General features: G+C 69.2%; 49 protein-coding genes (2 of these 49 cut by a window edge). 39 read left to right on the top strand and 10 right to left on the bottom strand.

Translation table 11 applies throughout. The features are described 5' to 3' along the window. From ACI2LP_RS22665 to ACI2LP_RS22645, 5 genes are all read left to right on the top strand, one after another. On the top strand, positions 1 to 250 hold the 3' portion of the coding sequence (locus ACI2LP_RS22665; RefSeq protein ID WP_404726315.1) for a glycoside hydrolase family 47 protein. 1,595 nt of this gene lie to the left of the window's left edge; 250 of the gene's 1,845 nt are visible here — the last part of the coding sequence; its start codon lies beyond the left edge, outside the window; the stop codon is at positions 248 to 250. Between the two features lie 242 nt (positions 251 to 492). Further along, entirely contained in the window at positions 493 to 1,887 is a 1,395-nt protein-coding gene (locus ACI2LP_RS22660) for a DUF1996 domain-containing protein (protein ID WP_404726484.1), read from the top strand. 222 nt (positions 1,888 to 2,109) lie between these two features. Continuing rightward, on the top strand, positions 2,110 to 4,905 hold the full coding sequence (locus ACI2LP_RS22655) for an ATP-binding protein (RefSeq protein ID WP_404726314.1): 2,796 nt from the start codon (positions 2,110 to 2,112) through the stop codon (positions 4,903 to 4,905). 253 nt (positions 4,906 to 5,158) lie between these two features. Beyond that, entirely contained in the window at positions 5,159 to 6,253 is a 1,095-nt protein-coding gene (locus ACI2LP_RS22650) for a terpene synthase family protein (RefSeq protein WP_404726313.1), read from the top strand. A 3-nt stretch (positions 6,254 to 6,256) separates the two neighbouring features. After that, entirely contained in the window at positions 6,257 to 7,678 is a 1,422-nt protein-coding gene (locus tag ACI2LP_RS22645; protein ID WP_404726312.1) for a cytochrome P450, read from the top strand. A 40-nt stretch (positions 7,679 to 7,718) separates the two neighbouring features. On the opposite strand, the gene ACI2LP_RS22640 is transcribed toward ACI2LP_RS22645, so the two are convergent. After that, positions 7,719 to 9,821: a SpoIIE family protein phosphatase gene (locus ACI2LP_RS22640; protein WP_404726311.1), complete on the bottom strand. Its 2,103-nt coding sequence runs from the start codon at positions 9,819 to 9,821 to the stop codon at positions 7,719 to 7,721. Between the two features lie 293 nt (positions 9,822 to 10,114). On the opposite strand from ACI2LP_RS22640, the gene ACI2LP_RS22635 reads away from it, so the two are divergent. Together ACI2LP_RS22635 and ACI2LP_RS22630 are read left to right on the top strand one after the other, a co-directional pair. Next, positions 10,115 to 10,624 (top strand): DUF664 domain-containing protein, encoded by a 510-nt coding sequence (locus ACI2LP_RS22635; RefSeq protein WP_404726310.1) that lies wholly within the window; start codon positions 10,115 to 10,117, stop codon positions 10,622 to 10,624. Between the two features lie 199 nt (positions 10,625 to 10,823). Next, on the top strand, positions 10,824 to 11,624 hold the full coding sequence (locus ACI2LP_RS22630; protein WP_404726309.1) for an intradiol ring-cleavage dioxygenase: 801 nt from the start codon (positions 10,824 to 10,826) through the stop codon (positions 11,622 to 11,624). 137 nt (positions 11,625 to 11,761) lie between these two features. Here the strand turns inward: ACI2LP_RS22630 and hemC are convergent, their stop codons facing one another. Continuing rightward, positions 11,762 to 12,697, bottom strand: coding sequence for a hydroxymethylbilane synthase (gene hemC / locus ACI2LP_RS22625; protein ID WP_404726308.1), 936 nt, complete (start codon positions 12,695 to 12,697; stop codon positions 11,762 to 11,764). Positions 12,698 to 12,963: 266 nt separating this feature from the next. Here hemC and ACI2LP_RS22620 point away from each other — a divergent pair, with 266 nt between their 5' ends. Further along, on the top strand, positions 12,964 to 14,532 hold the full coding sequence (locus ACI2LP_RS22620; protein WP_404726307.1) for a cellulose binding domain-containing protein: 1,569 nt from the start codon (positions 12,964 to 12,966) through the stop codon (positions 14,530 to 14,532). Between the two features lie 122 nt (positions 14,533 to 14,654). Here ACI2LP_RS22620 and ACI2LP_RS22615 read toward each other — a convergent pair whose 3' ends face one another. Further along, a complete protein-coding gene (locus ACI2LP_RS22615; protein ID WP_404726306.1) occupies positions 14,655 to 15,371 on the bottom strand; it encodes a CAP domain-containing protein in 717 nt (238 codons plus the stop codon). Positions 15,372 to 15,984: 613 nt separating this feature from the next. Beyond that, on the bottom strand, positions 15,985 to 16,353 hold the full coding sequence (locus ACI2LP_RS22610) for a low affinity iron permease family protein (protein WP_404726305.1): 369 nt from the start codon (positions 16,351 to 16,353) through the stop codon (positions 15,985 to 15,987). A 262-nt stretch (positions 16,354 to 16,615) separates the two neighbouring features. On the opposite strand from ACI2LP_RS22610, the gene ACI2LP_RS22605 reads away from it, so the two are divergent. The 15 genes from ACI2LP_RS22605 (at position 16,616) to hypE (ending at position 31,953) form a co-directional block, all read left to right on the top strand. Then, entirely contained in the window at positions 16,616 to 18,400 is a 1,785-nt protein-coding gene (locus ACI2LP_RS22605; protein ID WP_404726304.1) for a hydrogenase maturation protein, read from the top strand. Between the two features lie 59 nt (positions 18,401 to 18,459). Then, complete coding sequence (locus ACI2LP_RS22600) at positions 18,460 to 19,548, top strand: hydrogenase expression protein HypE (protein ID WP_360864853.1); 1,089 nt, start codon at positions 18,460 to 18,462, stop codon at positions 19,546 to 19,548. A gap of 79 nt (positions 19,549 to 19,627) precedes the next feature. Next, positions 19,628 to 21,412, top strand: coding sequence for a nickel-dependent hydrogenase large subunit (locus ACI2LP_RS22595; protein WP_404726303.1), 1,785 nt, complete (start codon positions 19,628 to 19,630; stop codon positions 21,410 to 21,412). Next, a complete protein-coding gene (locus tag ACI2LP_RS22590) occupies positions 21,409 to 22,023 on the top strand; it encodes a hypothetical protein (RefSeq protein WP_404726302.1) in 615 nt (204 codons plus the stop codon). The genes ACI2LP_RS22595 and ACI2LP_RS22590 overlap by 4 nt, the downstream gene beginning before the upstream one ends. Next, positions 22,020 to 22,688 (top strand): DUF5947 family protein, encoded by a 669-nt coding sequence (locus ACI2LP_RS22585; protein ID WP_404726301.1) that lies wholly within the window; start codon positions 22,020 to 22,022, stop codon positions 22,686 to 22,688. Before ACI2LP_RS22590 ends, ACI2LP_RS22585 begins: the two co-directional genes overlap by 4 nt. Next, the gene (locus tag ACI2LP_RS22580; protein ID WP_404726300.1) at positions 22,685 to 23,383 is read left to right on the top strand and encodes a DUF6084 family protein; all 699 of its coding nucleotides are present in this window, start codon (positions 22,685 to 22,687) and stop codon (positions 23,381 to 23,383) included. Before ACI2LP_RS22585 ends, ACI2LP_RS22580 begins: the two co-directional genes overlap by 4 nt. Further along, positions 23,380 to 24,819, top strand: coding sequence for a hypothetical protein (locus ACI2LP_RS22575; protein WP_404726299.1), 1,440 nt, complete (start codon positions 23,380 to 23,382; stop codon positions 24,817 to 24,819). Before ACI2LP_RS22580 ends, ACI2LP_RS22575 begins: the two co-directional genes overlap by 4 nt. Further along, a complete protein-coding gene (locus ACI2LP_RS22570) occupies positions 24,816 to 25,364 on the top strand; it encodes a hydrogenase maturation protease (RefSeq protein WP_404726298.1) in 549 nt (182 codons plus the stop codon). Before ACI2LP_RS22575 ends, ACI2LP_RS22570 begins: the two co-directional genes overlap by 4 nt. 10 nt (positions 25,365 to 25,374) lie before the next feature. Then, entirely contained in the window at positions 25,375 to 25,512 is a 138-nt protein-coding gene (locus ACI2LP_RS22565; RefSeq protein WP_404726297.1) for a DUF6893 family small protein, read from the top strand. A 224-nt stretch (positions 25,513 to 25,736) separates the two neighbouring features. Next, on the top strand, positions 25,737 to 26,132 hold the full coding sequence (gene hypA / locus ACI2LP_RS22560; RefSeq protein ID WP_404726296.1) for a hydrogenase maturation nickel metallochaperone HypA: 396 nt from the start codon (positions 25,737 to 25,739) through the stop codon (positions 26,130 to 26,132). Between the two features lie 3 nt (positions 26,133 to 26,135). Further along, a complete protein-coding gene (hypB, locus tag ACI2LP_RS22555) occupies positions 26,136 to 26,924 on the top strand; it encodes a hydrogenase nickel incorporation protein HypB (RefSeq protein ID WP_404726295.1) in 789 nt (262 codons plus the stop codon). Beyond that, positions 26,921 to 29,326 (top strand): carbamoyltransferase HypF, encoded by a 2,406-nt coding sequence (gene hypF, locus ACI2LP_RS22550; protein WP_404726294.1) that lies wholly within the window; start codon positions 26,921 to 26,923, stop codon positions 29,324 to 29,326. Before hypB ends, hypF begins: the two co-directional genes overlap by 4 nt. 53 nt (positions 29,327 to 29,379) lie before the next feature. Further along, positions 29,380 to 29,700 carry a HypC/HybG/HupF family hydrogenase formation chaperone gene (locus tag ACI2LP_RS22545; RefSeq protein WP_404726293.1) on the top strand — a complete coding sequence of 107 codons (321 nt, stop codon included), beginning with the start codon at positions 29,380 to 29,382 and terminating at the stop codon, positions 29,698 to 29,700. Beyond that, positions 29,697 to 30,821 (top strand): hydrogenase formation protein HypD, encoded by a 1,125-nt coding sequence (hypD, locus tag ACI2LP_RS22540; protein WP_404726292.1) that lies wholly within the window; start codon positions 29,697 to 29,699, stop codon positions 30,819 to 30,821. Before ACI2LP_RS22545 ends, hypD begins: the two co-directional genes overlap by 4 nt. A gap of 94 nt (positions 30,822 to 30,915) precedes the next feature. Beyond that, positions 30,916 to 31,953, top strand: coding sequence for a hydrogenase expression/formation protein HypE (hypE, locus tag ACI2LP_RS22535; protein WP_404726483.1), 1,038 nt, complete (start codon positions 30,916 to 30,918; stop codon positions 31,951 to 31,953). A gap of 118 nt (positions 31,954 to 32,071) precedes the next feature. On the opposite strand, the gene ACI2LP_RS22530 is transcribed toward hypE, so the two are convergent. Beyond that, positions 32,072 to 32,605: a hypothetical protein gene (locus ACI2LP_RS22530; protein ID WP_404726291.1), complete on the bottom strand. Its 534-nt coding sequence runs from the start codon at positions 32,603 to 32,605 to the stop codon at positions 32,072 to 32,074. 50 nt (positions 32,606 to 32,655) lie between these two features. Then, entirely contained in the window at positions 32,656 to 33,942 is a 1,287-nt protein-coding gene (locus ACI2LP_RS22525; RefSeq protein ID WP_404726290.1) for a YncE family protein, read from the bottom strand. A 201-nt stretch (positions 33,943 to 34,143) separates the two neighbouring features. On the opposite strand from ACI2LP_RS22525, the gene ACI2LP_RS22520 reads away from it, so the two are divergent. Next, on the top strand, positions 34,144 to 34,803 hold the full coding sequence (locus ACI2LP_RS22520) for a TetR/AcrR family transcriptional regulator (RefSeq protein WP_404726289.1): 660 nt from the start codon (positions 34,144 to 34,146) through the stop codon (positions 34,801 to 34,803). Between the two features lie 27 nt (positions 34,804 to 34,830). Here the strand turns inward: ACI2LP_RS22520 and ACI2LP_RS22515 are convergent, their stop codons facing one another. Further along, entirely contained in the window at positions 34,831 to 35,604 is a 774-nt protein-coding gene (locus ACI2LP_RS22515) for an alpha/beta hydrolase (protein WP_404726288.1), read from the bottom strand. Positions 35,605 to 35,831: 227 nt separating this feature from the next. Between ACI2LP_RS22515 and ACI2LP_RS22510 the strand changes: the two genes are divergently transcribed. Together ACI2LP_RS22510 and ACI2LP_RS22505 are read left to right on the top strand one after the other, a co-directional pair. Continuing rightward, the gene (locus ACI2LP_RS22510; protein WP_404726287.1) at positions 35,832 to 36,917 is read left to right on the top strand and encodes an S-(hydroxymethyl)mycothiol dehydrogenase; all 1,086 of its coding nucleotides are present in this window, start codon (positions 35,832 to 35,834) and stop codon (positions 36,915 to 36,917) included. Further along, the gene (locus tag ACI2LP_RS22505) at positions 36,917 to 37,555 is read left to right on the top strand and encodes an MBL fold metallo-hydrolase (protein ID WP_404726286.1); all 639 of its coding nucleotides are present in this window, start codon (positions 36,917 to 36,919) and stop codon (positions 37,553 to 37,555) included. Before ACI2LP_RS22510 ends, ACI2LP_RS22505 begins: the two co-directional genes overlap by 1 nt. Before the next feature lie 30 nt (positions 37,556 to 37,585). Here the strand turns inward: ACI2LP_RS22505 and ACI2LP_RS22500 are convergent, their stop codons facing one another. After that, positions 37,586 to 38,962, bottom strand: coding sequence for an L-serine ammonia-lyase (locus ACI2LP_RS22500; protein WP_404726285.1), 1,377 nt, complete (start codon positions 38,960 to 38,962; stop codon positions 37,586 to 37,588). 167 nt (positions 38,963 to 39,129) lie between these two features. On the opposite strand from ACI2LP_RS22500, the gene ACI2LP_RS22495 reads away from it, so the two are divergent. The 3 genes from ACI2LP_RS22495 (at position 39,130) to ACI2LP_RS22485 (ending at position 41,915) form a co-directional block, all read left to right on the top strand. Beyond that, positions 39,130 to 39,492, top strand: a complete 363-nt coding sequence (locus ACI2LP_RS22495) for a bifunctional 3-phenylpropionate/cinnamic acid dioxygenase ferredoxin subunit (RefSeq protein WP_360864803.1) — start codon at positions 39,130 to 39,132, stop codon at positions 39,490 to 39,492. Then, positions 39,489 to 40,652, top strand: a complete 1,164-nt coding sequence (locus ACI2LP_RS22490) for an NAD(P)/FAD-dependent oxidoreductase (protein WP_404726284.1) — start codon at positions 39,489 to 39,491, stop codon at positions 40,650 to 40,652. The genes ACI2LP_RS22495 and ACI2LP_RS22490 overlap by 4 nt, the downstream gene beginning before the upstream one ends. Positions 40,653 to 40,781: 129 nt before the next feature. Beyond that, positions 40,782 to 41,915: an aromatic ring-hydroxylating dioxygenase subunit alpha gene (locus ACI2LP_RS22485; protein ID WP_404726283.1), complete on the top strand. Its 1,134-nt coding sequence runs from the start codon at positions 40,782 to 40,784 to the stop codon at positions 41,913 to 41,915. A 175-nt stretch (positions 41,916 to 42,090) separates the two neighbouring features. Here the strand turns inward: ACI2LP_RS22485 and ACI2LP_RS22480 are convergent, their stop codons facing one another. Then, positions 42,091 to 42,888, bottom strand: coding sequence for an IclR family transcriptional regulator (locus ACI2LP_RS22480; RefSeq protein WP_404726282.1), 798 nt, complete (start codon positions 42,886 to 42,888; stop codon positions 42,091 to 42,093). Positions 42,889 to 43,031: 143 nt separating this feature from the next. On the opposite strand from ACI2LP_RS22480, the gene betA reads away from it, so the two are divergent. Both betA and ACI2LP_RS22470 read left to right on the top strand, forming a co-directional pair. Next, positions 43,032 to 44,693, top strand: coding sequence for a choline dehydrogenase (betA, locus tag ACI2LP_RS22475; RefSeq protein WP_404726281.1), 1,662 nt, complete (start codon positions 43,032 to 43,034; stop codon positions 44,691 to 44,693). Then, a complete protein-coding gene (locus tag ACI2LP_RS22470) occupies positions 44,690 to 45,520 on the top strand; it encodes a 5,10-methylenetetrahydrofolate reductase (RefSeq protein ID WP_404726280.1) in 831 nt (276 codons plus the stop codon). Before betA ends, ACI2LP_RS22470 begins: the two co-directional genes overlap by 4 nt. A 357-nt stretch (positions 45,521 to 45,877) precedes the next feature. Here ACI2LP_RS22470 and purU read toward each other — a convergent pair whose 3' ends face one another. After that, positions 45,878 to 46,750, bottom strand: coding sequence for a formyltetrahydrofolate deformylase (gene purU / locus ACI2LP_RS22465; protein ID WP_404726279.1), 873 nt, complete (start codon positions 46,748 to 46,750; stop codon positions 45,878 to 45,880). Positions 46,751 to 46,970: 220 nt separating this feature from the next. Here purU and ACI2LP_RS22460 point away from each other — a divergent pair, with 220 nt between their 5' ends. From ACI2LP_RS22460 to ACI2LP_RS22425, 8 genes are all read left to right on the top strand, one after another. Then, complete coding sequence (locus ACI2LP_RS22460; protein ID WP_404726278.1) at positions 46,971 to 48,440, top strand: aldehyde dehydrogenase family protein; 1,470 nt, start codon at positions 46,971 to 46,973, stop codon at positions 48,438 to 48,440. Between the two features lie 20 nt (positions 48,441 to 48,460). Then, on the top strand, positions 48,461 to 49,549 hold the full coding sequence (locus tag ACI2LP_RS22455; RefSeq protein WP_404726277.1) for a glycine betaine/L-proline ABC transporter ATP-binding protein: 1,089 nt from the start codon (positions 48,461 to 48,463) through the stop codon (positions 49,547 to 49,549). Next, on the top strand, positions 49,549 to 51,540 hold the full coding sequence (locus ACI2LP_RS22450) for an ABC transporter permease (RefSeq protein WP_404726276.1): 1,992 nt from the start codon (positions 49,549 to 49,551) through the stop codon (positions 51,538 to 51,540). Before ACI2LP_RS22455 ends, ACI2LP_RS22450 begins: the two co-directional genes overlap by 1 nt. A gap of 64 nt (positions 51,541 to 51,604) precedes the next feature. Next, on the top strand, positions 51,605 to 52,603 hold the full coding sequence (locus tag ACI2LP_RS22445; RefSeq protein WP_404726275.1) for an ABC transporter substrate-binding protein: 999 nt from the start codon (positions 51,605 to 51,607) through the stop codon (positions 52,601 to 52,603). 196 nt (positions 52,604 to 52,799) lie between these two features. Further along, on the top strand, positions 52,800 to 55,238 hold the full coding sequence (locus ACI2LP_RS22440; protein WP_404726274.1) for an FAD-dependent oxidoreductase: 2,439 nt from the start codon (positions 52,800 to 52,802) through the stop codon (positions 55,236 to 55,238). A gap of 27 nt (positions 55,239 to 55,265) precedes the next feature. Beyond that, on the top strand, positions 55,266 to 56,117 hold the full coding sequence (locus tag ACI2LP_RS22435; protein WP_404726273.1) for a bifunctional methylenetetrahydrofolate dehydrogenase/methenyltetrahydrofolate cyclohydrolase: 852 nt from the start codon (positions 55,266 to 55,268) through the stop codon (positions 56,115 to 56,117). Continuing rightward, positions 56,114 to 57,391: a serine hydroxymethyltransferase gene (gene glyA / locus ACI2LP_RS22430; protein WP_404726272.1), complete on the top strand. Its 1,278-nt coding sequence runs from the start codon at positions 56,114 to 56,116 to the stop codon at positions 57,389 to 57,391. Before ACI2LP_RS22435 ends, glyA begins: the two co-directional genes overlap by 4 nt. Beyond that, positions 57,388 to 57,671: the start of a sarcosine oxidase subunit beta family protein gene (locus ACI2LP_RS22425; RefSeq protein ID WP_404726271.1), read on the top strand. 949 nt of this gene lie beyond the right edge of the window; only the first 284 of its 1,233 coding nucleotides appear in the window; its start codon is at positions 57,388 to 57,390; its stop codon lies off the right edge, out of view. The genes glyA and ACI2LP_RS22425 overlap by 4 nt, the downstream gene beginning before the upstream one ends.

Below are 57,671 nucleotides of genomic sequence, written 5' to 3'. Positions count from 1 at the left end.
GCACAGCGGCAAGGTGCTCGAAGTGCCGCAGTCGTCCACGACAAACGGCACGGGGCTCGTGCAGTGGGGACACAACGGCACCAACACGCAGCAGTGGGCGCTCCAGTCCGCGGGTGACGGGTACCACCGGCTCGTCAACCGCAACAGCGGCAAGTCCGCCGACCTCGCCGGTACCGGCAATGGAGCGGCGGTGGTGCAACAGCCCGTGAGTACCGCCCCCACCCAGCACTGGCAGCTGGCCACGGTGTGATCGCGATGGGCGGATTTCAAAACTCCTTCAGTCATCACTGAGTAACACCGCTCCGGTTTCCGTATCCCTGAACGTTGAGCTGTGTTCTCGGACCGAACGGGCGAGGGCACAGCCCGACGCTGCCGAGGGGCAATGAAGCCCCCGGCATGCGACCACGAACAATGAGGGGCGGAGCCGTGACGTACAGGCAGAGACACAAGCGGTCCAGATGGATCGGCGTGACAGTCGCCGCAGTGGCAGCGATGGCCGTGGGAGGCGGGGCTCTCCTCATGACCGACAACAACGCCTCGGCCGGTTCCGCGAATGCCACGCGCCAGGATGCCTGGGCACAGGCGCCGAAGACGATCAACTGTCCTGACGTCGCAGCCGGTTTGTCGAGCGTGCCGCAGCAGTCGCGGCCCACCGTCGACCACGAACTGGCGCAGCTGGACAGCCAGGTCGCGGATGCCTATGGGCAGCTCGCCGCGGGCGGCGCGAAGGCAGGCCAGGACTGGGTGCGCACACGAGTGCTGGAACCGCTGTCGTCCCAGCGCCGCCGCACGCTGGACCGTATCGCCGCCGAAATCTACCGGGCCTCGAACAGGCCTGACGGATGGGACTCATTGGCCTCCTGCACGGTCAAGCGGGACGACGTGGCACCCCTTGCGGCGCCCGGATCTTCCACCGGAACCCCGACCGCCCCGGCTCCTGATGCCTCCGCTCCGGCCGCAGGCGGCCAGGCCTCCGGCGGTCAGGCCGCAGCCGGTCAGGGGCAGAACGGCCCCCGAAGGTCCGACTTCGTGGACATCCGTACAGTTCGGCCCAATGTCGCCAACCCCCGGCTGCAGAGCAATGCCTCCCGTGGCACCTTCCGGTCGCGCTGCGGGCGCAATGAGAACAAGCACTTCAACCCCGACAACGTGATCGTCGCCCCCGGGGTCAGCAACGGCGCCCACCATATGCACGACTACGTCGGCAATCTCGAGACCGACGCCTTCGCCACCAATGACGACCTGGCCGCCGCCGGGACGACCTGCACCAACGGAGACCGCTCCACCCACTACTGGCCGGTCCTGCGACTGCGCAACGGAAAGAACGAGGCCGACGCGAACCTCCCCGGCGGAGGACAGGACGGCAACGTCGGGCGCATTCTCCAGCCCGCTTCAGTGCAACTGACCTTCCGTGGCAGCCCCGTCAGCAAGGTGACTGCCATGCCCAAGTTCCTGCGCATCATCACCGGCGATGCCAAGGCGTTCACCAACGGAACAGCCAACGCCAACGCCTCATGGAGCTGCACCGGCTTCGAGAACCGGCAGTTGAAGGACAAGTACCCGCTGTGTCCGCGGGGCAGCAACGTGGTGCGTACGTTCAAGTTCCAGAGCTGCTGGGACGGCAAGAACACCGACAGCGCGAACCACCGGACGCATGTGACCTTCGCCCGCGCCGACGGCTCGTGCCCCCAGGGATTCCGGGCCATTCCGCAGCTGGTCCAGCGGATCACGTACAGCGTTTCGCCCGGCTCGGTGTTCGCCGTCGACAGCTTCCCCGAGCAGTTGCACAAGCCGGTCACGGACCATGGCGACTTCATCAACGTGATGTCCAACTCGCTGATGAGGAACGCGGTGAGCTGCATCAACAACGGCCGTAGGTGCGGCTGACGCTCAGGACCCGGCACGGCGGATGCCTCGTTGCTGCCGGGTCCACCGCGGTGCGCTCGCGCGGTACACCCGTGAGAATCCGGACATTGTAGTGCCATGACCACCCATGGGGATGTATCTGCGTCACTGTTCTCTCACTGACGGCTATTCGGGGGATACGCTACGTCAGGAGCAAGGGAGAGACCGTCGACGCGCATGCTCACCGTCCCGGGAGGAAAACGGGTGGTCACGGATCGGTCCGGCAAACAGCGAGCCGTAGCCCGGGCGGTGGACGACAAGCAGCGTGAGCGGGAGACGCGGTTCGTTCCGAGAACCCTTGAGCGGGACGCCGAGCTGGTCACTGCCAAGGCGGCGTTGGACGCCGTGTGCGGCGGTTCGACAACGGGTGCGGTGATCCCCTCCGCACGCTGCGGTGGATTGCTGGCCTTCACGGGGCCGGCCGGAGCGGGCAAGACGACCCTCCTCGAGAAGGTGCGTCGCCTTGCGGCCGAGCGGGACTGCAAGGCGCTCTTCGCGAGAGGCCGCGAGCAGGAGCATATTCTGGCCTTCCACATGGTGCGACAGCTGCTCCAGCCGTTGCTGGCCTCGTACTCCGAGAGCGAGCGCCGGGAAGTGCTGGGCGAGTGGTACGGCATCGTCGGTCCTTGTGTCGGCCTGTGTCCCGCCGCAGAGGGCGCCGTGCCGGATCCGCAGGGCGTGCGGGACGGTCTGGACTGGGTGGTCACTCAAGTGGCCGTGCGGCGCGGCCCCTTGGTCCTGGTCGTCGATGACGCGCACTGGGCGGACGCGGAGTCCCTGACCTGGCTGACCTCCTTTGCCGGACGGGTCGAGCAACTGCCCATCCTCGTGGCCGTCGCGTACCGCCCCGAGGAACTGTCCGATGCGGCCAGGGCGTTCGACGACATGGTCGGGCGGAACCGGGTGCGTCCGCTGGACCTGGCGCCGCTGACGCCTACCGCCGTCGCCGAGCTGATGCGCGATGCCCTGGGCACCGCGCCCGAGGACGACTTCTGTCGTGAAGCCTGGCTGGTCACCGGCGGCAATCCCTTCGAGACGGTCGAGCTGGCGGCGAAGCTGCGCGACCGTCGGCTGGCCCCAACGAAGGAGAACGCCTGCGCGCTGCGGGACCTTGCGGCCGAGACCAAGGGCGGCGGTCTGGTGGACCGGCTGGAGCAGCTGGGCACGGTCGCGGTGCGGCTGGCCTGGGCTGTTGCCGTCCTTGGCTCGGAGGCGACCTTCAGCCTGGCTGCGTCCCTGGCGGCGCTGGGACCGGCCCAGGCCGCGGAAGCGACCGAAGCGCTGAGGGCCGAGCGCATTCTGACGTACAGCATGAAGCCGGAGTTCGTCCATCCGCTGATCGCGACGGCGGTCTATCGGGCCATCCCGCCCGCGATGCGGGTGGCCCTGCACGGCAAGGCCGCCTGGGAACTCGTCGAGGCGGGCGAGGGCCCGGCCGTGGCGGCTCGGCATCTGCTGGAGACACAGCCGGAGGGCGACGCCTGGGTGGCGGAGCAACTGCGCGACGCGGCCCGTGAGTATGTCCGCCGCGGCGCTCCCGACGCGGCCCGGCGCTGTCTGAGCCGCGCTCTGCGTGAGCCTCCGCCCGCGGGACTGCGGGCCACGGTGCTGCACGAACTCGGTGCCCCGGCACTGCTGCACGATCCGGCGGTGACGGTGAACCACTTGCGGGCCGCGTTGGAGGAGCCGGATCTGCCGCCGGAACTGCGGCAGAGCATCGTGATCCGTCTGGGGCGCGCGCTGTCGTACTGCGACCGGCTCACGGAGGCGGCGGAGGTGGCGATGGAGGAAGTCCGCATCGCCACGGACTCGCGAGTACGCCTGCGCATGCTCATGGAACACTTCATGATGTCGTCGTTCACCTCCGACGACCGTCAGGCCCCGGTGCTGTCGCGCCGGCTCAGCCACCTCACCCGTCGGCTGTCCGGCCAGAGCAAGACCGAGCGCTATCTCTACGGGCTGCGTGCATGGGACGCGATGGTGCGCGGCGAACCGGCGGCGACCGCCCTGGAGTTCGCGGAGCGGGCGCTGGGCCGCGACGGGATGAGCTGGACGGACGAGCAGTGGGGTTTCGAAGTGCCGTCGCTGGTGGCCCTCACCTTCCTGTACTGCGACCGCCCGGACCGGGCCGAGGAGCTGTACGCGGGAGCCATCGCGGAGTACGAACAGCAGGGCTGGCGCGGGGTGCACCTCTCCCTCGGCCACAGCCTGCTCGGGTACATCCGGCTGTGGAAAGGCCGGCTCACCGATGCCGAGGAGTTCGCACGTGCCGGGCTGCAGCTCGCGGACCGCCTGGGGCCCGCGGGCATCCACGCACAGTGGTACGCCATGGCGACTCTGATCGAAATCCTGATCGCCCGCGGGGAGACCGCGGCTGCCCAGGAGCTGGCGGTGGAACGCCGGTTCGGCAAGCCGTTCCCGTCGGCCGTGACGCTTCCCGACGCCGAGACCGTCCACGGGGAACTGCTGCTGGCGCGGGGCATGCACAAGGAGGCTGACAAGGAGCTGGCCGCGGTGGGCCGTCGCCTCGATCTGCGCGGTATGCGCAATCCGGCGTGGTGCCCGTGGCTGCCGCATCTCGCCCTGGCGGCCAGGACGACGGATGCCGGGCGAGCGCTGGAGCTGGCGCAGGAGGCACTGCGTCGCGCCGAACGCTTCGGTACGGCAACGGCGGTGGGCAAGGCGCTGGGTGTGCTCGCCCGGGTGACGGACGGGCCCGGGGAGATTGCCCTGCTGCAGCGTGCCGTCATCACCCTGGAGTTGGCGCCGTCGCCGTACGAACTGGCGGTCGCTCTGGTCGAGCTCGGCGGCGCACTGCGCCGCGCCGGACTTCTCCCGCAGTCGGCCGAGGCCCTGCACCGTGGTGTGGATCTCGCCGGTCAGTGCGGGGCCGGGGGCGTCGCGGCCCGGGCGCGCGACGAGTTGGTCGCGGCGGGACTGAGGCCGCGTCGCCTGGAGGTGGTGCGGCGGGAGCCGCTTAGCGGAGCACCCTCCGCGTAGTCAACGGCGCACGGAAGCCCGTGCGCGCCATGCCGTGATGCACCTCATCGTTGGCCAGGGTGCGCCAGAGGCGGCATCGTCGGTTTCTGTCGGCGCCGAGAGGTGAAGCATCAAGGGCGAACGAAGGGCCTCGCCGTCCTACGGGCCACTCCGTCCAAGTCCGCCTTCTGCGCGCTCTGGTGGGCCGTCCCGACCTGACAGAGGAAGGGCCGACTCCGTACCGGCCGTTCCGGAAGGCTTCCGTGAGGACGCTATGACCGAATTCTTCTTACCCGAGTTGCCTCGGCTGCTGCCGGTGGCCTACCACCCCAAGGCAGCGCAGATCGAGTTCCGTTCGAACGGCTGGGTGGGCCGCCGGCTCGGCGACTGCTTCGTGAGTGAGGAGGACCTGCTGTGCTTCCTGCGTCAGCGGAACGGACTGTACGGGCCACTGACCGTGCCGTACGCCGATGAGCAGCGGGCGCTCGATGTCGCCGACTGGTACCAGTACGTCACCGTCATCGACAGCCTTGTCTCGGACCGCTCGGCGCTGGGAGCCGATGAGGCCAGTGCCCGCGAGGTGTTCGCCGGAATCATGGACGACTTCCACGGTGACGGCGGCGGGAGCGAGACATTTCCCTACGGCGTAGCGGGCAAGGAGCTGTGGCGTCGGATCAGCCCCGGGCTCGCTCCCGGTCAGATACGAAGGTTCGCGGGTGCGCTCGAAGCGTTTCTGCGCGGTTGCGTCACCGAGATCCGTTTCAAGCTGACGGAGCGGGTGCCGGACTACGAGACCTGTATGACCGTGCGCCAGGACAGTTTCGGCTGCGACTTCATCCGGTTGATGACCGAATATGCGGCGGGCGTCGACATGACCGGACACGATCGGCTGCTCGCGGACGTGCACACGCACTGCATGCGGCAGATGATCACCGTCAACGACCTGCTCTCATGGCGCAAGGAGTATGCCCAGGACGACAGGATGACGGTGGCTCGTGTGCTGATCGAGCGCGAGGGACTCGCTCTCCAGCAGTGCGTCGACCGCCTTCGTGAGCTGGTCGAGCACCATGAGAGGGCCTACATCGCGGCTCGCGACCAGATGCTGAACGGTCCGCACGGAACACGCGCGGACATGCGTGCCTACCTGAACGGCCTGGACCATCTGATCGGTGGCAGCGCGGAGTTCGAGTACCTCACGCCTCGCTACTTCGGCGACGGCTACGTCTGGGACGGCTCCACCTCGGGCTGGATCAGCCTCACCGCTCCCGTCACCCGATTCCGGACCCGACCCACCACCGATGCCGATGTCGATACGGATGTCGAAAGCAGCCCGCCGCAGGCAGCGACACCATTCGCGACGAGGAGTTGAGGCGTGGCAGACACCGTACGTGTGCGACCGGGCACCCAGCCGTCGACGACCGGTACCGCTGCGCCGTCGACGACGGGCAAAGCTCCCGGCCGGCTCCCGCTTCTCGGCCATGCGATCCCGCTGCGACGCCGTCCGCTGGAGTTCTTGGCCGCCCTGCCCGCGCACGGCGACCTGGTCGAGATCCGTCTCGGCCCCCAGCGTGCCTATGTGGCCTGCCACCCCGAGCTCGTACGGGAGGTCCTGCTGAACCCGCGCATCTACGACAAGGGCGGCCCGCTGTTCGACAAGGTCCGCCCCCTGGTGGGCAACGGCCTGTTCACCGCGGCGTGGGCGGATCACCGATTGCAGCGCAGGCTGGTGCAGCCCGCCTTTCACCCCGGCCGGATGGCGTCGTACGCAGATGTGATGTGCGAAGAGATCGATGGCATGCTCGGTTCATGGCAGGAAGGCCGCGCCATCGACTTCGGCGCCACGCTGCACGCGCTGACGGTCCGGGTCACCACACGAACGCTGTTCTCCACCACCATCGGGGGCCGGGCCGTTGCCGACGTACAGCATTGTCTGCCCATCCTCCTTCGGGGCATCTACCAGCGGATGACCTCGCCGGTCGGTCTCCTGGAGAGGCTGCCCACACCTGAGAACAGGCGCTTCGAGCAGGCACGCAGGACGCTGCGCGCAGTCATCGACGAGACGGTCCAGGGCTGTCGGCGGTCGGGGGTGGACCATGGGGACCTGCTGTCGATCCTGGTCGGTGCCCGGGACGAGGAGAGCGGTGAGCGCTTCACCGATGACGAACTCCGCGATCAGGTCCTGACCCTGCTGATTGCCGGCACCGAGACCACCGCGAGCGTCCTGGGATGGGCCTTCCACCTCCTGGGCCGATACCCCGAGGCCGAGAAGCAGTTGCACGACGAAGCCGACCGCGTCCTCGACGGCCGACTGCCTGCCTTCGCCGACCTGCCCGCCCTGGACTTCGCCCGCCGCGTCGTCACCGAGACGCTTCGCCTCTACCCGCCCGCCTGGATGATCAGCCGGATGGTCACCGTCGCGACGGAACTCGCCGGGCAGCGTCTGGAGCCGGGCGCGAGCGTCCTGTACAGCCCCTATCTCCTGGGCCGCAATCCCGACCCCTTCCCAGAGCCCGATCGCTTCGACCCCGATCGCTGGCTTCCAGAACGGGCGGCATCAGTGCCCCGTGGCGCGATGGTGCCTTTCGGCGGGGGCAGCCGCAAATGCATCGGTGACGCCTTCGGACTGGCCGAGGCGACCCTGGCTCTCGCTGCCATCAGCGCGCGCTGGCAGCTCCGTCCCGTGCCCGGGACGACCGTCCGGCCGAAGCCCGAAGCGGCCCTGGGCACAGGTCCCGTCTTCATGCTGCCGCAACCGCGCCACCCCGGAGCAGGCTCGGAGCGTACGGACACCTGACGCCGAGACGCTCGCCCCGCGGGCCCCAGCCGGGCGGGCGTCAGGTCGCCGTCGTCGCCCCGGTCCCGGGACGGGGCCGGGCCCGGGCGATGAGCAGGGCCACGTCGTCGTGGTCTCCCGGTCGGCGCAGCGCATTCAGAAGCAGGTCGCAGGTCTCGTCCAGGGTTCGCTGAGGCTTTGCGAGGAGTGCAAGAAGATCGTCCAGACGCTCGTCGATGGCCAGGTCGCGCGTCTCGACCAGGCCATCGGTGTAGAGGACGAGTTCGTCGCCGGGGTGCAGAGCGACGGTGGTGGTGCTGAAGTCGACGTTGCCGACGCCGAGCGGGGCGCCGCTGGGCAGATCGAGCAGTTCGGGGAGCCGGCCGGGCCGTACCAGAGCGGGCGGCAGGTGTCCGGCGCTGGAGATGAGGCACTCGTTCCGGTGAGGGTCGTAGACGGCATAGACGCAGGTGGTGATGGTCTGCCCCATGCGGTCGGTGATGCGGTCGAGGTGGCGCTGCACTTGGGCGGGGTCGAGGTCGAGTTCGGCCAGGGTGCGGGTGGCGGTGCGGAGTTGACCCATGGTGGCGGCGGCGCTGATACCGCTGCCCATGACGTCGCCCACAACGAGTGCGGTCTTGTCGCCCGACAGCGGGATGACATCGAACCAGTCGCCGCCGACTTCACTGGCGGCCTCGGCGGGCTGGTAGCGGTAGGCGATCTCCAGGCCGGGCTGGTCCGGTGGCTGCTGGGGGAGGAGGCTGCGCTGGAGGGTGAGAGCGGTGTTACGCACCTGCCGGTACCAGCGGGCGTTGTCGATGCACACCGCGGCCCGTGCGGCGAGTTCGCCGGCCAGAACCTCATCGTCGGCGTTGAAAGGCTCCGGGTTGTGGGTGCGCTTCAGGTCCAGGGCGCCGAGGACCTCGCCGCGAGCGATCAACGGCACGGCCAGGTAGGAGTGCACGCCCGCGTCGGCCAGCAACGCGGCGGCTTCGGGGCTGCGAGCGATACGCGACAGATCGTCGTGCTGCACCCGCGACACGCGGACCGGGCGACCGGTGTTCACGCAGTGGGTGACCAGCCGGTCGGCCTCGTACTGGGCAACCTCACCGGGCTGATCAGCCGCGCGTACGGCATCGGTGGAATACGCGGCGGCCACGGCGAGAGCGCGGAATACCGCAGGGCCTTCGTGTATCACGGTGGCTGAGCGCCCGTTGAGGACGCTGTCGAGGACATCCACCGCGGCGACGTCGGCCAGCTCCGGTACCGACACCGCTGCGAGTTCACGGGCAGTCTGGTCGAGGTCGAGGGTGGTGCCGATACGTATGGATGCGTCGGCGACGAGCGCGAGGCGCTGCCTGGCCCGGGCAGCCTCGGTCGTGGCGACATGGCGCTCGGTGATGTCGACGACGGAGGTGGCCAGCCCCAGTACTTTCCCATTGGAGGACTCCAGCCGGTAGAACGAGACCGACCAGGCGTGCTCTCGGTTCGGGTCGGCCGGGGTACGCGCCACGGATTCGCGATCAAGGATCGGAATGCCGGTGGCGAGGACCTCGCGCATGGCGGCCTCGATGGCCTCGGCGTCCAAGAAGGGCAGAGCCTCACGGACATGTCGGCCAACATGCTCGGTGGCGGGCAGGCCGTTGATGCGCTCCAGCGCCGGGTTGACCATGACGTACCGCAGATCGGTGTCCACGACCGCCAGCCCTATGGGGGACTGGGAGAACAGTCGGGTGGACAGCGCCAGGTCTCGCTCCACGCTCCGCAATGTCGTCTGCTCGGTGGCCAGGCCCAGTGCGTAGAAGTCCTTGTGGTCGTCCTCCAACCGCATATTGCGGAACTCCACCAGCATGGTGCTGCCGTTCTTGTGCCGCACGGGAAAGACACCGGTCCAGCCCCCTCCGCCCGCCATGACCTCGGTGAACCATCGGCGCACCAGTGCCATGTGCTTGTCGTGCACCAGCAGGCGACCTGCGTTCCGGCCCAGTGCCTCGTCGGCGGTGTATCCGAACAGCTCCGCGGCCTGCGGGCTCCACAGTACGATCCGGCCATCCGCATTCAGCACCACGGCGGCGACGCTCAGGACGTCCAAGAGCCCGCCCGGCTCGGACCTGCCGGCCCCGGACGGCGCGGGGTCGGCCGGGAATGACTCGATTGCACTCATCCCAGACCCTCCGTCCGCCTGCAGCCATCCCTGCCCAGTGCCGACTCCGCCGCGGGCTCCCGCAGCACCCGATCACTTCCATCGTCCACTGTCGTGGCCGAGACCGTACCCCTGCCGAACCGGGTACTTCCCGCGTGCCCGCCCGAGAAGAAAATATGGCTCAGCGCCGCCGCCGCCAAGGACCAGGCTTCTCTCCGCCATTCTGGCGGCTCTGCGGGGACAGTCCCTAGTGATTGCCCAATGATGCGTGTCGTGACGTGATCACCTGGGGACGCCGTGCCAAGGATTCGTGTATGAACAGCGCAGATTTGCTGGCAGACGCGTTCGAGCGCGTCCGGGAGGCAGTCCATGGCGCGGTCGAGGGGCTGTCGCCGGATGACCTGAATGCCCGGCTGGACGCCGACGCGAATTCGATCGCCTGGCTCGTGTGGCATCTGACGCGCATCCAGGACGATCACATGGCCGATGCGGCCACAGTGGAACAGGTCTGGTTCTCGCAGGGCTGGGCGGATCGTTTCGAGCTCCCCTTCCCCAAGGGAGCGACAGGGTTCGGACACTCAAGCAAGCAGGTCGCCGCGGTACGGGTCCAGTCCGCCGAGCTGCTGCTCGGCTACTACGACGCCGTCCACGAGCAGACCCTGCGGTTCGTCCAGGGCCTCGACGACGCCGCGCTCGACAGCGTCGTGGACGAGTCCTGGTCCCCGCCGGTCACCCTGGGTGTCCGTCTGATCAGCGTCCTGGCCGACGACCTGCAGCATGTGGGGCAGGCGGCATTCGTCCGAGGACTGCTGGAGCGCCGGTAGGCAGCGAGGCGCACAGCCAGGCCTCATGCCGTGAACAGGCCCGGCCGGCACGCGCACGCCGCACGCGCATCCGTCGCCGCCATGCCAGGGGCTCATGAGACCCCACCCCCCACCGCGAATGCCGGTACAGTCAGGGAATCGTTTGTGGCCAAAAGACGTCCTTGTCATGGGCATGTCGGTCCGCCTATCTTCTCGGGTCATGAGTGAATCCCCCCACCCCCTGAGCGAGCCGTCCAACGGCCGCGAGAGCTCATCCCGTCGCGCAGTCCTCACCGGACTCGGCGCCACCGCACTGTCACTGGCCGCCGCGGGACTCGTGGCCCCCGAAGCCCTCGGCGCAAGCCCTCAGGGCAAGGAGTCGGCACCGGCGGCAGCCCAGCTCGAGGCCGCATGCGTGCTGACTCCCGAACAGACGGAAGGCCCCTACTACCTGGACCTGGAGACGGTCCGCAAGAACATCACCGAGGGCAAGGCCGGCGTGCCGCTCACTCTGCGCACGACGGTGATCGACACCAGAACCTGCGCCCCTATCCCGAATGTCGCCGTCGACATCTGGCAGTGCGACGCGGTCGGGATCTACTCCGGCTACGTCGCCGGCGGGTCGACCCCGGACACCACCTTCCTGCGCGGCGTGCAGCTCACGAACTCCAGCGGCGTCGCCGAGTTCACCACCATCTACCCCGGCTGGTACGTCGGCCGCGCCCTGCACATCCACCTCAAGACGCACGTCGGTGGCACCGTCTCCGGCGGTACGTACGAGGGTGGGCACGTCTCCCACACCGGCCAGCTGTACTTCCCCGAGAACTACAACACCCAGGTCGCCGCCCTCACCCCGTACCGGACCAACACCGCCCGCCGCACCCTCAACTCCCAGGACGGCATCTACCGCAACGGCGGGTCGTCGACCCTGCTCGGCATCACTTTGGTCGGCAGCACGCTCAGCCAGGGCGTCATCGGCACAGTGATCCTCGGCATCAATCCCACCGTGACAAAGCCCTGACCGAGCTCGCTGACCGGAGGATCAGCTCGTGACAGCGCAGCCGTTCCCCAGCGGCTGCGCTGTCCCATGTGCTCCGAAGGCCATCACGAGGGCGACATGATGACGGCCCGAGCCCGTCGGGACCGGTGGGCGTGCGGTCAGTGCGCGATGGAGTCGATCAGCTCCCGTGCACCCTGGCGCAGGAGCGCGACCGCGACGGAGGTGCCGAGGGTGGCCGGGTCGAGGGGGCCTGCCCATTCGTGTGCGTTGAGGACGGTCTTCCCGTCGGGGGTGAACACGCAGGCCCTCAGTGAGAGGTCGCCATTGCGCTCGGCCTTGGCGTACCCGGCGATCGGGCTGTTGCAGTGGCCCTGCAGGACGTGGAGGAACATGCGCTCCGCGGTGGCCTCGCGGTGGGCATCGGGGTCGCCGAGGCCGCTGACCGCGTCGATCAGCTCGGTGTCGCCCTCGCGGCACTGGAGCGCCAGGATGCCCGCGCCGATCGGCGGGCACATCACCTCCGGCGCAAGGATCTCGCTGATCACGTCCGTACGGGCGATGCGTTCCAGGCCGGACACCGCCAGGAGCAGCGCGTCGGCCTCGCCGGCGGCGAGCTTGTCCAGGCGGCGGTTGGCGTTGCCGCGCATCGGGACGCAGCTGAGCCGCGGGTGGGAGGCGGCGAGTTGGGCGATGCGCCGTACGGAGGAGGTACCGATCCGCGTGCCGGCCGGGAGCTGATCGAGGGTGAGCCCTTCGGGGTGGATGAGGGCGTCGCGGATGTCGTCGCGCTTGAGGAACGCTGCGAACGTCGTACCGGCCGGCAGGGGCCGGTCGGCGGGCACGTCCTTGACGCAGTGCACCGCCAGGTCGGCCTCGCCGGCGAGCAGAGCCGCGTCGACCTCCTTGGTGAACGCCCCCTTGCCCTCGACCTGAGAGAGGTCGCCCATCCACTTGTCGCCGGTCGTCTTGACCGCGACGACCTCGGTGCGGATGCCGGGGTGAAGGACGGCCAGTTCGCTGCGTACGCGCTCCACCTGGGCGAGCGCCATGGGCGAGTCCCGGGAGACGATGCGGATCAGTTCAGGGGTGGACATGGCTTCCACGATAGAGCGTCAGGACCGCGCTTCCGGCCCCGAAGCCGACGGCCATCTCGCCCGTGTGGAAAGCATGTTGGAGCATCGGGCGCGTGTGCGAGTAAGCCACCGCACGCATGGGGGACGACGCAGGCCCGGGTGACGGTGCTTCGTCTTGACGTCATGCCGTGGGTTCGGTACGAACATGCCAGACACTTTGGTATAGACCAAGTCTGTGTCCAGCCTGCATGCTCGAATCCGCGCTTGTTCCCACTCGGGAGGCAGCAATGCGAAGATCGTTGGCGCTGGTCCTCATACTCATCGGGGCCCTCGTCCTCTTCCTGGCCCCACCCGCAGCCGCGGCCACACCGACGGCGGCGTTCTCGAAAACATCAACCTGGGACAGCGGCTACCAGGGCGCGTACACCATCACCAACGGCGGCAGCTCCCAACTGACAGGCTGGACCGTCGAGTTCGACCTGGCCGCGGGTACGTCGGTCGGCTCGTACTGGGACGCCCTGCTCACGCAGAGCGGCAGTCACTACACGTTCAAGAACCGTGAGTACAACGGGTCGTTGGCGCCCGGCGCGACCGCGTCCTTCGGCTGGGTGTCCACCGGGACCGGTACGCCGACGAACTGCAAGCTCAACGGCGCGCCCTGTGGCGGCGGTTCGGGCGGCGGGGACACGACGGCGCCGAGTGTTCCGTCGGGGGTGAGTGTCGGCTCGGCGACCAGCTCGTCGCTGACCGTGCGCTGGACGGCGTCCACGGACAATTCCGGCACGGTGGCGGGCTATGAGGTCTCCCGGGACGGCGGCACGCCCGTCGCCGTGACCGGCACCTCGTACACCGCAACCGGCCTGCAGTCGGGCACGAGTTACTCGTTCCGCATCCGGGCAACGGACGCGGCCGGTAACACCTCGGCCTACAGTGCGGCGGTCAGCGGTACGACGAGCACGGGCGGCGGCACACCGCCCGCCGGCGGCGTACGCACCGCGCCGTACGTCGACATGGGAGCGTGGCCGACCCCGAGCATGCCCGCGATGGCGGCGGCGAGCGGGCTGAAGAGCTTCACGATGGCTTTCGTCACCGCATCGGGCTGCAAGGCGATGTGGTTCAACGCCTATGACCCGCGGACCGGCTGGGCAAAGGATCAGATTGACGCGATCCGGGCAGGCGGCGGCGATGTCAAGATCTCCTTCGGCGGCGCCAGCGGAATCGAACTGGCCCAGGCCTGTGGCTCGGTCGACGCGCTCTTCGCCGAGTACGACGCGGTCGTCACCGCCTACAGCCTGACGTACGCCGACTTCGACATCGAAGGGGCGGCCACCGCCGACCCGGCCTCGGTCAGCCGTCGTTCCCAGGCTTTGGCGCGTCTTCAGCAGGCTCACCCCGGCCTGCGGATCTCCCTCACGCTCCCGGTTCTCCCCGAGGGGCTGACCGCCGACGGACTCGCGGTGGTGAGGTCGGCGCGGGACGCGGGCGTGAACCTGGACGTCGTGAACGTCATGGCCATGGACTACTACCGAAGCATCGACTACGGCGACGCCGCGGTACAAGCGGCGCAGAGCACCTTCACCCAGCTGAAGTCGCTGTACCCGAGCAGGAGCGACGCCCAGCTGTGGGCGATGGTCGGCGTGACGCCGATGCTCGGCCAGAACGACGACGGACACATCTACGACCAGACCGACGCACGTCAGCTGGTCACCTTCGCACAGGGCAAGCACCTTGGAGAGCTCGCCTTCTGGGAGACGACACGCGACCGCAACGCCTGCACGGGCGCCCTCTATATGTGCACGAACATCCCGCAGGCTCCGTACGAGTTCTCGAAGATCTTCGCGGCGTACAGCGGCTGACGCCCGGCATTGCGCTCCTGGCAGCGCGATGAGGCGCCCCGGTCCCGGCGGGGACCGGGGCGCTTCGACGTTCATGCCCGCGGCCGCGGAGCCGGCAGTGGCGGCCGGACTCGTGGTGCTCGTTATCGGGCCGCTGCGAAGTCCTGCGTCCAGTAGCTGCCGGGCTGCGCGAGGCCGACGCCGATCTCCTTGAACGAGCAGTCAAGGATGTTGCGCTTGTGGCCGGGGCTGGCCATCCAGCCGGCCATCACGCTCTCGGGTGTGGTGTAGCCGTAGGCGACGTTCTCGCCGTAGGTGCTCCAGCTGTAACCGGCACGCTGGATCCGGTCGCCCGGAGATGACCCGTCGGATCCCGTGTGGGACATGTTCCGATGGGCTGCCATGTCCTTGCTGTGAGCTTGTGCGGCCTTTGCCAGCTTCGCGTTCACGACCAGCGGTGCGCACCCGACCTTGCTGCGCTCGCTGTTGACGAGTTGCACGATGCGGGCCGAAATCCCGGATGCCGGGGCGGTGGTCTTCGGGGCGCTCGGGGCGGCGGCGGTTTTCGTAGCCTTCGGAGCCGCGGTGGTCCTGGGAGCGCTCGGGGCGGCGGTGGATTTCGGAGTGCTCGGAGCCGTGGTGGGCTTCTGCGTTGCTCGCGCAGTCGGCTTCGGGCCCCAATGGGCCTCGGTCCACCGATGATCGGAGCGCGCACCCTTCCAATGGCCGTAGGACTGACTGCCCCGGTTCTCCTGGTGGTCCAGACAGGCCATGGCGACGGAGGGCACACCCACGGCGCCTATGGCGACGGCAGCGATGGTTATCTGCCGGTAGCGCGACTTCCTGCGATGCTTCCTCATGCGTGACCTCACTTGCTGATCGCGGAGCGTCCCTGGAGCGGCCAGCTCTGCACAGACCCTGCCTGAGCTGCGGAGACGCCTTGCGGGCCGTCATTCTTAGGACCGCAGCACGCGTAGGGCAACGGGGGGTTAGTACTACCTCGGTTCGTAGTGGCCCAGGCCCTTGCAATCGGCGCACAGGCGTGCTGGTCCGACTCGGGAGGGCGTGCCCGCAAGTGCTGTTGCTCCGTCAGAAGTCCTTATGCATCCCATGGACGGGCGAAAGCGCCGAGCGGATCGAATGCCGTCAAACCCCTCGTGAGGTATGTCCGATTCAAGACGGACAAATCTCCTATGTCGCCGGAGCGTCATCTACTATTCAGCAGCCTCAGTACGTGAAGTCGATGTGACGGATGTCATGAGGCTGCGTGACGCAGGGCCGTACGCGTTCGGTCTGCGTGTGTGCCGTCCGTGCGGCGCTGATCCCTCAGTGCGGCCCGGTGTCCGATCCGGGCGGTCGTTGCGCCCGCTCCTGGGCGAGTTCGGCCTCGAGCTCGACCACGCGTGCCTGTAGCGGTTTTGTGATCATGCCGGGTCCGGCTTGCTTCAGGGGGAGCCAAGCCCGTCGTATCCGTCACGTCTCGTCCTCGATACGGATCGCGCTCCTGAGGTCGTCGAAGGCCTGGCCGGATGTCCCCTCCTGCATCTCCAGCAGCGCTGCCGCAATGGCATCGAGCTTGCGCTGGATCGCGCGCTCGGCCCGCCGTTCCGCGTTCTTGAGCAGAGCCAGGAGCAGCAGGGCGACGGCCGTCATCGAATCTCCGGCGAGCAGCAGCCACTCGGACGGAAGTTTTACGGCATGCGCGGTGGCGGCGGCGGCCACCAGGGCCAGGCACACACCGAAGAAGACCGGCGAGCTGGTGAAGTTCGAGGCGTGCTCCGCCAGCTCGGCGAACCACCCGCGCTTGTCGCCACCTCGGTCGGCAGGGTGCTGAAGAGTCATACGACGTGCCTACCCGACACGTGGAGGGCATGCGTGCCAATCACGACCGGTGCCGGAGCGCGCCTCACACCCGGACACACGCTGCCCCGCCCACGTGAAGCCCGGCATTCGCGGCAGCACCCAACCGCCGGGTGGCCGTCACCATGTCCGCTTTAGGGTGACCCCGCGGCTCCGCGTCGGCCATTGCCCGTCCGGCGTACTCGACGATCACAGGCGGCCGGGGGAGTCCCTGCCGGAGACGTTGATCGCTGGGAGGACCGCCATGCACATCCTGCTCGTCGCCAGCGCGTTCAACAGCCTCACGCAGCGCCTCCACGCCGAACTGGGGGACCGCGGTCACACCGTGGCGGTCGAACTCGTACTGCACGACGAGTCCCTGCCGCACGCCGTACGCCGGCACCAGCCCCGGCTCGTCGTCGCGCCGATGCTGAAGACGGCGATCCCCCGCGAGGTGTGGTCCGCGCACACATGTCTCGTCGTCCACCCGGGACCCGTGGGCGACCGCGGGCCCTCGTCCCTCGACTGGGCGATTCACGAGAACGCCGGCCAGTGGGGCGTGACCGTCCTGCAGGCCAATGCGGAGATGGACGCGGGCGACATCTGGGCCTCGGTCGCCTGCCCGATGCCGCCGCTGTCCAAGAGCGACCTGTACCGCGGCGAGGTGTCCGACGCCGCGGTGGCGGCCGTGCTGCTGGCGGTGGAGCGGTTCGCCGCCGGGACGTACGCGCCTGACGCGCAGACCGCGGAGAGCGGGAGAGGAACCGGCCGCGCCCGGCCGTATCTCGATCAGAGCGTCCGACGGATCGACTGGGCGTCGGAGCCCACCGAGGCGATTGTCCGCAAGCTGCGCGCCGCGGACTCGCAGCCCGGCGTACTGGACGAGCTGCTCGGCGACGAGTGGTACTTGCACGGGGGCCACCCCGAGGACGAGATGCGCGGGCGGCCCGGCGAACTGCTGGCGACCAGAGCCGGAGCGGTCTGCAGGGCGACGACGGACGGCGCCGTGTGGATTCCCGAGCTACGGGCCCGGCGCAGGGCCGGGCAGCCCCCCACGTTCAAGCTGCCTGCCGTTCAGGCGCTGGCGGGCAGGCTGCCCTGCCTGCCGGAGCGTCCCGCGCCCCTGCGTCCGGACGCGCAGCGCCGTACCTGGACCGATATCAGCTACCGGGAAGAAAGCAACGTCGGCTTCCTGTCGTTCTCGTTCCCCGGCGGCGCCATGAGCACCACACAGTGCCGACGGCTGCTGGCGGCGTATCGGGAAGCCTGCTCGCGTCCCACGTCGGTGCTGGTGCTCGGCGGCAGCCGGGTCTTCTCCAACGGCATCCACCTCAACGTCATCGAGGCGGCCGAAGACCCCGGTGCGGAGTCCTGGGCCAACATCAACGCCATCGACGACCTGGTCGAGGCCGTCCTGACGACCACGGACCGGCTGGTGATCTCCGCCGTCGGCGGGCATGCCGCCGCGGGCGGGGCGATGCTCGCACTGGCGGCGGACGAGGTGTGGTGCAGATCGGGCGCGGTGCTGAATCCGCACTACCGCCTGATGGGCCTGTACGGCTCGGAGTACTGGACGTACACCCTGCCGCGCCGAGTCGGCTCGGCAGTCGCCGAGCGTCTGACGCGCGAGGCTCTGCCGGTGAGCGGTACGGCCGCGCAGCGGCTGGGCCTCGTCGACCGGCTGATCGAGTGCACCCCGCAGGACTTCACCGAAGAGGTCGGCAGGCTCGCCGGGCACCTCGCGTCGCTGCCCGCGGTCCAGTCACGGATCGCTGCGAAGAAGGCGGAACGGGACCGCCAGGAGAGTCTCAAGCCGCTCGCCGCCTTCCGCGAGGAGGAGCTGGCCCGCATGCTGGCGACCTTCTCCGATCCGCGCGCTCCGTACCACGCCTTGCGACGGGCCTTCGTCCTCAAGGAGAAACCCCTGCGTACGCCGCCGCATCTGGATGTGCCCGCGCCCAGAGCGAGAGCGATGGATCAGCCCCGGCCAGAGGCCCGCGTCACTGGACCGGACGCCGAAAACTCGGCCCCGGTTCCCGATGCCTGCTAGCAAGAAGGCTGGAATCACAATGCGGACTTTCACCTCATACCTCCACGAGAGGCGCTCCGATGAATGCAGCCACGCCGACCGCAGCCGATGCCACGGACGCCACCGGGGCGCCCGCCGACGACGCTTCCCCCATCCACATCCTCTGGATCAACGCCGGACTGAGCTGCGACGGTGACTCGGTCGCGTTGACGGCGGCGATGCAGCCGAGCATCGAGGAGATCGTCACCGGTGCGCTGCCCGGCCTGCCGAAGATCGCGGTGCACTGGCCCCTGATCGACTTCGAATGCGGTCCGGTCGGGGGTGCGGACACGTTCATCGAATGGTTCTTCAAGGGCGAGCGCGGCGAGATCGACCCCTTCGTCCTGGTGATCGAGGGGTCCGTCCCCAACGAGGCGATCAAGCAGGAGGGCTACTGGTGCGGTTTCGGCGACAATCCGGAAACCGGCCAGCCGATCACCACCAGTGAGTGGATCGACCGGCTCGCGCCCAAGGCGCTGGCCGTCGTCGCCATCGGCACGTGTGCCACCTACGGCGGGATCCACTCCATGGCCGGCAACCCGACCGGCGCGATGGGCGTGCCCGACTACCTGGGCTGGGACTGGACCTCCAAGGCCGGCATCCCGATCGTGTGTGTGCCCGGCTGCCCGATCCAGCCCGACAACTTCTCGGAAACTCTGACCTACCTGCTCTACCAGGCGGCGGGCGCGGCTCCGATGATCCCCCTGGACGACAAGCTCCGGCCGACCTGGCTGTTCGGCGCCACCGTGCACGAGGGGTGTGACCGCGCGGGCTATTACGAGCAGGGACAGTTCGCAGAGACCTACGACTCGCCCAAGTGCCTGGTCAAGCTCGGCTGCTGGGGCCCGGTCGTCAAGTGCAACGTCCCCAAGCGCGGCTGGATGAGCGGAATTGGCGGCTGCCCGAACGTCGGTGGCATCTGCATCGCCTGCACCATGCCGGGATTCCCGGACAAGTTCATGCCGTTCATGGACGAACCGCCCGGCGCCAGGGTCTCGAGCGCGGCGAGCGGAGCGTACGGGGCGGTGATCCGCAGGCTGCGGTCCATGACGCTCAAGACCGTGGACAAGGAGCCGAAGTGGCGCCACACGGGGAAGAAGCTGACCACCGGCTACCGGCCGCCCTGGTGATCCTCCATCGCATCCGACCAGACCTCTCCACGCGATCCGACCTCCCGCTTGAAGCTTGAAGAAGGGCACGGCACACACGATGGCACCGAAGACGAAGGCGGCCGGCGACGGCAGTGGCCTGGTGGAAATGTCCTGGGATCCGATCACCAGGATTGTGGGCAGCCTCGGCATCCACACAAAGATCGACTTCAAGCAGAAGCGGGTGGCGGAGTGCTACAGCACCTCGTCGGTCTTCCGTGGCTACAGCGTCTTCATGCGCGGCAAGGACCCCCGTGACGCGCACTTCATCACCAGCCGTATCTGCGGGATCTGCGGCGACAACCACGCCACATGTTCGGTGTACGCACAGAACATGGCCTACGGCGTGAAGCCTCCACACCTCGGCGAGTTGATCATCAACCTCGGAGAGTCCGCCGAGTACATGTTCGACCACAACATCTTCCAGGAGAACCTGGTCGGGGTCGACTACTGCGAAAAAATGGTCCGCGAGACCAACCCCGGTGTCCTCGAACTCGCCGAGCGCACCGAGGCGCCCCATGCGGGGGAGCACGGCTACCGCACGATCGCCGACATCATGCGGTCGCTCAACCCGATCGAGGGCGAGTTCTACCGCGAAGCCCTCCAAGTGAGCCGCTACACCCGCGAGATGTTCTGTCTGATGGAGGGCCGCCATGTGCATCCCTCCACGCTCTACCCGGGCGGTGTGGGCACCAACGCCTCCGTGCAGCTCTTCACCGACTACCTCACCCGCCTCATGCGCTATGTGGAGTTCATGAAGCGCGTCGTCCCGCTGCACGACGACCTGTTCGACTTCTTCTACGAGGCCCTGCCCGGGTACGAGGAGGTCGGCCGCCGCCGCGTGCTGCTCGGCTGCTGGGGCGCCCTCAACGACCCCGAGTACTGCGACTTCACCTACGCCAACATGACCGACTGGGGACGGAAGATGTTCGTCACCCCAGGTGTCATCGTCGACGGCAAGCTCGTCACCAACGACCTCACCGAGATCAACCTCGGCATCCGCATCCTGCTGGGCAGTTCGTACTACGACGACTGGGAGGGCCAGGAGCAGTTCGTCACCCATGATCCGCTCGGCAACCCCGTCGACCCGCGCCACCCGTGGAACCAGCACACCATTCCCGCCCCGCAGAAGCGCGACTTCAACGACAAGTACAGCTGGGTGATGTCCCCCCGCTGGTTCGACGGCAAGGACTACCTGCCGCTGGACACCGGAGGCGGCCCCATCGCCCGCCTGTGGTCCACGGCGCTGTCCGGGCTCGTCGACGTCGGTTACGTCAAGGCCACCGGGCACAGCGTCGTCATCAACCTGCCGCGCACGATGACCAAGCCGGAAACCACCTTCGAGTGGAAGATCCCGCGCTGGAGCAACGCGCTGGAGCGCAACCGCGCCCGCACCTACTTCCAGGCCTACGCCGCGGCCATCGCCCTGCACTGCGTCGAGAGGTGCCTCGACGAAGTACGCGCCGGCCGCACCCAGACCTGGGAGAAGTTCGAGGTGCCGGACGAGTCCATCGGCTGCGGCTTCACCGAGGCCGTGCGCGGCGTCCTCTCCCACCACATGGTCATCCGGGACGGGAAGATCGCCAACTACCACCCCTACCCGCCGACCCCGTGGAACGCCAGCACCCGCGACACATACGGCACCCCCGGCCCGTACGAGGACGCCGTGCAGAACACTCCGATCTTCGAGGAGAACTCCCCGGAGAACTTCAAGGGCATCGACATCATGCGCGCGGTGCGCAGCTTCGACCCCTGCCTGCCCTGCGGCGTGCACATGTATGTCGGCGGCGGAAAGACCGTGAAGTCGATGCACGTGCCCACCGGACTGAGCGGCCTCGCCGGATGAGCGCGACAGCCCACAACACCGCGCCGTCGGCCGCCGTTGCGGCCGGGGCGGTGAACGCGGAGCAGGCCGGACTGCGCGTGGAAGAAGTACTCGAACGGCTGGCCGCCGGCGGAGACGAGTCGGCGCGTGCCGGGGCCGAGGAACTGGTCCGGGTCCTGATGGACTTCTACGGTGCCGGTCTGGCCCGGATCGTCCGACTGCTCGATTCCCCCGCCGCCGGCAGTCCCACGGGCAGCGCTCTGGCCGGGCTGCTCGCGGACGAACTGGTCTCGAGCCTGCTGGTCCTGCACGACCTGCACCCCGAGGACACCGCCACGCGGATTGCGCGTGCCCTGGACACCGTCGGCGACCGTGCCTGGGAGGTGGTGGGCTTCGACGACGCCACCGCGACCCTGCGCCTGCGGTCTTCCGGCGGTTCGGGCTGCGGCTGCCCGAGCACCGGTGCGGCGGCGCAGCAGGCAGTCGAGGACGCTCTCGCCTGTTTCGCGCCCGAGGTGAGCGCGGTGGAGGTGGAGCCGGTCGGTACCTCGCGGGAGCCGGCCCTCCTCCAGATCGGGACAGCTCGCACGGCCGGCACGGCGTCCGGACCGGCCACGGCGAAGACGCCGTGAGCGCGCCTCTGGTCCGGCCGCAGCCTCGTGGACCGGCCGGGGAGCCGCGCGGCCTGCGCCGGTTTCTGACCGAGCGTCCGCTCCGGCAGGAACGCTGCGAGCTGTGCGCAGTGGCAGTGGCCGAGGCCGGCCACCGTCACCTGGTGGACACGGAGAAACGCGCACTTGCCTGTGCCTGCGTCTCCTGTGCCCTCCTGTTCGAGCGGCCGGGTGCCGCGGGCGGCCGCTTCCGGGCTATTCCGGACCGCTACCTGTCCGACGCGGACCATCGCCTGGACGACAGCGCGTGGGAACTCCTCCAGATCCCGGTCGGCGTCGCCTTCTTCTTCCGGAATGCGGCGCTCGACCGGCTGGTCGCGCTCTACCCGAGCCCGGCCGGCGCCACCGAGAGCGAACTGGAGCCCTCCGCCTGGCAGAGCGTGCTCGACGGCAGCCGGCTGGCTCGGCTCCTCGAACCCGACGTGGAGGCGCTGCTGTTGCGCCGCACACGGGGCCGGGCCGAGTGCTATCTGGTCCCGATCGACATCTGTTACGAACTGGTGGGCCGCATGCGGCTGCTGTGGCAGGGCTTTGACGGCGGGGCCGAAGCCCGGGCCGATCTGGAGGCCTTCTTCGAGCATGTCGGGCGCCGCGCCCGACCGGTGCAGGGGGAGGGCAGGCCATGACGGAGTTCGGCTTCACCTGCACCGGCGTACGGACCGACCAGTACGCCGCCGGTCCCACCCTCGTCTTCCGGCTGCGCATCACCGCGTCCGAGAACGCCCATGTGCATGCACTGGCCCTGCGCTGCCAGATCCGCATCGAGCCCGCCCGGCGCGGCTACGAGCCCGCGGAGGCCGACGGTCTTGCGGACCTCTTTGGAGAGCGCTCGCGCTGGGGCAGCACGCTCCAGCCGGTTCAGTTCGCCCAGGTCTCGCACATGGTCACCAGTTTCACCGGAGAGACGGAGACCGACCTCGCCGTGCCCTGCACCTACGACATGGACGTCGCAGCCACCCGGTACTTCAACGCGCTCGAAGCGGGCGAGGTGCCGCTGCTCATGCTCTTCTCCGGAACGGCGTTCACCGGATCGGGCGGCTTCCGCGTCGAGCCGGTGCCGTGGGACCGGGAGGCGGCCGTCCGGATGCCGGTGAAGGTGTGGCAGGAGATGGTCGAGCAGCACTTCCCCGGCTGCGGCTGGATCCGGCTGCCCCGCGACACCGTGGACGCGCTGCTCGCCTTCCGTTCACGGCGGGCGCTGCCCTCCTGGGAGGCGGCCGTGAAGGCCCTGCTGGCCGAGGGGGGCACACCGGACCCGCCCGAGGGCCACGCCCTGACCGCCGCGTTGCTGCCACGCGCCACTGGAAGGACGGCACCGTGACGACAACTGCCTTCGCACCCGGGACGGAAGCCCGGTTCGCCGTAGCCCGCCAGGTGGCGGACGCTGTTCTCTTCGAAGGGTATGTGCTGTACCCGTACCGGGCCTCGGCGGCCAAGAACCGGCTGCGGTGGCAGTTCGGGGTGCTCGTACCGCCCGCCTGGGGCGCCGAGTGCGAGGAGCACGACTTCCAGCACACCGAATGTCTGATGGAACCGAAGGCGGGCGCGACGCTGGCGGTCGAGGTGCGTTTCCTGCACGCCCAGCGCCGGACCGTGCAACAGGCCCGGCAGGACGGCGGCTTCGAGACAGTGCCCGAACTCCATCTCGAGGACCGCGTCCTGGTCCCCTGGGACGAGGGCGTCGAAGAACGCGTCGAGGTGGTCACCAGCGTGGCCGACCTGACCGGGGACGGCGTCACGTTCGAATTCACCCGCCTCGCGCGCGAAGAGACCGAGCCCGTCCTCGATGCGGCCGGCCGGACCGCAGGCCGTCTGATCCGCCGTCGTGAGGAGATCAGCGGCGCCGTGCGGCTGTCGGCGCGTGAACTCGAGGGCCCCTACCGGGTGTTGCGGCTGACAGCAGTCCTGGAGAACACCAGCGCATGGACCCCGCCGGACGGCGCGACCGCGGACCGTGACGCCGCGCTGCCGCGCTCGCTGGTGGCCGCGCACCTCCTGATGGGCCTCAGCGCCGGGTCGTTCCTGTCGATGACGGATCCGCCCGAGTGGGCCAGGGGAGCGATCGCGTCCTGTCGCAATCTGCACACCTGGCCGGTCCTCGCCGGCGAACCGGGCCGCGCGGACCTGGTGCTGTCTTCCCCGATCATTCTGGAGGACCACCCCGCCATCGCCCCGGAGAGCCCGGGGGCGCTCTATGACGCCACCGAGATCGACGAGATCCTCGCGCTGCGCACCGCGGCCCTCACCGACGAGGAGAAGCGCGAGGCCCGGGGCACCGACGAGCGGGCGGCCGCGGTGATCGACCTGGCCGACTCGATGCCCCCCGAGGTTCTTGAGCGCCTGCACGGCGCGGTGCGTGCGCTGCGGGAGGTGACCGGACCCGATGCGTCGGACGCGCTCCCGCCGGCCCGCGCCGGCTCCCCCGACGAGTACGCGGTTCAGGTGCCGGACACCCCGTGGTGGGACCCGGCGAGCGATTCCGGCTTCGACCCGGCGCGCGACCGGGTCGTGGTGGACGGCCGGTCGCTGGGCGCCGGCAGCCGCGTGCTGCTGCGGCCGGGGCTGCGGCGCACCGATGCACAGGACCTGTTCCTGCACGGCCGCAGTGCCAGGGTCGAGGCGGTGCTGCACGACGTGGACGGGGCAGTGCACCTGGCCGTGACCGTGGAGGGCGATCCAGGCGCCGACATCCGCCGTGAGCAGGGCCGGTTCCTGTACTTCCAGCCCGACGAGGTCACCCCGTTGGAGGACGCATGAACCGGCTTCCGCACAGCAGCGACCGGACTCTGGTGGCCGGCGTGGGAAACATCTTTCTCGGCGACGACGGCTTCGGTGTCGAGACCGTACGCAGGCTGGCCGAGGAACAGCTCCCCGACGATGCGGAGGTCGTGGACATCGGCGTACGGGGCCTGCACCTGGCGTACCAGCTTCTCGACGGCTACGACACGCTCGTCCTGGTCGATGCCACCGCCCGTGGCGGTGCCCCCGGCACGCTGTATCTGATCGAACCCGACGGCACGGGCGGTATCGAGTCGCAGGACGCGCTGCTCGACGGTCACCGGATGTCCCCCGACGCGGTCCTTTCCCTCCTGGAGACCCTGTGCTCCGGCACGGGCGCCTGCCCGCCCCGGCGCACGCTGGTCGTGGGATGCGAGCCGGCCTGCGTGGAGGAAGGAATCGGCCTCAGTCCACCCGTCGCCGCCGCGGTGCCGGAGGCCGTACGGCTGATCATGGGCGTGCTGCGGGACAGGAAGCAGGGATCGCCCGCGCCGCGGGCTGCGGTCGGCGAGGCCGCCAAGTGAGGAGAACAGCATGAAAAAGACCGTCAACCACACCGCGGCGACCGCCACTGCTGTGGCTGCGAGCGCGGTGACCGCCACTGCTGTGGCTGTGTTCGTCAAGCAGCTCCTGCCCGACATCATGCGCTATCTGCGCATCCGCAGGATGTGAGGCGACAGACCGCATCCGTGTCGTGTGCCTTCCAGAACGGCAGCGGGCTGCCCCCGAACGGTGTACGCGGCCGGGTGGCGTCGGCGTGCCGGTCTCCCTGCCGCCGGGTCCCCGCCTGTAATGGTGCCGAACGGGCCCCGGCGGTCCGCCCCGCATGAGCCGGGCGCCGCCCCATTGGGTCCAGGGCGGTCGATTGCGGTCGGCCTGTGCCAGGACGGAGAGCGATGCACGAGATGTCCATCGCGGTGGCTGTCGTCGGTCAGGTGGAGCAGGCGGCGGCCGAGGCAGGCGGTGTCCTCGCTGTGAGGTCCGTACGCCTCCAGGTCGGCGAGCTCGCCGGCGTGGTCCCCGACGCCCTCTCCTTCTGCTTCGAACTGGCCTGTGCCGGGACCGTTCTCGAAGGTGCCGAGCTGGTCGCGGAGTCCGTGCCGGGACGGGCCCGCTGCAAGCAGTGCGCGGAGGAATGGGCGGTCGGCATGCCCCCTCAGCTGTGCTGTCCGGCGTGCGGCGAGGCGAGTGCCGAACTGCTCTCCGGCCGTGAACTGCAGATCGTCAGCGTGCACTGGGACGACGGCCAGGCGCACGAACGCACCCGTGAACACATCCCCGAGGAGTGCTGAAGCATGTGCCGTGTGGTCGATCTGCAACAGGCGGTCCTCGCCAAGAACGACGCGACCGCCGACGCACTGCGCGCCGAACTCGCTGCCCGCGGCACCACGGTCGTCAATCTGCTGTCCAGCCCCGGCAGCGGGAAGACCGCGCTGCTGGAGGGTGAGCTGCTGCTCGCCCGGGCGCGGGGGGTACGGGTCGCGGCCCTGACCGCCGACCTCGCCACCGAGAACGACGCCGTACGCCTGGCCCGTTCAGGAGTCCCGGTCAAGCAGGTGCTGACCGACGGTCTGTGCCACCTCGAGGCCGGGATGCTGGGCCGGCACCTGGACGGATGGCTGCCCGAGGACACCCGGCTGCTGTTCGTGGAGAACGTCGGCAACCTCGTCTGTCCGGCCTCGTACGACCTCGGGGAGTCCCTGAGGGTCGTGCTGGCCTCCGTGACGGAAGGGGAGGACAAGCCGCTGAAATACCCCACCGCCTTTGGTCTGGCACACCTCGTCGTGGTCACCAAGACCGATATCGCAGGCGCGGCTCAGTTCGCCGAGGCGGCATTCCGCGCGAACGTCGCACAGGTCAACCCGGGGGTGGAAGTGCTGCTGACCTCCGCGCGACGGGGCGAGGGGGTCGGCGCGTTGCTCGACCGGGCGACGGCGGTGGCCGGCGGCGGGGCGGTCCACGCGCCTGTCATGGCCGGTCAGCAGAGTCCCCATCACCACGAACACCGCCACGAGCATCGCCACGAACACGGTGCGCACACCGATGCGGCGGGCTCCGGTGCCATGGCGCAGTCCTGCTCGTGAGCTGTCCGCAGCCGTACGTCGCCCTCGTCGAGGAGGCGGTGCAGCGCAGGCGGGTCACCGTCCGGGGCGTGGTGCAAGGCGTCGGATTCCGGCCGTTCCTGTACACACTCGCCACCGGGCTGGACCTCGTCGGACATGTGACCAACACCGGGGAGGGTGTTGTCGCGGAAGTCGAAGGGACACCCTCCGCCGTGTCCCTGTTCTGCGACCGGATCTCCGCGGATGCGCCACCGCTAGCCCAGGTGGAGTCCGTTGACCATCGGGAGGTCCCCATCGCGGGCGGAGACGGGTTCATCATCGCCGGCTCCACGGCGGACGGGCCCGCGCGCACCCTGGTCTGCCCGGACATGGCCACCTGTGCCGCCTGTCTCGCGGAACTGGCCGATCCTGCCGACCGGCGCCACCGGCACCCTTTCATCACCTGTACGCACTGCGGTCCGCGCTTCACCATCGTGAGCGGCCTTCCGTACGACCGTTCCCACACGACCATGGCCGACTTCCCGATGTGCGCCGACTGCGCCCGGGAGTACGCCGATCCGGCCGACCGCCGCTTTCATGCGCAGCCCGTCGCCTGTCACGCCTGCGGCCCCCGCCTGCGTCTGCTCGTGGCGCCATCGGATATGGGCAGTCCGCCCCGGCCCGTATCGGCCGCGGACCCCGTCGCCGAGGCGCGGGGGCTGCTGTCCCAAGGGGCGATCCTCGCCGTGAAGGGCCTCGGCGGCTACCACCTGGCCTGCGACGCCGCCAACTCCCGGGCCGTGGCCACGCTGCGCCGCCGCAAGTCCCGTGGAGACAAGCCGTTCGCCCTCATGGCCAGGGGGATCGCCGACATCGAGCACCTCGTGCACCTGGGCCCCGAGGAGCGACGCCTGCTGACGGGCGACGTCAGGCCCATCGTTCTGCTGCGCCGCCGTGCAGGTGCTTTGCCGCGGCCGGGGCCTTGGTGCCCCTCGGAGGAAGTCGCCCCGAGAAGCCCCGATCTCGGGGTGATGCTCCCTTACACCCCGCTGCACCATCTGCTGCTCGGCCTGCCCGGCGACCCCGACGGGCCGCGCCTGCTCGTGATGACCAGCGGGAATGTTGCGGGGGAGCCGATCGTCACCGACGACGCCGACGCGCTGGCCCGGCTGGCGCACCTGGCCGATGCCTGGCTCACGCACGACCGCCGGATCCATGTGCCGTGCGACGACTCGGTGGTGCGTGTGTGCGACGGGGAACTGCTGACGGTTCGCCGCGCCCGCGGCTACGCCCCCCTGCCCCTCCTGCTGCCCGTACCCGTGCGGGCGGCCCTCGCCGTCGGCGGCGATCTGAAGAACGCGTTCTGTCTCGCCGAAGGTCGCAGGGCCTGGCTGTCAGCCCATGTCGGAGACATGGACGACCTCTCCACACAGCAGGCGTTCGAGCGCGCGGAATCGCAGCTGGAGTCGATCACCGGGGTGAAGCCCGAGCTTCTTGCGGCCGACCGGCACCCCGGTTACCGCTCCGGACAGTGGGCCGCGCGGCACGCGGCCGCCCGGCCGGTCCTGTGGGTCCAGCACCATCACGCCCATATCGCCGCCGCGATGGCCGAGCACGGACTGGACGGTGGCCGGCCCGTGATCGGGGTGGCGTTCGACGGCACTGGCTACGGTGACGACGGGGCGGTGTGGGGCGGGGAGATCCTGCTGGCGGACTACGCCGGGTTCACCCGCTTCGGGTACCTCGCCAACGTCCCACTGCCGGGAGGCGACGCCGCGGTGCGTCGGCCGTACCGGATGGCGCTCGCGCATCTGCGCGCGGCCGGCATCGCCTGGTCGCCGGACCTTCCGTGCACGACCGCATGCCCTCCCGCCGAACGCCGGGTGCTGGAGCGCCAGTTGGAGCGGGACCTGAACTGTGTGCCCACCTCCAGTATGGGGCGGCTCTTCGACGCTGTCTCCTCGCTGGCGGGCGTATGCCATCACTCCGGTTACGAAGCCCAGGCAGCCATTGAGTTGGAGGCCGCCGCGCTGACCGCGCCAGTGGACAGGGGCGTCGGCTACGCCTTCGCCGTCCGGCCTTCGGCTGCGGGGGCCGAGGGAGCATTGACTGCCGACCCTGCGCCCCTCCTGGAAGCGGTCGTCGACGACGTACGGGCGGGCACGGCTGCGGCCCTTGTCGCTGCCCGCTTCCACCGAGCGGTCACCGGTCTCGTACGCGACTTCTGCGTCATGGCGCGAGAACGGCACAGGCTGGAGACGGTCGCCCTGACCGGCGGTGTGTTCGCCAACGCCCTGCTCTCCTCGGCGTGCGCACGGGCGCTGCGCGAGGACGGCTTCAACGTCCTGCGCCACCACCGGGTTCCTCCCAACGACGGGGGACTTGCGCTCGGTCAGCTGATGGTGGCCGCACATGCCGAGGCCCGGCGCAGAGGCAGCGATTGACGACGCGTCCCGGCAAGGCCCGGCGACGGAACACCGACAGCGAGGAGAGGCCCATGTGCCTGGCGGTACCCGGGAGAGTCCTGGACATCGAGGAACGCGACGGCACCCGTATGGCCAGCGTTGATTTCGGCGGCGTCGTCAAGGAGGTGTGCCTGGAGTATCTCCCGGACCTCCAGGTCGGCGAATACGCCATCGTCCACGTGGGGTTCGCCCTGCAGCGCCTGGACGAGGAGTCGGCCAAGCAGACACTCGAGCTCTTCGCCACGCTCGGGATGCTCCAGGAGGAGTTCGGCGATCCGTGGGAACTTGCGGCGGAAGCCGGTGGTTCCCCGCTGCCCGGCCGAATCGACGTACCCCAGGAGGCACAGAAGTGAAGTACATCGACGAGTTCCAGGACCCCGACCTGGCGCGTCGCCTGCTCGACGACATCCACTCCACCGTGACCAGACCGTGGGCACTGATGGAGGTCTGCGGGGGACAGACACACACCATCATCCGGCACGGCATCGACCAGCTGCTCCCCGACCAGGTGGAACTGATCCACGGGCCGGGCTGTCCGGTGTGCGTCACCCCGCTGGAAGTCATCGACAAGGCGCTGGAGATCGCCTCCCGCCCCGAGGTGATCTTCTGCTCCTTCGGCGACATGCTCCGGGTGCCGGGTACGGGGCGCGATCTCTTCCAGGTCCGCAGCGAGGGCGGCGATGTACGGGTCGTCTACTCGCCGCTCGACGCCTTGAAGATCGCCCAGCAGAACCCGGGGCGTGAGGTGGTGTTCTTCGGCATCGGATTCGAGACGACCGCCCCGCCCAACGCCATGACGGTGTATCAGGCGCGCAGGCTGGGCATCTCGAACTTCAGCCTGCTGGTGTCGCATGTCCGGGTGCCCCCGGCGATCGAGGCGATCATGCAGTCCCCCAGCTGCCGGGTGCAGGCCTTCCTCGCGGCCGGGCATGTGTGCAGCGTGATGGGTGTCGCGGAGTACCCGCAGCTCGCCGAACGGTTCCGCGTTCCGATCGTCGTGACCGGCTTCGAACCTCTCGACATCCTCGAGGGCGTGCGGCGGACCGTCCGGCAGCTGGAACGCGGTGAACACACCGTCGACAACGCCTACCCCCGCGCCGTCCGCTCCGAGGGAAACCTCGCAGCCCAGGCGATGCTGGCGGATGTCTTCGAGGTCACCGACCGCGCCTGGCGCGGCATCGGAACGATCCCCGGCAGCGGCTGGCGACTGTCCCCGCGGTACCGGGACTACGACGCCGAGTACCGCTTCTCGGTCACCGGCATCCAGACCCGGGAACCGGCCGAGTGCCGCAGCGGCGCGGTGCTGCAAGGTCTGCTCAAGCCTCATGAGTGCGAGGCGTTCGGCACGCTCTGCACGCCCCGTACGCCACTCGGCGCCACGATGGTCTCCAGCGAGGGCGCGTGCGCCGCGTACTACCTCTACCGGCGGCTGGACCTTACGAACGCATCGCGGGAGGCGAGCCCCGTTGTCTGACACCACTGAAGTACCCCAGATCAACGCGCCGTTGAACGGCACCGCCGTACAGAACGCCGCACCGCAGGCTGCCGCGCAGCAGGTGCAGGACCTCATGGAGTGGACCTGCCCGGCACCCTTGCGTGACCAGAGCCGTGTGGTGATGGGACACGGCGGTGGCGGCGCGCTCTCCGCCGAACTCGTCCAGCACATTTTCGCGCCGGCCTTCGGGGGAGAGGTGCTCGGGCAACTGGGCGACTCCGCGGTGGTCCCGCTCGGCGGAGTCCGGCTGGCGTTCTCCACCGACTCCTTCGTGGTGCGGCCGCTGTTCTTCCCCGGCGGCAGTATCGGCGACCTGGCTGTCAACGGCACGGTCAACGACCTCGCCATGAGCGGCGCCCGCGCCGCTTATCTCTCCTGCGGGTTCATCCTGGAGGAGGGCGTCGAGCTCTCGGTGGTCTCACGCGTGGCGGATGCGCTCGGTTCGGCCGCGCGCACCGCGGGGGTCGAGGTGGTGACGGGCGACACCAAGGTGGTCGAAGCCGGCCACGGTGACGGCATCTTCATCAACACCGCGGGTATCGGCATCATCCCGACGGGCGTCGATCTGCGCCCGCAGCGTGTCGTCCCGGGCGATGTCGTGATTGTCAGCGGCGCCATCGGTGTCCACGGTGTCGCGATCATGAGCGTTCGCGAGGGTCTGGAGTTCGGCGTCGAGGTCGAGAGCGATTGCGCGGCGCTCGGCGGTCTGGTGGAAGCCATGCTCGCGGTCACCCCGGACCTGCATGTGCTGCGCGATCCCACGCGCGGAGGCCTGGCAGCCGCCCTGAACGAGATCGCGTTGGCCTCCGGCACCGGAGTCGTCATCCAGGAACGCAACGTCCCCGTCCCGCCACCCGTGGCCAACGCCTGCGCCATCCTGGGGCTGGACCCGATGTATGTCGCCAACGAGGGCAAGCTGGTGGCCTTCGTGCCGCGCGGGCACGCGGACGCGGTACTGGACGCGATGCGCGCACATCCCCTGGGTGCTGACGCCAGGGTGATCGGCGAAGCCGTTGAGGCGCACCCCGGCATGGTGGTGGCGCGCACCGGACTGGGCGGCACACGGGTGGTGGATCTGCCGATCGGGGAGCAGCTGCCGCGGATCTGCTGAACCCGGAAGGTGGACATGGACGGGCGCTCCGGCAGTGGTTGCTGCCGGAGCGCTGGAGCCAAGCCCGGGCGAGTGCGCCACCGAGGGCGGGCTCTGCCCATCACCAGGCGACGTTGAACTACGCGGCGGCAGCGACCGGCACCGGCGCGTCCGCCCGCTCCGTCAGTGCCTCCAGCTGTTTGATCTTGCGGCGCACGACATACAGCGGGATCACTCCGAAGACCCCGAACGACATGTCGATGACCGACCACCACAAGGGGATTCCGCGGATCGGGCCGCAGATCAGGGCGAGCGGGATGATGCCGGCGCAGGCGATCATGCCGAACTCGACGACCCAGATGTTGCGTACGGGATCGCGGTACGGGCCGTAGAAGGCGACCGCGATGACGAGATGGGCGAAGGCGAGCCAGTCGGTGCCGTACAGCACGAAGGGGTACTTCTCGTCGGTCGCGTCCAGCCCGGCCCGCACCCGCTGGATCCACTCGAAGAGCGCCGGGAACCGGCCGTCGGCTCCCATCGACCGCAACAGGTCTTCCGCCCAGTGCAGTTCGTGCACCAGCGGGAAGGCCGTCAGCCCGCTCAGCGCCAGGCAGACGATGAAGACGGCCAGCCACACGCGTGTGCGCCGCAAGAGGGCTCTTCGTTCGCTCATGCCCGCAGCGTACCCCTGTGTTGAACGTGTTCAAAACTGGCAGGGCGGGGTCAGCCCGTGGAGGGTCTGCTCCAGTCGGCTGCCACATGGGCGATGCGTACGCGCTGCGGATGGTCGCCGACCGCTACGGACGCGACTTTCTTGCCGGTGGCGAAGTCGATCGCGGTGACGCGGTCGGCGCCGCTCTCGGAGATGACACAGGATGCGCCGTCGCCGCTCACGGTCGCCCAGTACGGTTTCGAGGCCGGCACCAGCGGCCCCTCCCGGAGCGAGCCCCGGTCGACGATCGTCGCGTAGTCGTCCATCGTCCCGGCGACGCACAGCTTGTCGCCCGCGGCGTTCATCGACAGGCCGTGGTGACGGGAGTCGTTCACCCATGTAGTGCGGTCTTCGCTGGTCGCGGGATTCTTCGGCAGTGCCTTCACCCGGGTGATCCGGTCGGAGGCGACGTCGTACTCGAGGAGGCCGTTGAAGAAGGAGACCTGGAAGTAGAGCGTGGACTGATCCGGCGTGAAGGCGACGGGCCGGACCGCGTCCGACAGGTCCTTGCGGCCGAAGGCGTCGAGCCGCTGGCGCATGTCGATGACCTTTACCTCTTTGAAGGTGGTCGCGTCGACCACGGTGATGCGCCGGTCACCCTTCGTCCAGTCCATCGCTGGGTCGTCGAGGGCGGTGTTGACCTCGCCGATCGACATGTTCCACAGATACTTGCCGCCGTCGGTGAAGACGTTCTCGTGCGGCTTGTCCCCGGTCTTGAACGACCCGAGCTGCTTGCCGGTCCGGATGTCGAGCACGTGGACGGTGTTGGAGGTCGAGGCCGAGACGGCGACGCGTGTGCCGTCGGGGGACACCGCCATATGGTCCGAGCGATATCCGGAGACGGGGAAACGCCAGTTGATCCGGCCGGTGGCGAGGTCGATCGACACGACGTCGGCGAAGCTCGGGCGGGAGACGACCATGGCCGAGCCGTCGGGCGTGGAGTACATGTCGTCGACGAACTGGTCGTGTCCCTCACCGGGGCCGTTGCGGATGCCGAGGAAGTAGATGAGCTTGACCGGGTTGAGATAGATCTCCGCGAGCCGCTGGTCCTTGTCCGGTACGACGTTGACGCGGCCGATCCTGGCGAAGTCGCCGCGGGACGCGATGACGTCGGCGGTGCCGTCCCAGTTGTTGCCCACGAACATCACCTGCTTGAGTGCGGCGGCACCGGCCTGGCCGGCGGTGCCGGGCGTTGCCCGGGGCGCGGCAGGGGCTGTGGACGCGGCGGCCGCCGTCACGGAACCTGCGACGGCCATGGTGAAGGCGGTGGCGAGAGCGCTGAGCGTGCGCAGAGACATCGTCGTTCCTTCCGGGGGGTGGCTCGGGCCTCGTAGCAAGGGGGAGTGGCTCGTGTAGTACGGAAGTCGTGCTGGAGTGCGGCGAGTTGACCAATCTGAATACGTGTCCGTTCAGATTGGCTACTGGAAGGTAACGAGAGGCGGGTTGCTCCACAAGGCTCACGACACGAGAAAATGGCGCGGACCGACGAGGGAGGGGCATTGGCGGGCAGGCTCAGACAACCGACCGGCCGTTACGCGGGCAGGTCCGCCGAGGAACGGCAGGCCGAGCGGCGTCGGCGGTTCCTTGATGCCGGACTCCAGCTCTTCGGCGACATCCCGGGCTACCGTGCCACGACCGTGGCCGCATTGAGCGAGGCCGCGGGGCTGTCCACCCGTCAGTTCTACGAGGAGTTCCGCACCCTCGAGGACGTGCTCGCCGCGGTGCACCTCCAGGTCAACGACTGGGCGGAGGAAGCTGCCCTGGCCGCGCTCGCCGAGGTCGACGGCCTGCCGATCGCGGACCGCGCCGCGGCGGCCTTCCGCGCCTATGCCGCCAACGTCACCGGCGACCCACGTCGTATCCGGATCACGTTCGTCGAGATCATCGGTGTCAGTCCGCGGCTGGAGGAGCAGCGTCTGGCCCGCCGTTCCCGCTGGGTGGATCTCATCTGCGCCGAGGCCGCGGCGGCGGTCGAGCGCGGTGAGGCCGCGCCTCGTGACTATCGGGTGGCCGCGGCGGCCTTCATCGGAAGTGTGAACGGCCTCCTGCACGACTGGCGGGCCGGCTGGGTGGACGCGACGCTCGATCAGGTCGTCGACGAGCTGGTGTTGTTGCTGCTGGGCATCATCCGCCCGGCGGGCCAGTGGCCGGCCGGGTAGCTCGCGACGGGACCGGCGCCGCGGCGGTTAACCGGGCGGGCCGGATCCGTCGCTCCCGGACAGCGGATGAGGCTCCGCCGCGGTGGCGATGATGCGAGCCACGTCCGCACCCGCTGTGAGTGCTCGGGGGTCGGTCGTGGCCCGGCAGCGGCCGAGCGCCGGGTCGTACGTCATCGCGATGACTCCGTCGTGATCCGTATCCAGCTCCTCGAACTGCACAGGCCACTGCCGTGCACGCAATGCGGTGTGGAGCTCATGGGAGTGGTGGCTGCTGACCACCGAGTCGGCCGACCCGTGAACGAGTCGGACAGGTACCGGTGACGCAGACGTCGCGGCAAGATCGTGGAGGGGTATGGACGCTGTGCTGCGGGCGGGCCGGCTGTAGCCACCGGCGATGCCGACCACCGCGGCGGGGCGCGGTCCGTCCGTCAGATCCGGGCGCAGGGCCATGGCGATCGCGGCGCCGGCTCCGGCCGACCATCCGGCCACGACGATGTCCCCCGCGTCCGCGCCGTGGGCCCCGGCGTTCTCCCGTACGTAGCGAAGTGACGCCATGAGATGGGAACGCCCGCCGTCGGGCGCGTCCGAGCGCCAGTCGGGGACGAAGACGGTCCTGCCGTGTGAGGCAATCTGCCGGGCCAGTGCGGCCATGACGTCCCGCTCGTCGGGACCGACCCCGTGCCAGAGCAGTACGCATGGCGTCGGGGTGCGCTGACCTGCGGGCCGGTACACATCGAGGCACTGGCTCGCCGAGCGGTCCGCGAGTACATACGGCACGGTGTGCGCTTCGATTGTGTGCATGGGCCACCCCCAGGATTGAGGACCGAGCCTAACGAAGAGGCGCCCCGAGGGTTTCCGTGAATCGGCAGTGGTGAACGTGAGGCTGTCACGGCTGGATCCGGCAGTGGCTGATGCGCGGCTCCTTGACCGCGGGTCGGGCCTCCACGATGCTGTTGTTGCGACACGTGAGATGCGTGCCGTAATGAGCAACGCTTGCCCCATGGGTTCGTATCAGTCGAGGAGTGGCCATGACTCACCAGGTCCGTGCTGTTGTCGCGCGAGCGAAGGGCGCCCCCGTCAGCCTGGAGACGATCATCGTGCCTGATCCCGGCCCGGGAGAGGTGCTGGTGAATGTCGAGGCCTGCGGGGTCTGTCACACCGATCTTCACTACCGCGAGGGCGGCATCAACGACGACTTCCCCTTCCTGCTCGGCCATGAGGCGGCGGGCCGGGTCGAGGCGGTCGGCGAGGGCGTCACCGAGGTCGAACCCGGCGACTTCGTCATCCTGAACTGGCGTGCGGTCTGCGGGCAGTGCCGGTCCTGTCTGCGCGGGCGGCCCTGGTACTGCTTCAACACGCACAACGCCAAGCAGAAGATGACTCTGGCCGACGGCACCGAGCTGTCGCCCGCGCTCGGAATCGGCGCCTTCGCCGAGAAGACGCTGGTGGCGGCCGGGCAGTGCACCAAGGTCGACGAGCGGGCGTCGGCCGCGGTCGCCGGGCTGCTGGGCTGCGGTGTGATGGCGGGCATCGGCGCCGCGATCAACACCGGCGGCGTCGGGCGCGGCGATTCCGTCGCCGTCATCGGCTGCGGCGGCGTCGGCGACGCGGCGATCGCCGGATCCCGGCTCGCGGGCGCGGCGAAGATCATCGCGGTGGACATCGACGACCGGAAGCTGGCCACCGCGAAGAAGATCGGCGCCACCCACACCGTCAACTCCAAGGAGACCGATCCGGTCGAGGCGGTGCGCGAACTGACCGGCGGCTTCGGTGCGGACGTGGTCATCGAGGCCGTCGGCCGCCCGGAGACGTACGAACAGGCCTTCTACGCCCGTGATCTTGCCGGAACGGTCGTTCTGGTCGGGGTGCCGACCCCGCAGATGAAGCTGGAACTGCCGCTGCTGGACGTCTTCGGCCGTGGCGGCGCGCTCAAGTCGTCCTGGTACGGGGACTGCCTCCCGAGCCGTGACTTCCCGATGCTGATCGATCTGCATCTGCAGGGGCGGCTGGATCTGGATGCCTTCGTGACCGAGACCATCGCGCTCGACGACGTCGAGAAGGCCTTCGAGCGGATGCACCACGGTGACGTGCTGCGCTCGGTGGTGCAGTTCTGATGAACCCACGCAACTGCAGGATCGACCACCTGGTCACCTCCGGCACCTTCTCGCTCGACGGCGGCACCTGGGACGTCGACAACAACGTGTGGATCGTCGGCGACGACGAGGAGGCCATCGTCATCGACGCCGCGCACGACGCGGAGGCCATCGTGGCCGCGCTCGGGGGTCGTACGCTCCGTGCGATCGTCTGCACGCACGCCCACAACGACCACATCGACGCGGCCCCGGCGCTCGCCGAGCGGACCGGCGCGCCGATTCTGCTGCATCCGGACGACCTGCCGCTGTGGAAGCAGACCCACCCGGACCGCGCTCCCGACGCCGAACTGGCCGACGGCCAGGTCATCACGGTGGCGGGTGCCGAGCTGACGGTGCTGCACACCCCCGGCCACGCCCCCGGAGCGGTCTGCCTGTACGAGCCGGCCCTGAAGGCACTCTTCAGCGGTGACACGCTCTTCGCGGGCGGGCCGGGGGCGACAGGGCGCTCGTACAGTCATTTCGGCACCATCATCGAGTCGATCCGGGACCGGCTGCTGGCACTGCCGGGCGACACCGTCGTGCACACCGGCCACGGGGACACGACCACCATCGCCGCGGAGGCCCCGCATCTGCAGGAGTGGATCGACCGCGGTCACTGACCCTCCGAGGCGCCTCGCGGTGGCCTCCGGTCAGCACTCGATGACGTTGACCGCGAGGCCTCCGCGTGAGGTCTCCTTGTACTTCACCTTCATGTCGGCGCCGGTCTCGCGCATGGTCTTGATGACCTTGTCCAGTGAGACCACATGACTGCCGTCGCCGTGCAGCGCCATCCGTGCCGCATTGATCGCCTTGACGGAGGCGATCGCGTTCCGCTCGATGCAGGGGATCTGGACCAGGCCTCCGACCGGATCGCAGGTCAGGCCGAGATTGTGCTCCATGCCGATCTCGGCCGCGTTCTCGACCTGCTCCGGCGTGCCGCCGAGTGCCTCGGCGAGACCGGCAGCCGCCATGGAGCAGGCGGACCCGACCTCGCCCTGGCAGCCCACCTCCGCCCCGGAGATCGAGGCGTTCTCCTTGAACAGTGCCCCCACCGCGCCGGCGGCGAGCAGAAAGCGGACGACTCCGTCCTCGTCGGCCCCGGGAACGAAGCGGGTGTAGTAATGGAGCACCGCAGGCACGATCCCGGCGGCTCCGTTGGTGGGCGCGGTCACGATGCGGCCGCCCGAGGCGTTCTCCTCGTTCACGGCCAGGGCGAAGAGATTGACCCAGTCCATGACCTTCAGCGGGTCCTTGGGCTGTGCGTCCTCAGTGAGGGAGCGCAGCAGCTGCGGAGCGCGGCGCGGCACCTTCAGACCCCCGGGCAGGGTGGTCTCCGTCCGCGAGCAGCCGCGCTCGACGCACTCCTGCATCACCGTCCAGATCCGCAGCAGACCGGCCCGCACCTCGCTCTCGCCGCGCCAGGACAGTTCGTTGGCGAGCATCACTCCGCTCAGCGGCAGGCCGGACTCGTAGGCGCGCAGCAGCAGTTCGGACGCGGAGCCGAAGGGCAGACGTACGGGTGTGTCGTCGGGCTTGATCCGATCGGCTCCGGTCGCGCTCTCGTCGACGACGAAGCCGCCGCCCACCGAGTAGTACGTACGTGACCTCAGCTCGCCGCCGTCATGGTCCAGGGCCTGGAACCGCATGCCGTTGGGGTGGAAGGGAAGGGTGCGGCGGCGGTGCAGCATCAGGTGCTCGCGCTCGCGGAAGTCCACTTCCCTGACGCCCAGGAGTCGCAGCCGGCCCATCTCGCGGATCCGGTGCACCCGGGCGTCCACGGCGCTGGTGTCGACGGTCTCGGGGTCCTCGCCCTCCAGGCCGAGGAGCACCGCCTTGTCGCTGCCGTGACCGTGGCCGGTGGCGCCGAGCGACCCGAAGAGCTCTGCCCGTACCGAGTGGGTGCGGGACAGCAGTCCGTCCTCGTCCAGTGCGGTGACGAAGAGGCGGGCGGCCTTCATCGGCCCCACGGTGTGTGAGCTGGAAGGCCCGATACCCACTTTGAACAGGTCGAAGACGCTGATCGCCACGTCGTTCCTTCCGGACGGGAAGTTGTGTAGTACGCACAGCGTTGCGTAAAAAGCAACGAGGAACAAGGGGTCGGAGTGTCCGGGCGATGCCTTGACAAGGATTTGGGGGCGCCCCAAACTGTTGTTGCGCTTACCGCAATCCGTTTCGCTATATGCACCGAGGTGTCATGATGATTCCCGCGTGCCGTCTCGTGGATCTGCCGCGAGGCGAGGCCATCCGGCTCGACATCGATCCGCCCGTCTCGGTGTTCCACACCGATGACGGCGAGGTCTTCGCCATCGACGACACTTGCACCCACCAGGATGCGTCGCTCGCTGACGGCTGGCTGGAGGGGTGCGAGGTCGAATGCCCGCTGCACGCCTCGAAGTTCGACCTCCGTACCGGAGCCGTCGACTCGCCGCCGGCCAAGCTCCCGGTCCGCACTCACCAGGTCCTGATCGAGGACGGCATGATCTACGTTCAGCCGTCCACGGCGGCCCCGAATCTGCCCCCCTGCGTCGCGTCGCGGCTCGCCGGAGGTCTCGCGTGAGGACCGTGGCCGTGGTCGGCGCCTCGCTCGCCGGACTGTCGGCCGCACGCTCACTGCGCAAACAGGGCTACGACGGCCGGCTCGTCGTGATCGGTGACGAGCCGCACCGCCCGTACGACCGGCCGCCGTTGTCCAAGGAGTTCCTCGCCGGCAAGATCGGCGAAGTGGATCTCGCGCTGGAGGCGGAGGGCGAGGACCTGCGCGCGGAGTGGCTGCTCGGCGTGCGGGCCGCGGGATTCGACCGCGGTGACCGCGCGGTGCGGCTCGCCGACGGCCGGTCCGTCCGGGCGGACGGGGTGGTCATCGCCACGGGCGCGACCGCGCGCATGCTGCCGGGAGGCGAGGGTCTCGCCGGGGTGCATACGCTGCGCACCCTGGACGACGCCCGCGCCCTGCGGGCCGACCTCGCCCTGGGCGGGCGGCTGGTGGTGATCGGCGGCGGGTTCATCGGCGCCGAGGTCGCCTCGACCGCGTACGGCATGGGGCTTGATGTGACGGTCGTCGAGGCCGCGCGGACGCCGCTGGCCGGACCGCTCGGCGAGGTCATGGGAGGCGTTGTCTCCACGCTCCATGCGGACCACGGCGTCCGCCTGCTGTGCGGCGTCGGCGTCAAGGGGCTGAGCGGCCGGACCGGCGTCGAGGCGGTCCTGCTCGAGGACGGCCGCAGCATCCCGGCCGACACCGTCGTCGTCGGTGTGGGCGCCCGCCCCTGCGTCGAGTGGCTGGACGGCAGCGGCGTCGAACTGGACGACGGCGTCAAGTGCGGCGTGGACGGCCGCACAAGCGTGGCCGGTGTGGTCGCGGTCGGAGACTGCGCCTCCTGGTACGACCCTTTCGCCGGGATCCACCGTCGCGTCGAGCACTGGACCGGAGCACGGGAGCGGCCCGACGCGGCCGTGGCCACGCTGCTGTCCGGGGGTGCGGCAACGCCGGCGGCGCCCAAGCCTCCGTACTTCTGGTCCGACCAGTACGGCGTACGGATCCAGTTTGCCGGGCACTCCGCCGGGGCCGACAGCGTGACGGTCGAGGAGGGTCTCCCGGACGAGCGCAGCTTCCTGGCGGTCTACCGGCGGTCGGGCCATCCGGTCGCGGTCCTCGGGATGAACCAGCCGCGCCTGTTCACCCGCTGGCGCAAGCAGCTCGCTGCCGCCACCCTCTGACCCCGCTGGTGCGGCGTCACGCGCCACTGCTCAGCACGCCATTCATTTGCGTACCGCAGAGCGCCGCTCGGACTTCCTGGTCCCCGGCGCCACGACCGACCGACGACGTCACCCCGCGAGGAGTGCCCTGTGACCTCGACCAGCCTGCCGGACAGCCTGATCGCCACGCTCCCCGGCTCCTATTACACAGATCCCGGGATCTTCGCCCAGGAGCAGGAGCACATCTTCGAGGCGATGTGGTTCTGCGCCGCGCGCTCCTCCGACCTGGCCAGGCCCGGCGCCTTCAAGACCGTCGACGTGGGCCGCGAGAGCATCCTCATCACCCGGGCCCGGGACAACTCCGTCCGTGCCTACTTCAATGTCTGCCGGCACCGCGGCGCGAAGCTCTGCACCGAGGAGAGCGGCGAGGTCAAGCGTGCCTTCCAGTGCCCGTACCACGCCTGGACGTACGACCTGACGGGCAAACTCGTCGCGGCGCCCAACCTCACGAAGATGCCCGACGTCGGCCGTACCGAATACGGCCTGGCGAGTGTGGCCACTCGCGAATGGCTGGGCTATGTCTGGGTCTGTCTGGCGGAGAACCCGCCCTCCTTCGAGGAACAGGTCGTCGGCGAGGTCGTCGCACGGCTCGGTGACGTGGAGTCGATCGAGCGCTACGACATGGACAACCTCGAGGTCGGCAGACGGATCGTCTACGACGTCAAGGCGAACTGGAAGCTCATCATCGAGAACTTCATGGAGTGCTACCACTGCGCCACGATCCACCCGGAGCTCACCGAGGTCCTGCCGGAGTTCGCCGACGGCTACGCCGCGCAGTACTACGTCGGCCACGGCGCCGAATTCGGCGCCGAGATCAAGGGCTTCACCGTGGACGGCTCCGAAGGCCTGGACCGCATCCCCGGTGTCTCCGAGGACCAGGACCGCCGCTACTACGCGATCACCGTCAGGCCGCAGGTGTTCATCAATCTCGTCCCCGACCACGTGATCTTCCACCGGATGTACCCGGTCGCCGCCGACCGCACGATCGTCGAGTGCGACTGGCTCTACCTCAAGGGCGTGGTGGACAGCGGCAGGGACGTCAGCCGGTCCGTGGAGCTCTTCGACCGGGTCAACCGGCAGGACTTCGACGCCTGCGAGCGCTGCCAGCCCGCGATGAGCTCCCGCCTGTATGCCAAGGGCGGCGTACTGGTACCCAGCGAGCACCACATCGGCGCGTTCCACGACTGGATCCTCGAGCGGCTCGGCACCCAGCAGCCGCAGTAGCTGCAACGACGGCGCGCAAGGCACCGCGAGGAGCTGGTGGCGACGACCTGGAGATGAGCAGGGGCAAGACCTGGGCCGCCGCGATCCCCGCGGTGACCCACGCCCTGCGCTTGGCGCACGACCGGACGGCCGTGCACGGTCCAGCGGCTCCGCCCGGACGGGGAGCGCGCCGGGGTCAGCCCAGGTAGCCCATCCGGTGACTGATCTCTTCCGCGCCCTGGATCAGGACCGGGGCCAGCTCGCTCATACGCTCCTCGGTCAGCCGGTACGACGGCCCCGAGGCGCTGAGCGCCGCGATGACCTCTCCGTCCCGGGAGCGGATCGGCGCGGCCATGGCGTGCAGCCCGATCTCCAGTTCCTCCAGGGTCCAGGCGTAGCCGCGTTCTCTGGCGTCGGCGAGGTTCTTCTCGAGCTTCGTCTTCGCCGTCAGGGTGTTCGGGGTCACCTTTTTCAGGCCGGACTGCGACAGCAGGTCGGCGCGCTCCTTGGCGGGCATGTGGGCCAGCAGGATCTTGCCGCTGGAGGTGGCGTGCAGCGGGGTCAGCTGGCCGACCCAGTTGTGCGCCGCGACCGCCGCCGGGCCGCGCACCTGGAAGAGGTTGATCGCGAAGTGCTCCTGCATGACGGCGATGTTGACGGTCTCGCCGATCTCCTCCGCGAGGCGCTCACAGACGGGGCGGCCCTGCTGGGTGATGTCGATGCGGCCCGTGACCGCGCCCGCGAGGCGCACGATGCCGAAGCCGAGGCGGTATTTGCCGCGCTCGCCCGCCTGCTCCACCAGACCGCGCGCCTCCAGCGCGCCGAGCAGGCGGAATGCGGTGGATTTGTGGACCTCGATCTCGGCTGCCACGTCGCTGACGCCCACTTCACCGTGCTGGGCCAGGATTTCCAGCACGCTGATGGCGCGGTCGACGGACTGGACCCCGCCCGTCTGCGAACCGGTCGTTTCGGTATCTGGACTGTAGTTGCTCACAGCGAAACTATACGCGCAGTAAACAACGACTGCGTGGAGAACCTGTGAGGCCATAAGTTGCGTGGCTCGCAACCTGGTGCGTATAGCGCTACTCGTATTAGCATGCCACGCGTATCGAACGGCGCGATCGAGACGAGGCAGCCATGGCTCCCCTGCAGTACGACTTCGTCATCGTCGGCGGCGGATCGGCCGGCAGCGCACTGGCGAACCGGCTCTCCGCTGATCCGGGCAACCGCGTGCTGGTGCTGGAGGCCGGCCGGCCCGACTATCCGTGGGATGTGTTCATTCACATGCCCGCGGCGCTGACCTACCCCATCGGCAGCCGCTTCTACGACTGGAAGTACGAATCGGAGCCCGAGCCCCACATGGGCGGCCGGCGCGTCTACCACGCCCGCGGCAAGGTGCTCGGCGGCTCCAGCAGCATCAACGGCATGATCTTCCAGCGCGGCAACCCCATGGACTACGAGCGGTGGGCGGCCGACCCGGGCATGGAGACCTGGGACTACGCCCACTGTCTGCCGTACTTCCAGCGGATGGAGAACTGTCTGGCGGCCGACCCCGACGACGAGTTCCGCGGCCACGACGGCCCTCTCGTCCTCGAGCGCGGCCCGGCCTCCAGCCCGCTCTTCCCCGCCTTCCTCGAGGCCGTCCAGGAAGCCGGCTATCCCCGTACCGACGACGTCAACGGCTACCGGCAGGAAGGCTTCGCCCCCTTCGACCGCAACGTCCACCGCGGACGCCGTCTGTCGGCCTCGAAGGCGTACCTCAAGCCCGTGAAGCGGCGCCCGAACCTCACCGTCAAGACCCGGGCCCTCGTCACCCGCGTGATCTTCGAGGGCAAGCGCGCCGTCGGTGTCGAGTACCGGCGAGGCCGCGGCAAGCTCCAGCAGGTCCGCGCAGGCGAGGTCATCCTCTGCGGCGGTGCGATCAACTCCCCGCAGCTGCTGCAGCTCTCCGGCGTCGGCAACGCCGAGGAACTGAACGCACTCGGCATCGACGTCGTCCACGACCTCCCCGGCGTCGGCGAGAACCTCCAGGACCACCTCGAGGTGTACGTCCAGTACGCCTGCAAGCAGCCGGTCTCCATGCAGCCGTACATGGCGAAGTGGCGCGCCCCGTTCATCGGCCTGCAGTGGCTCTTCCGCAAGGGCCCTGCCGCGACCAACCACTTCGAGGCCGGCGGCTTCGCCCGCAGCAACGAGGACGTGGACTACCCCAACCTGATGTTCCACTTCCTGCCCATCGCGGTCCGCTACGACGGCTCCTCGCCGTCGGGCGGGCACGGCTACCAGGTGCACGTCGGACCCATGTACTCCGACGCCATCGGCTCCGTGAAGATCAAGAGCAAGGACCCGCGCGAGCACCCGGCGCTGCGCTTCAACTACCTGTCCACCGAACAGGACCGCCGCGAGTGGGTCGAGGCGATCCGGGTGACCCGCAAGCTCCTCAACCAGCCCGCACTCGCCCCGTACAACGACGGCGAGATCTCGCCCGGACCGTCCGTGGAGAGCGACGAGGATATTCTGTCCTGGGTCGCGAAAGAGGGCGAGACGGCCCTGCACCCCTCCTGCACCTGCAAGATGGGCACCGACGAGATGGCCGTGGTCGACCCGGAGAGCATGCGGGTGCACGGCGTGGAGGGGCTTCGTGTCGTGGACGCTTCCGTGATGCCGTACGTCACCAACGGGAACATCTACGCGCCGGTGATGATGATCGCCGAGAAGGCCGCCGACCTCATCCTCGGCAAGAACCCGCTGCCGCCGTCGAAGGCCGTGTACTACCGGCACCGTGACGCCGCCAGATGACCGTGCTCCGTTCGCTGCTGCACCACGTCCGTTACGAGGTGCTCCCCGCCAAGGCGACGCAGGACAAGGTGCTTGCCCATGTGCCGCGCGACGTGGTGGTCACGGTCACCGCGTCGCCGGTCAAGGGCCTTGAGCCGACCCTCGACCTCGCCATCCGGCTGGCGGCGCACGGCTATCGCGTCGTGCCGCACGTGCCCGCGCGGCTGCTGCGGGACGGCGCCCATGTGGCGGAGGTCGTCGACCGGCTGCGCGAGGCAGGGGTGGACGACGTCTTCGTACCTGCCGGGGACGCCGATGCGCCTGCCGGCCCGTACGAGGGTGCGCTGCCCGTGCTGCGGCGGCTCAGCGAGCTGGGCAGCCCCTTCGCGAGGGTCGGCATCACCGGCTACCCGGAGAGCCATCCGCTCATCGACGACGACATCACCATCCAGGCGATGCACGAGAAACACCCCCATGCCACGTATATCGTCAGCAACTTGTGCTTCGACTCGCGGGCGCTGGGGGAGTGGGTGACGCGGGTGCGGCGGCGCGATGTCACGCTGCCGGTGCACGTGGGTGTGGCCGGGCCCGTCGAGCGCACGAAGCTGCTGGCGATGGCGGCGAAGATCGGTGTGGGGGAGTCGACGCGCTTCCTGGCCCGGCACGCCTCCTGGTTCGTACGCTTCGCGGCGCCGGGCGGCTACGCGCCCGAACGGCTGCTGAGGCGCAGTGCGCCCGTGCTGACGGCGCCGGGGGCGGCGGTGGCGGGTCTGCACCTGTTCACGTTCAACCAGATCGCGGAGACGGAGCGCTGGCGCCGGGGCATGCTGGACCGGCTGGGGGGTTAACCCTCACCCCGCCCCTTCCCGACTGTGACATTTGCGGCTCCGCCGCGTGGGGGGGCTCCGCCCCCGGACCCGCCCCCCTACGCCCTGCGGGCGTGGGGGGATCCCCAGCGCCTCAAACTCCCCCAGACTTCGTCCGGGGGGACCCCCACGGGGCTGGATATTGCCCGGGCATATCAAGCCCGTCCGGCGATTGAGGACACGCCCGAAGGGCGTACTGGAGGTCCCTCACGCCCGCAGGGCGCACGGGGCGGGTCCGGGGCCTTGCCCCCGGTTACGGGATGGGGGTGCCTCCCACGGCCGCCAGGCCGTAGGGGGAGGGCGGGTAGGGGAACAAACCCGCCCCCGATCGCGTACCGCTCAGCGGAAGACCACCGTACGGTTCCCGTCCACCATGACCCGGCTTTCGCTGTGCCACTTCACCGCATGCGCCAGCACCTGCGCCTCCACGTCCCGTCCGACCGTGACCAGCTCGTCCGGGTCGAGCGAGTGATCCACGCGGACCACGTCCTGCTCGATGATCTGCCCCTCGTCCAGGTCCGGCGTCACATAGTGCGCCGTGGCCCCGACGAGCTTCACGCCGCGGTCGTACGCCTGTCCGTAGGGGCGTGCGCCCTTGAAGCTGGGCAGGAAGGAGTGGTGGATGTTGATGGCCCGGCCCTCGAGCTGCTTGCACAGGTCGTCGGAGAGGATCTGCATGTAGCGGGCGAGCACCACCAGATCGATGTCCAGGTCGCGCACCAGCTCCAGAAGGCGTGCCTCGGCGTCGGCCTTGGTGGCCTTGGTCACCGGGATGTGGTGGAAGGGAATGCCGTAGGTCCCGGCCAGCTCCTCGAACTCCTCGTGGTTGGAGACGATGGCCGGTACTTCGATATTGAGCGCGCCGGTGCGCAGACGGAAGAGCAGGTCGTTCAGGCAGTGGCCGAACTTGGACACCATGATCAGCGTACGGGTCGGGGTCGAGGCGTCCCGAAGCGTCCACGAGATCCGGTAGGCCTCCGCGACGGGGCCGAATCGGTCACGCAGATTTTTCACGCCGGTGTCCGGGTCGGACACATCGAAATGGACCCTCATGAAGAAACGGCCCTGAAGTCGATCATCGAACTGCTGGCTCTCCAGGATGTTGCCGGAGTTCCTGACCAGATAGCCGCTCACGGCGTGAACCAGTCCGGCCTGGTCCGGGCACGAGAGCGTGAGGACGTATTCACGGCCAGGTTGCGGTCGAGGGGACATTCGCGGCCTCCGTTGGTGCGTATTGCACAACACGGTGAGTGATACGCAACATGGTCAGTCCCTCGGGGCCCGTGGTCAAGAGAGTCGGGACAACTGGCCCCCGGGGTGGAATCCACCCGTCTCGCCCTCTTGACGTGAGTCACACGTTCGGGCCAATGTGTTCCACCACAAGCAATGCGGTGCATGATGCGCAACGAACTTCGGTCGAAGGGCTCCGCTCGTGGCAGACCTGTATCTGGACGGAGAATGGTGCGATCCGGTGGCCGGTGGCCACCGGGAGATCTGCTGCCCCGCAGACGGGACGCTTTCGGCGGTCGTGTCCGAAGGGACACGGGCGGACAGTGAGGCCGCCATCGCCGCGGCCCGCCGGGCTTTCGACCAAGGCGCCTGGCCGCGAACCTCCGAGCGGGAGCGCGGCGCGCTGCTGCTGCGCACCGCCGATCTGATCGAGCGCGACGCCAAGGAGTTCGCCCGCGCCGAATCGCTGGACACCGGCAAGCGGCTGGTGGAGAGCGAGTACGACATCGCCGATGTGGTCTCCTGCTTCCGCTACTACGGCGGGATCGCGGGCACCAGCGCCGGCCGGGTCATCGACACCGGGCGCGACGACGCCGTCAGCCGAGTCACCTACGAACCGGTCGGCGTGTGCGGGTTGATCACCCCGTGGAACTACCCGCTGCTCCAGGCGTCGTGGAAGGTCGCCCCCGCACTCGTGGCCGGCAACACGATCGTTCTGAAGCCGAGCGAGCTCACCCCCTCCACATCGATCCTGCTGATGCGGGCACTCGAGGAGGCCGGTCTGCCGGCCGGTGCCGCCAACCTCGTGCTGGGTACCGGTCCCGAGGTGGGCGCACCGCTGGCCGAAGACCCCGCCGTCGACATGATCTCCTTCACCGGGGGCCTGGACACCGGCCGAAGGATCATGGCCACGGCCGCCGCGACCGTGAAGAAGGTCGCCCTCGAACTGGGTGGCAAGAACCCCAACGTCGTCTTCGCCGACGCCGATTTCGAGGCCGCGGTCGACTTCGCTCTCACGGCCGTCTTCCTGCACTCCGGGCAGGTCTGCTCGGCCGGCGCCCGCCTGATCGTCGAGGACTCGCTCCACGACGCCTTCGTCGACGAGGTCGTGCGGCGTGCCGGGCGAATCCGGCTCGGCGGACCCTTCGATCCCGAGGCCGATACGGGACCGCTGGTCTCCGCACAGCACCGGGAGAAGGTCGAGGCGTATGTCGTGGCGGGCCTCGCCGAGGGCGCCGTACTGCGCTGCGGCGGCAGCCGCCCCGAGGCCCCCGCGCTCGGAGGCGGCTACTACTACCCGCCCACGGTGCTCGACGAGTGCCACCAGGGCATGGCCGTGGTGCACGAGGAGTCCTTCGGCCCCGTGCTGACCGTCGAGCGTTTCAGCGACGAGGACGACGCGGTGCGCATCGCCAACGACACCGAGTACGGACTCGCCGGAGCCGTATGGACGCAGGACGCCGGCAAGGCCCAGCGGGTCGCGCGACGGCTGCGCCACGGCACCGTGTGGATCAACGACTACCACCCTTATGTGCCGCAGGCGGAATGGGGTGGCTTCGGGCACTCGGGCGTGGGCCGGGAACTGGGCCCGACAGGCCTGGACGAATACCGCGAGCCCAAGCACATCTGGCAGAACATCCAACCCCGGCCGCAGCACTGGTTCCGCGGCTGAATGCCGAAGAGAGGTCGACCGTGACCCCAACGCAGACTGAAGTGCCGCAGCGGCGCGGCATGTCCAAGGACCAGGACCGGCCGCCGGTCATCTCCGTGCGCGGGCTGTGGAAGGTGTTCGGACCGAAGGCCGACCAGGTGCCGGGTTCCGAGGAGTTGTGCGGGCTCACGCGCCGCGAGCTCATGGACCGCACGGGATGCACCGCCGCCGTGCGGGATGTGAACTTCGAGGTGTCGCCCGGCGAGGTCTTCGTCGTCATGGGCCTGTCCGGCTCCGGCAAGTCCACGCTGGTGCGATGTCTCACCCGGCTGATCGAACCCACCGCGGGCGAAGTCAACTTCGAGGGCGAGGACATCCGCGGCGCGGACGCCAGGCGGCTGCGCGAGCTTCGGCGCCGCAAGTTCTCCATGGTCTTCCAGCACTTCGGACTGCTGCCCCACCGCCGGGTCGTCGACAACGTCTCGTACGGCCTGGAGATCCGCGGCATGGGCAAGGCCGAGCGCACCAAGCGTGCCCTGGAGGTCGTCGAACTGGTGGGACTGGCCGGATACGAGAACTCCTACCCGGACCAGCTCTCCGGCGGCATGCAGCAGCGCGTCGGTCTCGCCCGGGCGCTCGCCGGCGATCCGGACGTGCTCTTCTTCGACGAGCCGTTCTCCGCGCTCGACCCGCTGATCCGCCGCGACATGCAGAACGAGGTCATCCGCCTGCACCACGAGGTCGGCAAGACGATGGTGTTCATCACCCACGACCTGTCCGAGGCGCTCAAGCTCGGCGACCGCATCCTCATCATGCGCGACGGCAAGATGGTTCAGTGCGGCACGGGTGACGAACTGGTCGGCGCGCCCGCCGACGACTACGTCCGCGAGTTCGTCAAGGACGTGCCCCGCGCCGAAGTCCTGACCCTGCGCTGGATCATGCGCGCCCCCGAGCCCGACGACGCCCTCGACGGCCCCGAGTTGGGGCCGGACGTCGTGGTGCGCGAGGCGACGCGGGCGGTGCTCGCCGCGGACAGGCCGGTCAAGGTCGTCGAGAACGGGCGGCTGCTGGGCATCGTGGGCGACGAGGAGATCCTCGCCGTCGTCGCCGGACAGGAAGGCGGTGCGTGATGGCTGTCGCCGCCGACACGGCCGCCGCCCCGGTCGCGGCCGTACGCCGAGTGAGCCGGCGCGTCGTGGTGGCCGCGATCCTGATCGCCTGGCTGGTGCTGTTCGCCGTACTGCGCGGGCGGCAGACCCTGGCGCTGGCGGCCGCCGACCTGACAGATCTGCACCGCTGGTTCAACTCGGTCAACGACACCATCGGGGCGAACCGCAACAGCAACCCGCTCTTCCTCTACTTCTTCAATGAGATCCGGCTGGTCATCGACAATCTCGTGACCTTCGTCCAGTCGCTGATCTCCCAGCCGCAGGGCGACCGTCCGGTCCCCGTCATCGGCTGGCTGGGTGTCGTCGGCCTCGCCGGCTACGTGTCCTGGGCCTTCGGGAACATACGCGTCGCGGCCCTGGCCGTGGCCGGTTTCGTCTTTTTCGGGCTCCAGGGACTGTGGCAGGAGAGCATGGACACCCTGGCCCTGACCCTGTCGGCGGTCTTCGTCTCCCTGCTCATCGGGATCCCGCTCGGCATCTGGGCCGGGCTCTCCGACCGGGTGAACCGAGCCATGACGCCCTTCCTGGACTTCATGCAGACGATGCCGACCTTCGTCTACCTGGCCCCACTGACGCTGTTCTTCCTCATCGGCCCGGCGTCCGCCACGATCGCCACGCTCATCTACGCGGCGCCTCCCGCCATCCGCATCACCGCGCACGCCATCCGCTCGGTGCCCGCCACCACGGTCGAGGCTGCCGAGTCGCTGGGATCCACCCGGCGGCAGACGCTCACCAAGGTGCTGCTGCCCATGTCCAAGCGGACGGTCGTGATGGGCGTGAACCAGACGATCATGGCCGCGCTGTCCATGGTCACCATCGCCGCCCTGATCGACGCGCCCGGCCTGGGCAAGACGGTCGTCAAGGCGCTGCAGACGCTCGACGTCGGCGTCGCCTTCAACGCCGGGCTCGCCATCGTCGTCATGGCCATCGTGCTGGACCGGGTGACGACCGCGGCAGGTGATCGGGTGGAGGCCGCGAGGAAGCGCGGCGCCGGCCGCTTCACCAAGTGGCGCCGGCCCCTGCTGATGGCCGGCGGCGCGGCGGCCGCGGTGTGCGTGTGGCTGTCCCACACCTATGTGTGGGCTGCCGAGTTCCCCGGCGACGCCGGAGTCGGCGGCGCGATCGCGCGCACGGCGGACTCGGTCACCCTCTGGACGCAGGACACCTTCGGCGGGCTGACCAACGGCTTCAGGGACCTGATCTCCACAGTGCTGCTCAACCCCTTCGAGGCGCTGCTCACCGAATCCCCGTGGTGGCTGGTCGGCGCGGTCCTCGTCGCCGTCGGCGCTGTGCTCGGCGGATGGCGCGCGGGTGTCACGGCGGCCGGCTGCGTGGCCCTGCTCGTCGCGACCGGCGTGTGGTCGGACAGCATGACGACGCTGGCCTCCACGGCGGTGGCCACGCTGATCGTCCTGCTGCTCGGCGTCGTGGTCGGCGTCTGGATGGGCCGCAGCCCGCTGGCCGACCGGCTGATCAGACCCAGCCTCGACGCGGGCCAGACCATGCCCTCGTTCGTGTATCTGGTGCCGTTCCTGGCGCTGTTCGGCGCCACGCGCTTCACGGCGATCATCGCCGCGGTGGTCTTCGCGGCCCCCGTGACGATCAAGATCATCGCGGACGGGGTGCGAGCGGTGCCCGAGACCACGGTGGAGGCTGCCACGGCAGCCGGCTCCAGCACCTGGCAGATCATCACCAAGGTGCAGCTCCCCATGTCACGCAGCGCTCTGACACTCGCGACCAACCAGGGACTGATCTACGTCCTGTCCATGGTGGTCGTGGGCGGTCTGGTCGGTGCGGGCGCCCTGGGCTACGACGTCGTAGCCGGTTTCTCCCAGGGCCAGTTGTACGGCAAGGGCCTCGCGGCAGGACTCGCCATCGTTCTGCTCGGGGTCATGTTCGACCGGATAACCCAGGCAGCGGCACGGCGCACGACGCGCCCCGGCGCCCGTTAGGCCCGGGCAGGACCTGAGCCGGCCACAAGCCAGCGGCCAGAGCACACAGCACAGGAGGCAGCACATGTCAGGGAACTTCATTACGCAGTCGCGGCCCGCGAGACGGCGGGCCGTGGCGGCCGGGCTGGCGCTGGGCCTGGCCGCGCTCACCGGCTGCGGCGGCGCCAAGGTCGGCGAGTCGGGATCGGACAAGGCGGGCGGCGGCTCCGGCAAATGCGGCACGTTCAACCTTGCGGTCAACCCCTGGGTCGGATACGAGGCCAACGCGGCGGTCATCGCGTATGTCGCCGAGAAGGACCTCAAGTGTCAGGTGACCAAGAAGGACCTCAAGGAAGAGGTCGCCTGGCAGGGCTTCGGCACCGGCGAGGTGGACGCCGTCGTGGAGAACTGGGGCCATGACGACCTGAAGAAGAAGTACATCACCGACCAGCGGACCGCTGTGCAGGCGGGTACGACCGGCAACAAGGGCGTCATCGGCTGGTTCGTGCCGCCGTGGCTGGCCAAGGAGCACCCGGACATCACCGACTGGAAGAACCTCAACAAGTACGCCGCCAACTTCAAGACGTCGGAGTCGGGCGCCAAGGGCCAGTTCCTCGACGGCGACCCGTCGTTCGTCACGAACGACGCCGCGCTGGTGAAGAATCTCAAGCTGGACTACAAGGTTGTATACGGCGGCAGCGAGGCGGCGCTCATCCAGGCGTTCCGGCAGGCCGAGGCGAAGAAGACCTGGGTGATCGGGTACTTCTACGCGCCGCAGTGGTTCCTGTCGGAGGTCGACCTGGTGAAGGTCAATCTTCCGAAGTACGCGGCCGGCTGTGACTCCGATGCGGAGAAGGTCGCCTGCGACTATCCCGAGTATCAGCTTGACAAGATCGTCAGCAGGAAGTTCGCCGGATCGGGCAGTCCTGCCTATGACCTGGTGAAGAACTTCAGCTGGACCAATGAGGACCAGAACCTGGTGGCGAAGTACATCGCCGAGGACAAGATGACGCCGGAGGCGGCGGCCAAGAAGTGGGTGGACGCCAACCGCGACAAGGTCGACGCCTGGATCAAGAAGAGCTGATCCGTAGGAGGGGCCGGGACGCACAGCCGTGCCCGGCGGGCTGCCGTGACAGCCCGCCGGGCACGGCTGTTTTTTGCCCCGGTTACAGAGGTGAAGGCCCCTTGACACCCACCTCGGTGACCGGCATCGTGAGTTGCGCAACCTGAAGCATGTTGCGCTGACAGCAACTGAACTGCTTAAAGGCGGAGGTGCGGCGATGGCGGGACCCCGAGTGGTCATCATCGGAGCGGGCGTCGTGGGAGCGGCGCTCGCGGACGAACTGGCCTCCGCAGGCTGGAGCGACATCACGGTCGTTGACCAGGGCCCCCTTCCCGCCACCGGCGGGTCGTCCTCCCACGCGCCGGGGCTGGTCTTCCAGACGAACTCCTCGAAGACCATGACCGAGCTCGCCCGCTACACCGTCGAGAAGTTCTGCAGCCTCGACGTCGACGGAGAACCCTGCTTCCTCCAGGTCGGGGGGCTCGAGGTGGCCACCACCCCCGAGCGCCTCACCGAGCTGCACCGCCGCCACGGCTGGGTCACCGCCTGGGGCATCGAGTCCCGGCTGCTGAGCCCCGAGGAGTGCATCGAACTGCACCCGCTGGTGGACCGCGAGCGCGTCCTCGGCGGCCTCCTGGTCCCCACCGACGGCCTGGCCAAGGCGGTGCTCGCCGTCGAGGCGCAGATCCGGCGGGCCACCGAGCGCGGCGTACGCTTCCTCGCCCGCCACGAGGTCCTCGACGTCGTACAGAGCGAGGGCAGGGTCAGCGCGGTCGTCACCGACCAGGGAGAGATCCCCGCCGACATCGTCGTGTGCTGTGCCGGCATCTGGGGGCCGAAGATCGCCCGCATGGTCGGTATGAACCTGCCGCTGACCCCGCTCGCCCACCAGCTCGCCTGGACCGGTCCCGTCCCCGCGCTGGAGGGCCAGGCAGAGGAGGCCGTCCGGCCGATCCTGCGCCACCAGGACGCCGACCTGTACTACCGCGACCGCTTCGACCGCATCGGCATCGGCTACTACGGCCACCGGCCCATGCCCGTCGACCCGGACGACATCGCCTCGGTGGACGAGGCCGAGCAGATGCCCTCCGTCCTCAAGTTCACCGAGGACGACTTCGCCGACGCCTGGGCCGAGACGCAGGCCCTGCTGCCCGCGACGCGCGATGCCAAGATCGAAGAGGGCATCAACGGCCTCTTCTCCTTCACCACCGACGGCCTGCCGCTGCTGGGCGAGTCACCGGACGTCAAGGGCTTCTGGGTCGCCGAGGCCGTGTGGGTCACCCACTCCGCAGGCGTCGCCCGCGCGGTGGCCGAATGGCTCGTGGACGGCCACTGTTCGTCCTTCGATCTGCACGAGTGCGACGTCAACCGCTTCGAGCCGCACCAGCTCTCGCCCGAGTACGTCCTGGCCCGCGACTGCCAGAACTTCGTCGAGGTCTACGACATCCTCCACCCCCTTCAGCCGGCCGGTGCACCTCGGCCCCTGCGCACCAGCCCCTTCCACGCCCGCCAGCAGGAACTCGGCGCCCTCTTCCTGGAGGCCACCGGCTGGGAGCGGCCCCAGTGGTACGAGGCCAACGCCCCCCTCGTCGAGGGCCGTTCGATTCCCACCCCGAACGACTGGGCGGCGCGCTACTGGTCGCCCATCGTCGGCGCCGAGGCCCAGACCACGCGCGAGACCGTCGCGATGTACGACATGACGGCCCTCAAGCGCCTCGAAGTCACCGGTCGCGGCGCCGCCGCCTTCCTCCAGCGACTTGCCACCAGCAACGTCGACAAGTCGGTCGGCTCGGTGACGTACACCCTGCTCCTCGACGAAAACGGAGGCATCCGCAGCGACATCACCGTCGCCCGCCTCGGCCGCGACCACTTCCAGGTGGGCGCCAACGGCAACCTGGACCTCGACTGGTTCGGCCGGCACCTGCCGGCGGACGGGTCGGTCCAGGTACGCGACATCACCGCCGGCACCTGCTGCATCGGCCTGTGGGGCCCACTGGCCCGCGAGGTCCTCCAGCCGCTCGCCGACGCGGACTTCTCCAACGAAGGTCTGAAGTACTTCCGCGCCAAGCGCGCCCACATCGGCTCCGTCCCCGTCACCGCGATGCGCCTGTCGTACGTCGGCGAACGCGGCTGGGAGCTGTACACCACCGCCGACATGGGCCAGAAGCTGTGGGACACCCTGTGGCAGGCCGCCCAGCCCCTCGGCGGCATCGCCGCGGGCCGCGGCGCCTTCAACAGCCTCCGTCTGGAGAAGGGTTACCGCTCCTTCGGCACCGACATGACCTATGAGCACGACCCCTACGAGGCGGGCGTCGGCTTCGCCGTCAAGCTCGACAAGGACGACTTCATCGGCAAGGCCGCGCTGGAACGGCGCAAGGCCGATGTACGGCGCCGCCTGACCTGCCTGACCATCGACGATCCGCAGGCCGTGGTCATGGGCAAGGAGCCGGTGTACGACGGCGACCGTTCCGTCGGCTACGTCACCAGCGCCGCGTACGGCTACACGATCGGCAAGGGCATCGCCTACGCCTGGCTGCCCGCCGAGCTCGCCACGGCCGGCACCGCCGTGCAGATCGGCTACTTCGACCAGCGCGTCGAAGCGGTCGTCGCCGATGAGCCGCTGTTCGACCCGTCCATGTCCCGCCTGCGCGGCTGAGCGCCCACCCGTATGAAGAGGAGCGATGTGAACGCACGGATCCTGGACGGCAAGCGGACCGCGGCCGCGATCCGCACCGAACTCGCCGAGCGCGTCGCCAAGCTGGCCGCGCGGGGGATCACCCCGGGCCTCGGCACCGTACTGGTCGGCGACGACCCCGGCAGCCACGCGTACGTCGCCGGTAAGCACCGCGACTGCGCGCAGATCGGCGTCGCCTCCATCCGGCGCGAACTGCCCGCCGACGCCACGCAGGAGCAGGTGGAGGCCGTCATCGACGAGCTCAACGCCGACCCCGCCTGTACCGGCTACATCGTCCAACTGCCGCTGCCGCGGGGCCTCGACGCCAACGCGGTACTGGAGCGCATGGACCCGGCCAAGGACGCCGACGGCCTGCACCCCGTCAGCCTCGGCCGCCTTGCGCTCGGCGTCGAGGCCCCGCTGCCCTGCACCCCGCGCGGCATCGTGGAACTCCTGCGCCGCCACGACGTCCCCCTCGCCGGAGCGCGGGTGTGCGTCATCGGGCGGGGCATCACGGTCGGGCGGCCGATCGGGCTGCTGCTCACCCGTAAGTCCGAGAACGCCACCGTGACCCTGTGCCACACCGGGACCAAGGGCCTTGCCTGGCACGTACGCGAGGCGGACATCGTCATCGCGGCCGCCGGATCACCCGGACTGATCACCGCCGAGATGCTTCGGCCCGGTGCCGCCGTACTCGACGTCGGCATCACCCGCACCGACGAAGGGCTGATCGGCGATGTGCACCCCGATGCCGCCCGGGTCGCCGGATGGGTCGCGCCCATGCCCGGCGGCGTAGGACCCATGACCCGGGCGATGCTGCTCGCCAACGTCGTTGAGGCCGCCGAGAGGAACGCCGCATGAACACGCTGAACGCGCCGCTCGCCGAGCTGGACCCCGAGGTCCATGCCGCCGTGTGTGCGGAGCTGGACCGCCAGCAGTCCACCCTCGAAATGATCGCGTCGGAGAACTTCGCCCCCTCGGCGGTCATGGAGGCCCAGGGTTCGGTCCTGACGAACAAGTACGCCGAGGGCTACCCGGGCCGCCGCTACTACGGCGGCTGTGAACACGTCGATGTGACCGAGCGGCTGGCCGTCGAGCGGATCAAGTCCCTCTTCGGCGCCGGATTCGCCAATGTGCAGCCGCACTCGGGCGCCCAGGCCAACACCGCCGTCTTCTTCGCCCTGCTCAAGCCCGGGGACACCGTCCTCGGCCTCGACCTCGCGCACGGCGGGCACCTCACCCACGGCATGCGCCTCAACTACAGCGGCAAGATGCTCAATGTGGTGCCCTACCACGTGGACGAGACCGACAACCTGGTCAACATGGACGAGGTGGAGCGGCTCGCCAAGGAGCACAGCCCCAAGATGATCATCGCGGGCTGGTCGGCGTACCCCCGGCAGCTGGACTTCGAGGCCTTCCGGCGGATCGCCGACGAGGTGGGCGCCTATCTGATGGTCGACATGGCCCACTTCGCGGGCCTCGTGGCCGCCGGGCTGCACCCCAACCCGGTACCGCACGCCCATGTCACCACCACGACCACCCACAAGACGCTCGGCGGCCCGCGTGGCGGTGTCATCCTCACCAATGAGGCCGACCTCGCCAAGAAGATCAACTCGGCGGTGTTCCCCGGTATGCAGGGCGGCCCGCTGGAGCATGTCATCGCCGCGAAGGCCGTGTCGTTCAAGGTCGCCGCGTCGCCGGAGTTCGCCGAGCGGCAGGCCCGCACGCTGGCCGGCGCCCATATCCTCGCCCAGCGGCTCACCCGGCCCGACGCGGCCGCGGCCGGAGTCAGCGTGCTGACCGGCGGCACCGATGTCCATCTGGTCCTGGTCGACCTCAGGGAGTCGGAACTGGACGGCAAGCAGGCGGAAGACCTGCTCCACGACATCGGCATCACCGTCAACCGCAACGCCGTCCCCTTCGATCCCCGCCCGCCCATGGTCACGTCAGGGCTGCGCATCGGCACCCCCGCGCTGGCCACCCGCGGCTTCACCGAAGAGGACTTCGCAGAGGTCGCCGATGTGATCGCGCTCGCGCTCCAGCCCGCGCCCGATGTCGCCGCGCTCCGCGCCCGTACGCAGGCGCTGGCGGCCAAGCACCCGCTCTACCCGCACCTTTCAGGAGACGCCCGATGAGCCCCCGCACCCCGGGTGCCGACCTCCCCGAGCACCCCGACTGGCTGTGGCGCACGCCCGATCCGAAGCCGTCGTACGACGTGGTGATCGTGGGCGGCGGCGGACACGGTCTCGCGACCGCCCACTATCTGGCCAAGAACCACGGCATCACGAATGTGGCCGTGCTGGAGAAGGGCTGGCTCGCGGGCGGCAACATGGCCCGCAACACCACGATCATCCGTTCCAACTATCTGTGGGACGAGAGCGCCGGAATCTACGAGCATGCCCTCAAACTGTGGGA

The sequence above is a fragment of the Streptomyces sp. NPDC019890 genome (genome assembly GCF_044903445.1).
In the GTDB taxonomy this organism is placed as follows: Bacteria; Actinomycetota; Actinomycetes; order Streptomycetales; family Streptomycetaceae; genus Streptomyces.
This window is presented reverse-complemented; position numbering and strand designations above follow the sequence as displayed.

What these genes read in the sequence shown, in the direction of transcription:
- ACI2LP_RS22660 (WP_404726484.1), top strand. Translation starts at nt 493, where the DNA reads ATGGCCGTGGGAGGCGGGGCTCTCCTCATGACCGACAACAACGCCTCG.
- ACI2LP_RS22650 (WP_404726313.1), top strand. Translation starts at nt 5,159, where the DNA reads ATGACCGAATTCTTCTTACCCGAGTTGCCTCGGCTGCTGCCGGTGGCC.
- ACI2LP_RS22640 (WP_404726311.1), bottom strand. Translation starts at nt 9,821, where the DNA reads ATGAGTGCAATCGAGTCATTCCCGGCCGACCCCGCGCCGTCCGGGGCC.
- ACI2LP_RS22635 (WP_404726310.1), top strand. Translation starts at nt 10,115, where the DNA reads ATGAACAGCGCAGATTTGCTGGCAGACGCGTTCGAGCGCGTCCGGGAG.
- ACI2LP_RS22630 (WP_404726309.1), top strand. Translation starts at nt 10,824, where the DNA reads ATGAGTGAATCCCCCCACCCCCTGAGCGAGCCGTCCAACGGCCGCGAG.
- hemC (WP_404726308.1), bottom strand. Translation starts at nt 12,697, where the DNA reads ATGTCCACCCCTGAACTGATCCGCATCGTCTCCCGGGACTCGCCCATG.
- ACI2LP_RS22620 (WP_404726307.1), top strand. Translation starts at nt 12,964, where the DNA reads ATGCGAAGATCGTTGGCGCTGGTCCTCATACTCATCGGGGCCCTCGTC.
- ACI2LP_RS22615 (WP_404726306.1), bottom strand. Translation starts at nt 15,371, where the DNA reads ATGAGGAAGCATCGCAGGAAGTCGCGCTACCGGCAGATAACCATCGCT.
- ACI2LP_RS22610 (WP_404726305.1), bottom strand. Translation starts at nt 16,353, where the DNA reads ATGACTCTTCAGCACCCTGCCGACCGAGGTGGCGACAAGCGCGGGTGG.
- ACI2LP_RS22605 (WP_404726304.1), top strand. Translation starts at nt 16,616, where the DNA reads ATGCACATCCTGCTCGTCGCCAGCGCGTTCAACAGCCTCACGCAGCGC.
- ACI2LP_RS22600 (WP_360864853.1), top strand. Translation starts at nt 18,460, where the DNA reads ATGAATGCAGCCACGCCGACCGCAGCCGATGCCACGGACGCCACCGGG.
- ACI2LP_RS22595 (WP_404726303.1), top strand. Translation starts at nt 19,628, where the DNA reads ATGGCACCGAAGACGAAGGCGGCCGGCGACGGCAGTGGCCTGGTGGAA.
- ACI2LP_RS22590 (WP_404726302.1), top strand. Translation starts at nt 21,409, where the DNA reads ATGAGCGCGACAGCCCACAACACCGCGCCGTCGGCCGCCGTTGCGGCC.
- ACI2LP_RS22580 (WP_404726300.1), top strand. Translation starts at nt 22,685, where the DNA reads ATGACGGAGTTCGGCTTCACCTGCACCGGCGTACGGACCGACCAGTAC.
- ACI2LP_RS22570 (WP_404726298.1), top strand. Translation starts at nt 24,816, where the DNA reads ATGAACCGGCTTCCGCACAGCAGCGACCGGACTCTGGTGGCCGGCGTG.
- ACI2LP_RS22565 (WP_404726297.1), top strand. Translation starts at nt 25,375, where the DNA reads ATGAAAAAGACCGTCAACCACACCGCGGCGACCGCCACTGCTGTGGCT.
- hypA (WP_404726296.1), top strand. Translation starts at nt 25,737, where the DNA reads ATGCACGAGATGTCCATCGCGGTGGCTGTCGTCGGTCAGGTGGAGCAG.
- hypB (WP_404726295.1), top strand. Translation starts at nt 26,136, where the DNA reads ATGTGCCGTGTGGTCGATCTGCAACAGGCGGTCCTCGCCAAGAACGAC.
- ACI2LP_RS22545 (WP_404726293.1), top strand. Translation starts at nt 29,380, where the DNA reads ATGTGCCTGGCGGTACCCGGGAGAGTCCTGGACATCGAGGAACGCGAC.
- hypE (WP_404726483.1), top strand. Translation starts at nt 30,916, where the DNA reads ATGGAGTGGACCTGCCCGGCACCCTTGCGTGACCAGAGCCGTGTGGTG.
- ACI2LP_RS22530 (WP_404726291.1), bottom strand. Translation starts at nt 32,605, where the DNA reads ATGAGCGAACGAAGAGCCCTCTTGCGGCGCACACGCGTGTGGCTGGCC.
- ACI2LP_RS22525 (WP_404726290.1), bottom strand. Translation starts at nt 33,942, where the DNA reads ATGTCTCTGCGCACGCTCAGCGCTCTCGCCACCGCCTTCACCATGGCC.
- ACI2LP_RS22515 (WP_404726288.1), bottom strand. Translation starts at nt 35,604, where the DNA reads ATGCACACAATCGAAGCGCACACCGTGCCGTATGTACTCGCGGACCGC.
- ACI2LP_RS22510 (WP_404726287.1), top strand. Translation starts at nt 35,832, where the DNA reads ATGACTCACCAGGTCCGTGCTGTTGTCGCGCGAGCGAAGGGCGCCCCC.
- ACI2LP_RS22505 (WP_404726286.1), top strand. Translation starts at nt 36,917, where the DNA reads ATGAACCCACGCAACTGCAGGATCGACCACCTGGTCACCTCCGGCACC.
- ACI2LP_RS22495 (WP_360864803.1), top strand. Translation starts at nt 39,130, where the DNA reads ATGATGATTCCCGCGTGCCGTCTCGTGGATCTGCCGCGAGGCGAGGCC.
- betA (WP_404726281.1), top strand. Translation starts at nt 43,032, where the DNA reads ATGGCTCCCCTGCAGTACGACTTCGTCATCGTCGGCGGCGGATCGGCC.
- ACI2LP_RS22470 (WP_404726280.1), top strand. Translation starts at nt 44,690, where the DNA reads ATGACCGTGCTCCGTTCGCTGCTGCACCACGTCCGTTACGAGGTGCTC.
- purU (WP_404726279.1), bottom strand. Translation starts at nt 46,750, where the DNA reads ATGTCCCCTCGACCGCAACCTGGCCGTGAATACGTCCTCACGCTCTCG.
- ACI2LP_RS22450 (WP_404726276.1), top strand. Translation starts at nt 49,549, where the DNA reads ATGGCTGTCGCCGCCGACACGGCCGCCGCCCCGGTCGCGGCCGTACGC.
- ACI2LP_RS22445 (WP_404726275.1), top strand. Translation starts at nt 51,605, where the DNA reads ATGTCAGGGAACTTCATTACGCAGTCGCGGCCCGCGAGACGGCGGGCC.
- ACI2LP_RS22440 (WP_404726274.1), top strand. Translation starts at nt 52,800, where the DNA reads ATGGCGGGACCCCGAGTGGTCATCATCGGAGCGGGCGTCGTGGGAGCG.
- glyA (WP_404726272.1), top strand. Translation starts at nt 56,114, where the DNA reads ATGAACACGCTGAACGCGCCGCTCGCCGAGCTGGACCCCGAGGTCCAT.